The organism is Streptomyces sp. NPDC054786, from assembly GCF_053611685.1.
Genome location: NZ_JBSHAW010000031.1, coordinates 1 through 57,671 on the forward strand (window position 1 = coordinate 1; position 57,671 = coordinate 57,671).

A 57,671-nucleotide genomic window follows, 5' to 3' on the forward strand; every position below is an offset into this window, starting at 1 on the left:
CGCCGGAGGCGACACGCGGCCCCCGCCCAACCACCACCCCCGCCGGAGGCGACACCCGGCCCCGCCCAACCACCACCCCCGCCGGAGGCGACACCCGGCCCCCGGCCCACCCCCGCCGAAGGCGGGAAAAGAATCCAGAGAAGCCCACGGCGTCAGCCGTAAGACGCGAAGCCGAGCCGGCTCGGCCGCGCCCCCAACACCAACGTCCCCAGGGCGGTGTCGAGGTCGGGCCCCAGGTACCAGTCGCCGGTGTGGTCGAGGCTGTAGACCCGGCCTTCGGTGTCGATGGCGAGGGTGGCCTGGCTGTAGGTGGTGCCGTCGGCGGTGAGTTCTTCGCGGCCGAGGGGGGCCACGTCGGTTTCCAGTGCGCGGCCGAGGTCGCCGAGGGTGCGGGCGAGGTGGAGCCCGTGCAGGGGGTTGATGGCGAAGGGAGTGGGGGCGATGTGACGCCCGGGGCCGGGGCCGGTGATGTGCAGGTCGCCGAATTCGGCCCAGGCCTCGACGGCGGCGGGGAAGACGGTGTGGCGGTGGCCGGCGGGGGAGGCGTGGGCGCCGAGGGTGTCGGCCCAGTGTTCCGCCTGCTTTATGTCCCAGCGGCCGGGTTGCCAGCCGGCTTCCTGGAGGGCGACGTCGACGGCGGCGGGGAAGCGGGTCGAGTCGGCGCGGTCGTGGGCGGGGCTGCGGGGGCCGGGGGCGGTGGGCGGCATGGTGGCGGTCAGCTTCCTGTGGGCGTGGTGCCGCTGATGGGCATGACGCCGAAGTGGGCGAGGAGTGCGTCGCAGGAGCGACAGGGCGGGGCGTAGCTGCCGTGCTCGGGGTCGCCGGCCTCGCGGATATGGCATGCGGTGATCTTGGAGTGTTTCAGGGAGCGGCGGGCTTCGCCATTGGTGAGGGCTTTGCGGGAGGCGCGTTTGCTGCGGTTGCTCTCGACGGCGGTGAGGTGGCGGGAGAGCAGGACGGCTTCGGGGCAGCGTCCGGTGAAACGTTCGCGCTGTGGGGTGGGGAGGGTGTCGAGGAAGTCCTGGACCAGGGGGTGCAGGGCGGGGGGCTGTTCCGCCTTGCTCGCGGTGCAGGTGAGGGTTTGTCCGCGTACGGACAGGGCGGCACCGATGGTGGGGAGGATGCCGTCGCGGCGGTGGTGGAGGGCGGGCGCGCGATGATCGTCGGCGGTGCCGCTCCAGCCGATGCGGGGGTCGCCGGCGGCTGAGTTGTGGTGGTGTGCAGTGGTGCTCATGGTGGTGCTTTCCCTCCCCGAATCCCCGTGGTGCTGGGGGTCCCCCCGCCGTAGGTGGGGGAGGGTCAGCCTGCCAAATGTGCTGGGTGTTGCGGTAGTCGGGCGGCCTGTCGGGGATGTCACGGCGAGCTGACGGGGCGTCGGCCAGGGCGGAACGCGGCTGGTGGGCGGGGTGGTGCGCGGGGGGCTCGGGGGTGGTGTGGCGGTGGGTGACGCCGGTGTGTCGCGGGGCTGACGTGTGGGGGCAGGCGGGCGGGGGAGGGTGTTGCGGTACGGCATAGGCTGTGCCCCAAAGCCAGCTTCAGCCAGGGGGCAACCGCGATGACGACAAGTCGGCAAGGGCTGGGGGCACTCCCCGGCCCCCGGGCGGCGGGAGACGCCGCCCCACCGAATACCGCCTATGCCGGACAGGTCGTGCATTTTCCGGACCCGGTCCGTGCCACGCGGTACCCCGCCGGCGTGCGGGTGGACGAGCGCGGTTTCCCGGAGTTCTCGCCGTATGCGCGCGCCGCGGCGGAGATCGCCGAGCCGCCGGAGGGTTTCGGCGTCGACGAGCTGCGGCTGACGGACTATGTGTCGGCGAATGCGGCCTTGCACGCGCAGGGGCACGAACTGTGGATAGATGTGCCGGCGGTGGCGACGCCGCACGGCTGGACCTGGCATCACGTGGCCGGTACGCGGCGGATGGAGCTGATCCCGGTCGAGGTGAAGGCGCTGTTGCGCCATCACGGCGGGCTGGCGACGACTGCGGTGGCGCACGACAAGCGTGGTACCCGGCCGCTGCAGGAGACCCGGCCGGTGCATTTCGGGCTGCCGCACCGTGAGCTGTCGGTGGGTGAGGAGCAGGTGGCGCAGGCCGAGGAGGCGCTGGGCTACCGGCTGCCGGGTGCCTACCGGTCGTTCCTGAAGGCCGCGGGCGGCTGTGCTCCGGTGGGTGCGGCGCTGGACCCGGAGCTGGGGCTGCTGGTCGACCAGCCGTTCTTCACGGTGCGCGATGACGCGGCGGTCAATGATCTGGTCTATGTGAACAAGTGTCTGCGGGACCACTTCTCCAAGGACTATCTGGGCGTGGCGTTCGTCCAGGGCGGTGTGGTCGCGGTGAAGGTGCGCGGCGAGGCGCTCGGTTCGGTGTGGTTCTGTCCGTACGACGATGCGCGGGATCAGGACGGGTGGACGGTGCAGGAGCGGGTGGAGCGGCTGCTGTTGCCGTGCGGCGCGGATTTCGATGACTTTCTGCAGCGGCTGGCGGGCAATCCGCCGGAGCTGGACACCGTGGCGAACCTGATGGTCGACGGCGGTTTTGCGTACGCGGTTGCGGTGGGGGGCTGAGCACGGTGGTGACGTTCGCGCAGGCGCAGGAGCGCGCGGAGCAGTGGGTGAACGGTGAGGTGCCGGCGCCGCTGCATCGTGAGGTGCGGGTGCGGGAGTTCGATCTGGGCTTTGTGGCCTGGGCCGAGGACCGGGAGGGCGGTCCGTCGACGGACGGCGGCCGGGCCCGGATGGTGATCGCCCGGGACAGCGGGGAGACGACGCTGTGGCCGGGGCTGCCGGTGGGTGAGGTGATCCGGCGTTATGAGGAGGAGTACGGCGCCCCCGTGGACGGCGGGTACGGCGCGGCCGAGGCGCAGCCGCAGCGGATCGATCTGGAGGCCACGTCGTTTCTGCTGACGCCGCCGGAGTGGCTGCAGGAGGCGGCGGATGCGATCGGCATTTCGGACCGGCGGGGGGCCGCGGGGGCTGCGGGATCCACGGGATCCGCGGGTGAGGCCCCGGCGGCTTCCCCGGCGCCGGCGCCCGCTGTCGCGCCGTCGGCCTCGGACGCCTGGGCCGGGGTGAGCGTCAACGGCGCCGACGGTGGGGCCACCCCGTCCGGCGCGGAGGCGGCCCCGGGGCCGGGTGCCGATGCTTCCGGGGCGTCGACGCCGTGGGCCGGGACGGACACGACCGCCGGCACGGGGGGCGAGGACCGGTCGGTGGGGCTGCCCGCGACGGTCTTCGCGCCGCCACTGGCCGGTTTCGACGAGGAGGACGGCACTCCCTCGACGCCGCGCGCCCGGCCGGAGGCCAAGACCGAACTGCTGCACGGCGGCAGTCAGTTGCCGCGTACCCAGGTGGCACCCGCGCTGGGGCTGCCGGACGAGGCCGGGCCCGAGGCCGGTCAGGCGCGCCCGGCCGGCGGGCCCGGTGGCGTTGCCGTGCCGCCGCCGATGCCTGCTGCGTCGCCTGCCGTGGGCGGGCTGCCGGATCTGCCGCCGCCGTCCGGGCCGCCGGTCGTCGACGTACCGCCGCCGCCGGGTACCGGTGCGTCCGGTGCCGGTACGCCCGGCGCGGCCGGGCCCGGCGTGCCCGGTCCCGGGGTGCCGCCCGCCCCGCCCGCGGGCGGTGGGGTGCATGCCGCGGCGACGATGCTGGCCGACGGTTCGTCGCTGCCCGGTAACGCCGCCGCGGGTCCGCCGCCGCCTCCGGGCGTGCCCGGTCCCCCCGGCGCAGGACGTGGCGGGGCACCGCAGGACCCGGCGCAGGCCGCCGCGGCCGATACGGGGAAGGCCGAGGTGCGCCCGCCCGGCGGGCCTGCGGCGTCCGGCCCCGGTGCGCCCGGTGCCCCGGCGGGTGGCTATGTACCGACGCAGCTGGTCTCGCAGCTGGATGCGGCGGATCTGGATCTCAGCGCGGTGGACGGGCCGGGCGGGACGGGTGCGGCGGGTGGTTCCGACGGGGCCGGTGCTTCGGGTTCCGGTTCCGCTTCCGGCGGCACGGGTTCCCCCGGCTCCGGTGGGGTGCATGCCGCGGCGACGATGCTCGCCGACGGCGCGTCCCTGCAGGCCGGTCTCGCGGGTGCGGGCGGGCCGGGCGGCGGTGCCGGCGGCCCCGGTGTACCGCCGCCACCCGGTCCTCCCGGCCCGCCCGGTGCACCCAAGCCGCCCGGCCCGCCCGGTGCTCCCAAGCCTCCCGGCCCGCCCGGCAGGCCCTCCGCGTCCGCCGGCGGCCGGGGTTCCGGCGGCCAGAACGGTCCGCCGCCGCCCTCCGCCCCGCCGCCCGTCGCGGGCGGCACCGGTGGCGGTGGGGTGCACGCCGCGGCGACGATGCTCGCCGATGGTGCGGCGCTGCCCGGCGGCGGGCCGGGCGGTCCCGGTGGCCCCGGTACGCCGGGCGCTGCGGGTATGCCGCCGTCGGCCGGGCCCGGCGTCCCGCCCCCGCCCGGTCAGCCCGCCCCGCCCGGACCGGTGCCGGGTCCGCCCGCCGCGCAGGGCCCCGGTGGCCAGGTCCCCGGCGGCGCGTACGGCTATCCGCAGGCGCCCAGCGGTCAGCCGACCGTCGGCCCGGGCTATATGGCCGTACTGAGCTATCGCGCGCCGGACGGCTCCGAGCAGAAGATCGTGCGTCGTTCGGCGCCCGGTACACCGCATCCGGAGTGGCAGCTGCTGCACGAGCTGCGCGGGATGAACATCCCCCCGCAGCAGGTGCTGGAGCTGCACACGGAGCTGGAGTGCTGTGATCTGCCGGGTGGCTACTGCGCCCGGATGATCCGGGACAACTGGCCGCAGGTGCGGATCAGCCATACCGCCGCGTACGGCAGGGACCATGGCTCGCGCCAGCAGGGCGTACGGCATCTCGTTGAGCATCAGGGCGAGTTGCACCAGGTCGCGGACGGCCCGGCGCGGCCGGCTCCGGTGCGGGTGCCGTTGCCGCACCCGTCGCAGGTGCAGCCGGTGCCCCCGGCGCCGCCGCAGGCGATCGGGCAGGAGCTGGAGCAGGCGTTCGGGCCGCAGGGGATCTTCCGTTTCGATCAGCGGGCGGTCTCCCGGCACGGGGTGCCCGATGTGGTGGCGCAGACGCTGGTGTGGTCCGGGCTGCCGGTCGACTTCGGGCCGTTCTTCTGGGCGCAGGCGCAGCCGGGCCGTCCGGTGCCGACGCTGGCGGAGCTGGCGGCGGAGCGCATGGTGCAGCCGGCCTCGGACGCCGGTTCGTATCTGGTGATGGGCAATGACTTCGGCCGTCAGCTGTGTGTCCAGTACGGGACCGCGCACATCGTGGCGGTGCCGATGGAGGCCGGTCCGGGCGGTGCGCCCGCGACGCCGCAGTTCGTGAACTCCGGTCTGCCGGAGTTTGCGCGCTGTCTGGCGATGCTGGGGCGGATGTGGCGGCTGCGGTACGGGCTGACGCCCGAGCAGGCGGGCCGTTGGACCGTCGACTTCCAGGCGCAGCTGGTCGCGCTGGATCCGCCCGCGCTGGGTTCGCCGGAGACCTGGTGGTCGGTGCTGCTGGAGCAGATGTGGGACGGGCTGCTGTAGGAGCGGCGGCGGGGCGCAACCGGCCCCGGCGGCAGGCGCCGCGGTAGCGACATGGTCAGGGCGCTCGACCTGCGGGACGGGTCGGGTGCCCTGACCATGCGTATATGGGCCGTCCGATACCCCCGTTGTCGCAGTCGTCGCCGTCGCCGTCGCTGTACCGGGCGGGGCGGCCGCGCTGGTGGCACCGGCGGCGCACGGCCAGGTCGCTGCGCGGTCCGGGCCCGCCCCGGCGCCGGTGGGCATGGCTGGTCTGGCTCCTGGTGACGCTGCTGGTGCTGGTCATCGCGGTGGTCGCGGTCGGGGCGTGGCTGTATGTCTCGGCGGGGCGGCAGCTGCGGCACATGGATGCGCTGGGCGATTACCCGGGGCGGCCGGCCGTGGGCAAGGGCACGAACTGGCTGCTGGTCGGCTCGGACAGCCGTGCCGCGCTGACCCCGCGGCAGCGCAAGGATCTGCATGTCGGCAACAACCAGGTGCGCAACACCGACACGATCATGGTGCTGCACTACGGCGATCACGGCCCCTCGCTGGTCAGCCTGCCGCGCGACAGCTATGTCCCGATACCGGGCTACGGCAGCCGGAAGATCAACGAGGCCTATGCGGACGGCGGCCCCCAGCTGCTCACCCGAACGGTGGAGCAGGCGACCGGGCTGCGGATCGACCGCTATGCCGAGGTGAACTTCCTGGGGTTCGTGCAGGTTGTGGACGCGCTGGACGGTGTGCGGCTGTGTCTGGACAAGCCGCTGCGGGACGAGAAGTCGGGGGCGGACTTCCCGGCGGGCTGCCGGCGGATGAACGGCACACAGGCGCTGGCGTACGTACGGGCGCGGTATGCCGACCCCGACGGTGACCTCGGACGGGTGAAGCGCCAACGGCAATTGCTCGGTGCGGTTGCCGACGGGATGGCTTCCCCGGACGTCTACCTCGATCCCTCCCGGCTGAAGCATGTGCTGGACACCTCGCTGGCGGCGCTGACCGTCGACGAGGGCGCGGACATGGCGCGGGTGCTGGATATGGGCTGGTCGATGAAGCAGATCGCCGGGGGCGACGGCACGGCGACGACGGTTCCGGTGATCCGGCCAGGGGTGATGGTGAGCGGTGTCGGGTCGGTGCTGCAGTGGGACGAAACCGGGGCGAGGCGGTTGTTCCAGGCGCTGCGCGCCGATGATCGGATTCCGACTTCTGGCAATAAATAACGCATCCTGGTGGGGGGATTGGGCGGAGTGTCGCGAGGATGCGACTTCGGCACGATCTCCGGGAAGTGCGCGTAACTGCACAGTGCCGCACGGAAACATGCGAAATGAAGCGGAACGCTGCGGGTCGCGCGACTGCTGTGCGCGGCGGAGAGGGGCTTGAGGGATGAGTGCATCGGTTTCGCCTCACGGGTTCGAGGCCGTACGAGGGCGTGGCTACCGGCCGGAGGATGTGGACCGCCGCCTCACGGGGCTCTCGGTGGACCGCGACTCCTGCTGGGAGCGCGCCGCACGGCTCACCGTTCTGTCCAAGGAGATGGAGGCCGAACTCGGGGAGCTGCGTGCCTATCTGGCGCAGCAGCCGCCGCAGACGTATGAGTCGCTGGGCAGAGAGGCCCGGCTGATCCTGACGACCGCGGAGTCCGAGGCGGCGCGGCTGCGGGGCGAGGCGGAGCAGGCGGCCGGGCAGACGCGTGGCGCGGCCGCCGCCCATGCGGATGAGGTCCGGGACGCGGCCGAGCGGGCGGCTTACGCCCTGCGGGCCGAGGCGGACACCCGGGCCCGGCGTACGGAGCGGGCGGCGCGCGGTGAGGTCACGGAGCTGGCGGCCGTGGCGGCCGAAGACGCCGAGCGGCTGCGGAGCGAGGCGGCCGAGGGGCTGGCGGAGGTGCACCGGCGCACCGTGCAGTTGCTGCGCGACCAGGAGAAGCGGCAGGCGGAGGAGTGGGACGCGGCCGGGCGGGAACTCGTGGCGCTGGAGGCGGAGACGGACCGGTGCGTCGCGGAGATGGATGCCCGCGGCAAGGCCGTACGCGTCGACGCCCGGCAGCTGTACGCGGAGGCGGAGGAGGCTGCCCGGCACCGTCAGCAGGACGGCGAGGACCGCGCCGCCGGACTGCTGTCCCAGGCACGGGCGGAGGTGGAACGCATCGAGCGGTCCACGGAGCGGATCCTGCGCGAACACGACGCGGAGCGCGAGGAGGTACGCGTCCATATGACCCATGTCCGCAACAGCCTGGCGGTGCTCACCGGGAAGGCACCGGCGGCGGAGGGGCACGACGAGGACACCGGGCGGGCACTGGGCGGCGGACGGGACGCTGCCCTCGGCTTCGGCGCCGCCGGTTCCGGCCCCGAGGGGCAGGACGTCGACACCCTGGAGGCGCAACTGCCGCGCCGGGGCGGCGGTTCGGGCGCCTGACCTCACCGGCCGCCCACGCCGGGGACCGGCCCTACGGCCTGCCCGGTTCGCCCTCGCCCGTACCGCCGGCGTCCGTGTGCACCGGGAAGTGCCGCGGTGCCAGCAGCAACAGCGCGGCCAGCGCGAGCGCGGCGGCCGCGGCGGCGCCGAGGTAGACGTGGTCGACCGTGGTGTCGACGGCGCGGCGGAGGTAGTCGGTGGCGTGGGCGGTGAGGGCGCCGGGGTGCTGGAGGGTGTGCGAGACCGCGTCGAGGTCGCCGGGCAGGCCGGGGCGGATGTCCGAAGGGGCGTGGGCGAGGCGGTCGTTGAGGGTGGCGTTGGCGAGGGCGCCGAAGAGCGCGGCGCCGAGGGACTGCCCGACCTGGCGGCAGAAGAGTATGGAGGCGGTGGCGGTGCCGCGCTCGGCGTAGCCGACCGAGGACTGGACGCCGATGATCAGCGGGAGTTGGAAGAGGCCGAGGGCCGCGCCGAGCGCCAGCATGATCAGGGCGGGCTGCCAGGCCGCGCCGGGGTAGGGCAGCAGGGGGAAGGCGAGCAGGATCAGACCGGCCGCGCCGATGCCGAGCACGGCGCACGTGCGGATGCCGAGGCGGTTGTAGACGTGGCTGCTCAAGGCGGCCGACACCGGCCAGCTCAGGGTCATGACGGAGAGCACGAAGCCGGCGGCCGTCGGGCCCAGGCCCAGTACCGCCTGCGCGTAGGTGGGCAGGAACACGGTCGGCGCGACCATCAGCAGGCCCAGGGCGCCGAGGGCGAGGTTGACGGCGGAGATGGTGCGGCGGCGCCAGACCCAGCCCGGGATGATCGGTTCCGCGGCACGGCGTTCGATGACGACGGTGAGCGTGGCGCACAGCGCGCTGCCGGCGAACAGCAGCAGCGACGGCGCGGAGAGCCAGGCCCAGGCCACACCGCCCTGGACCAGGGCGGTCAGCAGCAGCCCGCCACAGGCGAAGATCGCCAGCGCGCCCGGCCAGTCGACCCGCGGGCGGTGGACCCGGGAGCCCTCCCCGGCCCGTTCCTGCTCGGAGAAGTACCGCACGATCAGCCAGAGGGCCACCGCCCCCACCGGCAGATTGACCACGAAGATCCACCGCCAGTCGGCGTAGGCGGCGAGCAGCCCGCCCAGCGCGGGTCCGGCGACCGACGAGGTGGCCCAGACGCTGGAGAGCCTGGCCTGGATCTTGGGGCGTTCCTTCATCGGGTAGAGGTCGGCGGCGATGGTCTGGACGGTGCCCTGGAGGGCGCCGCCGCCCAGGCCCTGGACCACGCGGAAGGCGATCAGCGAGGCCATGTTCCAGGCGCCCGCGCAGGCCAGTGAGCCGGCGAGGAAGAGCCCGATGCCGGTGATCAGGATGGGCTTGCGGCCGAAGGTGTCGGAGAGCTTGCCGTAGACGGGCAGGGTGACGGTGACGGCCAGCAGATAGCCGGAGAAGAGCCAGGAGAAGACCGCGAAGCCGCCGAGGTCGCCGACGATCTGGGGGATGGCGGTGGCGATGATCGTCGAGTCGAGCGCGGCCAGCGCCATACCGAGCATGAGGGCGGCGACGACGGGGCGGCGCCGCGGGTCCGCGGCCGCCGGGCCCGCCGTCCGCACGGCATCACGTTCGCTGTGGCCGGCAGGTCGCGCGCTGTGGCTCACCGTTCCCCCTCCGCAGGTCCTTGTACGCTGCACCCTTCCATGCGGGGGGCGGAGTGCGGAACCGCACTTCCGGGCCGACGCGACTCAGCGGGCTCGGGGACGCGTCGAGTGGGCGTCCGTGACGCGAGGGGTGTCTCAGGTCACAGTGGTGCACGCACGGCGGGGATTCATGTGCATTGAACCCGCTTTGCGCACCGGGCGCATCCGGACATAGTGATCGAGTTGGCTATTAATTCACCATGTCCGTCCTTGCGGAATCTGAGGTTCCTTTGAGGATATGCGCAGGCATTTCCTTTAATTCCCGCTGAAGCACCGCACGGCCGCGCTATTTTCCCTCCCGAAGCCGATTTCGGACTCGGCTTCCCATGCAGCATGAAATCGGGGAAGGGAAACAAGTGAACAAGATACGGACCTCTTTCGGAGGTGTCGTACTGGCCGGTGTCCTCGCTCTGGGGACGGCGGCACCCGCGCTCGCCGCGGCGCCGGCGGAGGCGGCGGTCAAGGCCGGACCGTCCCTCGTGGCGCAGCGGGCCTCCGCGGCGGACGTGACCGGTCCCGCGGTCGGCGGGGCGTACCGGCTGCGGAAGCTCAAGTCGCTGACCAGCAAGGGCCAGGCGTCCCGGCAGGACTGGTACAAGTACCTCGGGCTGTACCGCTCGGGCTCGAACTACTTCCGGTTCAACTGGACCACCAACGGCTGCAACAGCTCGCCGGAGAAGCTGCCGGGCGGCTACGACTTCACCTACTCCTGCTACCGCCACGACTTCGGTTACCGCAACTACAAAACCATTGTGGGGAAGACCGCATGGCGCAGGGATCACAAGAAGCGTATCGATGAGGTATTCCTGCAGGACATGCGCCAGGCCTGCCAGTACAAGCCCTGGGCCGACCCGCTCACCCCGGCGATGCGGAAGAAAATGAAGGCCGCATGCCTCAAGACCGCGAACAAGTACTACGCCGCGGTCAGGGTCGCCGGCTGACCTCCGCCGCTCACGGCTGACGGCGCGCGCCGCGGCCGGGAGCGCGACCCCGGCGCGCGCTGTCCGGCGCGCCGGGGCCGTCCCGGGCTTGCGGCCCGCCCGGGTGACGGGCGGGCGTACGCTTGGCAACCCCGGCCCGTGAGACGTGTCGGGCTGCTGTGTTGTTCGCCTCGCTGGGACGGAACCTTCTGATGAGCCTGACTGGTCTGCTCGACGCCGTCGTACGGGACCCGGCGCTCGCCGAAGCGCTGCAGGCCGCGGCCGACGGGAACCGGCCGCATGTGGATCTGGTGGGACCGCCCGCCGCCCGCCCGCTCGCGGTCGCCGCGCTGGCCCGGGAGTCCGGCCGCCCGGTGCTCGCGGTGACCGCCACCGGCCGGGAGGCGGAGGATCTCGCCGCCGCCCTGCGCAGCCTCATGCCGGCCGGCGAGGACAACTCCGTCGTGGAGTTCCCGTCCTGGGAGACACTGCCGCACGAGCGGCTCTCGCCGCGCTCGGACACCGTCGGCCGGCGCCTCGCGGTGCTGCGCCGGCTCGCCCACCCGCGCCAGGACGACCCGACGGCAGGCCCCGTCTCCATCGTCGTCGCCCCCATCCGCTCCGTGCTCCAGCCGCAGGTCAAGGGCCTGGGCGACCTGGAGCCCGTCAGTCTGCGCACCGGCCGGAGCGCCGACCTCGAAGAGATCGTCGACGGCCTGGCGGCGGCCGCGTACGCGCGCGTCGAGCTGGTCGAGAAGCGCGGCGAGTTCGCCGTCCGCGGCGGGATCCTGGACGTCTTCCCGCCGACCGAGGAGCATCCGCTGCGGGTGGAGTTCTGGGGCGACGACATCGAGGAGATCCGCTACTTCAAGGTCGCCGACCAGCGGTCCCTGGAGGTCGCCGAGCACGGCCTGTGGGCGCCGCCGTGCCGTGAGCTGCTGCTGACCGACGACGTCCGGGAGCGGGCCGCGGCGCTCGCCGAGCAGCATCCCGAGCTGGGCGAGCTGCTCGGCAAGATCGCCGAGGGGATCGCCGTCGAGGGCATGGAGTCGCTGGCTCCGGTCCTGGTGGACGACATGGAGCTGCTGCTGGACGTGCTGCCCGCCGGGAGCATGACGATGGTGTGCGACCCGGAGCGGGTGCGTAGCCGGGCTGCCGACCTGGTGGCGACGAGCCAGGAGTTCCTGCAGGCGTCCTGGGCGGCGAGCGCCGGCGGGGGAGCGGCGCCGATCGACGTGGGCGCGGCCTCCCTGTGGGGCCTCGCGGACGTCCGGGACCGGGCGCGCGAGCTGGGGATGATGTGGTGGTCGGTCAGCCCCTTCGCGGCCGACGAGGAGCTGGTGACGGACGGCGACACCCTCAAGCTGGGCATGCACGCCCCCGACACCTACCGCGGTGACACCCAGCGGGCGCTGGCCGACACCAAGCAGTGGCTGGCCGACGGCTGGCGCACCCTGTTCCTCACCGAGGGACACGGCCCGGCGGCCCGCACCGTCGAGGTCCTCGGCGGCGAGGGCATCCCCGCCCGCCTGGACGCCGACCTCACGGAGATCTCCCCGTCCGTCGTCCATGTCTCCTGCAGCTCCCTCGACAACGGCTTCATCGACCCGGCGCTCCGGCTCGCCGTCCTCACCGAGACCGACCTCTCCGGCCAGAAGGCGGCCGGCAAGGACGCGGCGCGGATGCCGGCCCGCCGCCGCAAGACCATCGACCCGCTGACCCTGCAGGCCGGCGACTTCATCGTGCACGAGCAGCACGGTGTGGGCCGCTACATCGAGATGGTGCAGCGCACGGTCCAGGGCGCCACCCGCGAATACCTCCTCGTCGAGTACGCGCCCGCCAAGCGCGGCCAGCCCGGCGACCGCCTCTACATCCCCACCGACCAGCTGGAGCAGGTCACCAAGTACGTGGGCGGCGAGGCCCCCACCCTGCACCGGCTCGGCGGCGCCGACTGGACCAAGACCAAGGCGCGCGCCAAGAAGGCCGTCAAGGAGATCGCCGCCGACCTCATCAAGCTGTACTCCGCCCGGATGGCGGCGCCCGGCCACACCTTCGGCCCGGACACCCCCTGGCAGCGCGAGCTGGAGGACGCCTTCCCGTACGCGGAGACGCCCGACCAGCTCACCACCATCGCCGAGGTCAAGGAGGACATGGAGAAGTCGGTCCCCATGGACCGCCTGATCTGCGGCGACGTCGGCTACGGCAAGACCGAGATCGCGGTCCGCGCCGCCTTCAAGGCGGTCCAGGACGGCAAGCAGGTGGCGGTCCTGGTCCCGACCACCCTCCTCGTGCAGCAGCACCTGGGCACCTTCAACGAGCGCTACGGCCAGTTCCCGGTCAACGTCCGGGCGCTGTCCCGCTTCCAGACCGACGGCGAGGCCAAGGCCGTCCTCGAAGGGCTGCGCGACGGCACCGTCGACCTCGTCATCGGCACCCACCGCCTGTTCTCCTCCGAGACCAAGTTCAAGGACCTGGGCCTGGTCATCGTCGACGAGGAGCAGCGGTTCGGCGTCGAGCACAAGGAGCAGCTGAAGAAGCTCCGCGCCAACGTCGACGTCCTCACCATGTCCGCCACGCCCATCCCCCGCACCCTGGAGATGGCGGTGACGGGTATCCGCGAGATGTCCACGATCACCACCCCGCCCGAGGAGCGGCACCCGGTCCTCACCTTCGTCGGACCGTACGAGCAGAAGCAGATCGGCGCCGCCATCCGCCGTGAACTCCTGCGCGAGGGCCAGGTCTTCTACATCCACAACCGCGTCGAGTCCATCGACCGCGCCGCCGCCCGGCTCCGCGAGATCGTGCCCGAGGCACGTATCCGGACCGCCCACGGCCAGATGGGCGAGTCGCAGCTGGAGCAGGTCGTCGTCGACTTCTGGGAGAAGAAGTTCGACGTCCTGGTCTCCACCACCATCGTCGAATCCGGCATCGACATCTCCAACGCCAACACCCTGATCGTCGAGCGCGGCGACAACTTCGGTCTCTCCCAGCTCCACCAGCTGCGCGGGCGGGTGGGCCGCGGCCGCGAGCGCGGCTACTCCTACTTCCTCTACCCGCCCGAGAAGCCGCTGACCGAGACCGCCCACGAGCGGCTGGCGACCATCGCCCAGCACACCGAGATGGGCGCGGGCATGTACGTCGCCATGAAGGACCTGGAGATCCGCGGCGCGGGCAACCTCCTCGGCGGCGAGCAGTCCGGCCATATCGCCGGCGTCGGCTTCGATCTCTATGTACGGATGGTGGGCGAGGCGGTCGCCGACTACCGCGCCTCCCTGGAAGGCGGCGTGGAGGAGGAGCCCCCGCTCGAAGTCAAGATCGAGCTCCCCGTGGACGCCCACGTCCCGCACGACTACGCCCCCGGCGAGCGGCTGCGCCTCCAGGCGTACCGGGCCATCGCCTCCGCCTCCTCGGAGGAGGACGTCGCGGCCGTCCGCGAGGAGCTGGTCGACCGGTACGGCAAGCTGCCCGAGCCCGTCGAGAATCTGCTGCTGGTCGCCGGGCTGCGCATGCTGGCCCGCTCCTGCGGCGTCTCGGACATCACCCTGCAGGGCTCCAACGTCCGCTTCGGCCCGGTGGAGTTGCGCGAGTCGCAGGAGCTGCGGCTCAAGCGGCTGTACCCCCGTACGGTCCTCAAGCCGGCCACCCGCCAGATCCTGGTACCGCGCCCGACCACCGGAAAGATCGGCGGCAAGCCGCTGGTCGGCCGCGAACTGCTGTCGTGGGTCGGGGAGTTCTTGACCACGATCCTCGGCTCGTAGGCGCTCGGCACCGGCCGTTGGGCCCAGCCGGGCGGGCCGTTGGGCTCCGCCGGCGGAGTCGGCCGGCACGCTGCCGCCGCGGTTTCCCGAGGGCGGTGATTGTCAGTGGTCGCGGTGAGAATTGCCGGTATGACGCGGACGGTTCACACGGAAGCCGAGCGCCGCACCCTGCGCGGTAGCGGGGGCGGCGCTCCTCGGGTTTCCGTCGATTCTTCCGCTGATGTCCGGCAGTTTCTGAGTATGCGTCACCTTCCTGCGCCGTCGGCGAATAATGCCCCGCCAAACCATTCGTCATCGCAGGTCAACTGGTGTGTGCTGAGGTCGTGAAGGGGTTTGTGAAGTAAGTACGGGTACTCATGCGGGTCGCTTCGGCGGATGTGACGGTGGTGTCGACGGGGGCTGGGGAAGGCGAATGGGTACGGGGCAGGCCGGCGCGGGGACGCCGGGGAGCCGATGCACCGTTCGGGATCCTGCTTCCGGCGCCATGCGGGAGGGAGGAGGTGCTCCTACCGAGGAGGGCCTGGGTGTCACGGCACTCAGGCGTTCGGCAGTGGCAGTGGCAGTGGGTTGGGGCCGGAACCCGGACCGGGGGACCGTGCCGGACCACTGACGCGCAATCAGGGCCCGACCTGGCGGTGTTCCACCTTGCCGGGCCCGGACCAGGGGGAAAACAATGAAGACGTCCTTGCGTGCACGGGACGGTATGCCCTGTCCGTACCAGGGGTCTGACGACGGCCCGCTCGAAGGCCCGGTGGATCTCAGCCGGTTGACCGAGCGGGAGAAGCAGGTGCTCCTGCTCCTGGGCGGCGGGCCGACCAACGGCCAACTGTCCCGCCGGCTGAAGATCTCCGAGCGGACGGTCAAGGCACATATCTCGCGCATCCTGATCAAGATAGGCAAGAGCTCCCGGCTGCAGGCCGCCGTGGTCTCCGTACTCCACCACCATCAGTTGTGCCCGTCACCGAGCTGCCGGTGGAGCCTTGCGGCCGGCTCGTCAACCCATGACACGGCGTCTGCTGCGTGACACATCGGCGGCCTGACGGATCCGCGGCCTGACGGATCCGCGGCTTGATGGATCCGCTGTCTGACGGATCCGATGTCTGATGGATCCGCTGTCTGCCGGGAACGCCCGGCATCCGGCGACCGGCATGAGGCTGGGCCCGCCGCGCACCACGCGCACCACGCGCAGCGGGCCCAGCGGCGCGTGCCGGGGAGGGTGCTTCAGGTCAGTTCGACGGTGTCCCCGAGTCGTACACGTCCCGGCCGTGCGACCGTGGCCAGGGCGTCCAGCCGCATGTCGTGTGCCTGGGCAATGACTCGCAGGACCAGCGCGGAGTGCGGCAGGTCCTGCTGGGCCTCGTTGGTCATCACGCATCGTTCGCTGGAGCGCTCGAACCGGAGGCACAGGGCGCCGCCGATCCGGGCGGTGCTGCCGAACCACTCGTCCTCCACGAACGGAGGCGTGCCCGGCGGTGTCCTTACCAGCAGGTTCGGCCGGAACCGGCGCTCGTCGACCGGCACGCCGGGAACGGCCGCGCGGACCCAGTCGACGGTGGCGGTGGTCAAGACGCTGAGGGGGAGCTGGTCGAAGTGCGAGACCGCGCCCTCGCGGGCCACTTCGACGTCGTTCCGGCCCAGGTAGTGCCGCACATAGGAGGTCGGGTCCGCTACCGGCTCGCCGTCCGGCGTCAGCAGCTCGGGGGCCTCCGTGGCCGCTCCCCCGGGGTATCGGGACTGCAGTTGCAACAGTCCCGGCATGCGCCGGAACCGGCGCGTGTTCTTGCCCGAGCCGAACTTGCCCTCGGCGTCCCGCACCGCGTAGAGCCGGTCGCCGACGAGGCCCCGGGTATCCACGGCGGCCTCGTCCAACAGCTCACCGCCGGTCGACTTGATGGGGTACCGCCAGATCCGCTCGATCGTGCCGAGCACCGTGCCCATGTCCGTCCCTTCCGCGAGTCGGTGGTCAGTTGGCTTCCGCGGCCACCCGCACCCCGAAGCCGATGAGCACCAGACCCGTCACGCGGTCCAGCAGACGCCGGACGCGCGGCCGTTCGAAGAACGAGCGCGCCCTGGAGACGAGGTAGGCATAAGCCCCGAGCCAGGTCAGGGTCAGCACCGCGTGCAGCAGAACCAGCAGGCCCATGCCGGCCGCCGTGGGCAGTCCGTGCGGGGTCAGGGTCGGCAGCAGACCGGTGTAGAAGACGGCGATCTTCGGGTTGAGGACGTTGGTGGTCAGGCCCGTCAGGTAGACGCGCCCCGAGCCGGTGGCCGTCCACGCGGCGGTCCGCGGCGCGGAGCGACGGCTCTGCCGGAGGGCCTGCAGCCCGAGGAGGACCAGGTACGCGGCGCCCAGGATCTTGACGACGAAGTACGCCTGCGCCGAGGCCGCGAGGATCGCCGCAAGGCCGACGACGGTGAACACGCCCCATACGAGGAGCCCGGTGGTGATTCCGGCAGCGGTGCGCAGGGCCTCCGCCCTGCCGGAGGCGATCGCGCGCTTGGTGACCACGGCCATGTCCGGCCCCGGTACCACGGTCAACAGGGCGAGCACTCCGGCCGCCATGGCTGTCTGCGTCCACATACGGCCAGTCTGCTGCGAAAGATCACACCTGGGAAGTGACCACAGTCACGGTCGAACGCCCCCTAGGCGGTGCGGCACTTCAGGCCGGGAGCCCGGACGGGCCGCAGGTGGTCAGTGGGCGGAGGTCCGGTGAAGTACGACGAGGTCCGCGGCGCCGCCGAGGACGACGTAGGTGGACTTGGGGTGGCGGGCGGTGGCGTCCGCCAGCGCCTGCCGCGGGGTGTGGTTGTCGCGTAGCTGCACGGCGACGTAGTCGGGCGACAGACCGTCGGTGTCGCCGGTCCAGTAGACCCGGGTGCGGCTGGTGAGGCGGCTCAGCGGCCGGATGTCGGACTCGACGCTCGCACCGTCGGGTATGCGGTCGAGCAACTGCTCGGCGGCGGTGACGTCCGGCGGTATGCGGTACGTGGCGGACTCGGTGAGGCGGGCCAGCGGAAGTGTGGTCGTCAGCGCGAGGGCCACGGCCACCACGGCGGCCGGCAGATGGTGGGCGTACGAGCGCAGCCAGGGGCGGGCGGAGACCCGGGCCCGGGGCAGGGCGTCGATCAGGGCGAGGAAGACCACCGGCATCAGGACGGCGTTGTAGTGCCAGTCGATGCCCCAGTAGTGGGGCTCGTGGGACAGAAAACGCCAGCCCAGAGTGGGCAGCGCGACCAGCAGAAGAGGGGAACGCAGCGCGAGCAGGCCGGTGGTGGGCAGCAGGACCCAGAGGGTGGTGCGCACGGCCGTGTCGAGCGGGATGGTGAGGCCGCCGCCGTCGGCGCCGAACTTGCTCCAGTAGTCGTACGAGCCCGAGCCGTTGAAACCCGGTATGAGCACGCCGAGGGTGACGGCGGTGGCGGTGATGCCGAAGGCGACCAGGCCGATGGCCAGCGGACTGGCCCGCCGGGTGCGTATCAGGGCGAGCGCACCGATGACGGCCGCGGTCACCCCGAGGTCCTCCTTGACCAGCACCAGGGGCGCGGCCCAGCACACCACCGCCGTCCACCGTCCGCGCAGGACCGCTTCGAGGGCGAAGGCGATCAGCGGCAGCGCAAAGGCGATCTCGTGGAAGTCGAAGTCGACGGCCTTCTGCACGCCCCAGGACGTGCCGTAGGCGATGCCCAGGGCCAGGCCCGGGACACGGCCCAGCGAACGGGCGGCGGCGCGGGTGACCGGGATCGCGGACAGCGCGAAGAGCGCGGCCTGCGCGATCAGCAGGGTCAGGGGGGAGGGGAACAGCCGGTAGAAGGGAGCGAGCACGATCAGTACGGGACTGAAGTGGTCGCCGAGGATGTTGGTGCCGGGACCCTTGAGGTCGACGATCGGGGCCCGGAAGTGGGCGTAGCCCCGTATGGCCTGCTCGAAGATGCCCAGGTCCCAGGAGGACGTGGACAGCGTGCAAAAGCGCATGACGGACAGCAGCGCGAAGGCGACGAAGAAGAACCCCGCCGTCCAGTAGGGGCCGAGGCGGGGGACGCGCAGGGGAGCCGTCCGGTCGCGCAAGCGGCGGGCGCTGCGCCGCAGGCGCCCGGGGCCGCCGGGCGGTGTGCCGTTGGTGGCGGTCGCGGGGCCGGCCGGGTCGGCGGCCCGGGGCGGTGGCACGGTGCCGCCGGCTTCCCCCGGACTCCGTCCGGCGGCACCGGCCGTCGCTGCGGCCGTCTCCATGCGGGTCCTCACTCTCAACTGCCGAAAAGATACTCGAAACTTCCAGCCGGTCGGTCCGGTGGCCGCTGCGTCGCGGGGTGGCCGGGACGGCAGTGGTACGGCAGTGATTCAGACGTCGCTGCGGGGCCGTCCGTTCCCCGGGCCGGGGGCTGTGGAGCGAGGGGGGGAGCCGCAGGCTCAGAGGGCCAGCTTCCAGTGCACGGAGTCGAGCAGGAGGTCCGGCGTGACCTCGACGTCGAGCTCCTTGGCGGTCGGCGGCGCGTCGAAGACCATCTCCACGTCGGCGGTGGCGCCGGGGTTGATCGAGTCGCCGAAGTCGTGGTGGAGGATGCCGTGCTTGTCGTCGTCGACCTCCTCGGCCTTCTTGCCGTTGACCCGGGCCTTGGTCTGGACGAGCGGCTTGTCGAACACCTTGCTGCCGGCGTTCTTGATCGTGACGGTGAGCTTGTACGCCTTGTTGCCGTCGGTGTGGCCGCTGACGACGGTGTTCGGGTCGACGGTGTACGGGCTCGGCTTCGAGACGGTCACCTCGACGCCGTTGTTGTACTTCGCCGTGGAGCCCGGGGTGAGCTCCTTGGCGCTCTGGCCCGAGCCGTTCTTCGGCTGGCCGGAGCTCTCTTCCACCTGCTTGTGCACCTCGTCGACGGCCTTGTTGACCGCCACCACGGTGACGATGACGCCGATGACCGACAGGATGAGCGCGACCGCGCCCAGGATCGTGCCGGTCACCGCCACGCCCTTGTTCGTGGCCTGGCCCTTCTTGGCGCGGCTGAGGCCCACCAGGCCGAAGATCAGGGCGAGGATGCCGAGCGGTCCGGCCAGCCAGAACAGGATCATCGGGATGCCGCTGAGCGCGCCGATGATGCCGAGGATCAGGGCGGCGACGCCGAGGCCGTTGCGGGCCGCCTGGGGGGCGTGAGCGCCGGTGGGCCCCTGCGGGGCGGGCTGGTAGTGCATCTGCTGAGACATGCGAAGGGGCCCCTTCCGGGCACTCGGATCGATTTCCGCCGAAGCGATGGGTCAATAACAACAGAGGCTGTGAACCGAGTCAACATGAATGGATGAACTTGGAGAGTTCACGATGTGAAGGGGGGTATTGATCGTGCGTGGGTATGCTTGTCGACACAGTGGTCGGGGGTTCACGGAGGTCGGGGGTCACCGGATGGGAGTCAGCCAGGTGCCGGACAGTGCATCGCCGGACAATGCGACGGACACCAGGGCGACGGAGGCGGCGGTGGGGAGCCGCCCGACCGAGGTGACCGCCGCCGGTATCGCCCGGCTCGCCGGCGTCGGCCGCGCCGCGGTCAGCAACTGGCGGCGCCGGCACGCGGACTTCCCCAAGCCGGTCGGCGGCACCGAGACCAGCCCCGCCTTCGCCCTCGGCGACATCGAGCAATGGCTGCGCGACCAGGGAAAACTCGCCGAGGTGCCGCTGCGTGAGCGGGTCTGGCAGCAGCTGGTGGGGCACCCGGCGGGCGCCCCGGCCGCGCTGCGGCAGGCCGGCGCCGTGCTGCTGCTGGTCCGCGAACGGCCCTCGGCCTGGCGGCAGTTGCGCGCCGCCGCCGACGACGCCGAGCTGACCGGCGTACTGCCCGCGATCCTCGACTCCGTCCTCGCCGCCCGGCTCGGCCCCGAGCACCCCGTACGCGGCCTGACCCGTGAGGCCCTCGCCCCGTCCGCCGCACTGGTACGGGCCGCCGGCGACCTCGCGGCCCAGGACGGCGCCCCCGAGGCGTACGCGTTCCTGCTCGGCCGCCACCTGGACGCCAACCCCCGGCAGTACACCCTGACCCCGCCGGCGCCGGCTGCGCTGATGGCCGAACTGGCCGCCCTGGCCGACCCGTTGCACACCGTCCTCGACCCGGCCTGCGGCGCCGGCGCCCTGCTGGCCGCCGCCCAGGAGCGGGCCGGGCAGGACGCCACGGACCCTTCCGGCGCCGCCGTCACCCTGCACGCCCAGGAGGCCGACCCCGACCTCGCCGCGTTCACCGCGCTCCGCCTCGCCCTGGGCGCCCCCGACGCCCAGGTCCGGGTACGCGCCGCCGACACCCTGCGCGCCGACGCCTTCCCGGAGCTCGCCGCCGACGCCGTCCTGGTCCACCCGCCGTTCAACGAACGCAACTGGGGCCACGACGAACTGGCCTACGACCCCCGCTGGGAGTACGGCTTCCCGGCCCGTACGGAGTCCGAACTGGCCTGGGTCCAGCACGCGCTGGCCCGGCTCCGCGAAGGCGGCACCGCCGTCCTCCTGATGCCGCCCGCCGCCGCCTCCCGCCGCTCCGGCCGCCGGATCCGCGCCGACCTGCTGCGCCGCGGCGCGCTGCGCGCCGTCATCGCGCTGCCGGCCGGCGCCGCCCCGCCCAACGGCATCCCGCTGCACCTGTGGGTGCTGCGCAAGCCAGGCGGCGGCCCGCCGCCCACCCCGCACCTCCTCGTCGTCGACACCGCCGACCTCGCCGTCGGTGCTGTCGGCGCGGCCACGGGCCGCGACAAGCCCGACTGGGCGACCGTCCGCGCCACCGCTCTCGACGCCTGGCGGGCCTTCGACCGCGACGGCGGCATCGAGGAAGTGCCCGGTGTACGGAGGTCACTGGCCGCCATCGACCTCCTCGACGACGATGTCGACCTCGCCCCGGCCCGGCACCTCCCGCCGCCCGCAGCGGCCGGCGGTCCCGCCGAACTCGTCCGGGTACGCGACCGGCTGACCGCCACCCTCGCCCGCACCACCGAACTCACCCCGCGGCCCGCGGCCGGCGACACCCTCCCGGACCTCGCCGCCGCCTCCCGCTGGCCGCTGACCACCGTCGGCGAACTCGCCCGCGCCGGCGCCCTGGTACTGCGCGCGGGCGGCGCCGGAACGCGAGAGCTCGGGGGAGGGCCCGCGGTCCTCACCGACCATGACGTCATCGGCGGCGGCGCCCCCTCCGGCACCCTCCCCGAAGCCCCCGCCTCCGGGCCCGCCGAGGAACCGGTCCTGGTCCGCGCGGGCGATGTCGTCGTCCCGGTCCTCGGCGGCGGCGCCGTCGCCCGGGTCGTCGACGAGGCCACCGCCGGTGCCGCCCTCGGCCGCAACCTCACCCTGCTGCGGCCCGACCCGGCCGCCGTCGATCCCTGGTTCCTCGCCGGCTTCCTGCGCGGCACCGCCAACAACCGGCAGGCCAGCAGCTACGCCTCCACCGCCACCCGGCTCGACGTCCGCCGCCTCCAGCTGCCCCGGCTGCCGCTCGCCGAGCAGCGCCGCTACGGGCAGCGGTTCGGTGAACTGGCCGCCTTCGAAGAGGCCTTGCGGCTGGCGTCCCGGCTCGGCGAACAACTGGTACGGGGTCTGTACGACGGGCTGACGGACGGCTCGGTGGCTCCGGACTGAGCGGACCGATCGGGCTGACGGGACCGACCGGGCCCACCGGACCGACCGGGTCCGGAGGGGGCGGCGGCGCACGGGAGCCGGCACATCGGGCCGGCCATTCCGTACAACCCCGCACGCGCGGTCGGCGTCGTATATACGCTCGCAGGCACGCACGCGCAGCCGCGCCCGCCCGCGCGAGGGGGCGGTGCCACCCCACCGGCCGCTGCGGCACGCCCCGCCCGCCACGAACGATCCATCAGGAGCAGCAATGCACGGCCCCGTCCCCGCCCACCCGGCGCACCGCCCCCCGGCGCAGGGGACGATCATCCTGCTGCGGGTGCTCTTCGTGGCCGGCACCGTTCTCAGCCTGGGCTTCCTGGCCTGGGCCGCGCTGCTGCGGGCGGCGATCGTGCAGCGCAAGCCGCTGGGGTGGTGGCTCTTCGCCGGCGATCTGGCCCTGGTCATCGGCACGAGCCTGTGGTCGGAGGGCTACCCCGAGACCGACTGGCGCACGGATGTCGCGGTGGCGGTGCTGCTGTTGCAGATGGCGGGCACCGTGGCGTACTACCTCTTCGTCGACATCCGCGCGGTACGGGCGGCCGGGCAGCCGAACGGACCACTGCCCGCTCCGGTGCCCGGCCCGGGGTTCGGGCCCGCCTACGGGTCCGCCCCGGCGGCCGGTCCGGGTGCCGCACCGGCCACCGGGCCCGCACCGCACCCCTACGGCCCGCCGCAGCCGCCCGCGCGGCTCCCGCTGTACGCCCAGGAGACCCACCCGTACGGGCCGCAGGACCCCACCCCCTACGGTTCGCCGGAACCCAACCCGTACGCCGTGACCGAGACCCGGCTGCCCCCGCAGCCGGCGCCGGGCCGACCCGCCCCGGCGCCGTACCGGCCCACCCCGCCCCAGGAGCGGCCGCAGCCGCAGCGCATCGACCGGGTGCGGGCCGAGCTCGATGAGCTCAGCGACTACCTCCGCAAGGAGGAGGGGCGGTGAACGGCCGGGTCATCGGCGAGCGTTATGCACTCTCCGCGCTGCTGGGCCAGGGCGGTATGGGTCAGGTCTGGATCGGCTACGACCGCCGTCTGGACCGTCGGGTCGGCGTCAAGCTGCTGCGCCCCGACCGGGTGGCGGGCACCCCGGACGGCGAGGAGATGCGCCGCCGCTTCGTCCGCGAATGCCGGGTCACCGCGCAGGTCGACCACCCCGGGCTGGTCACCGTCCACGACGCCGGCAGCGACGACGAGGACCTGTATCTGGTGATGCAGTACGTCGAGGGCGCCGACCTCTCCGACCACCTGGCCGAGCACGACCCCTACCCCTGGCCCTGGGCCGTCAGCGTCGCCGCCCAGCTGTGCGCCGTGCTGGCCTCCGTGCACGCGGTGCCGATCGTGCACCGCGACCTCAAGCCCCGCAATGTCATGATCCGGCCGGACGGCTCCGTGGTCGTCCTCGACCTCGGTATCGCCTCCGCGCTGGACACCGACACCACCCGCCTCACGCACACCGGCTCCCCCATCGGCAGCCCGGCCTACATGGCGCCCGAGCAGGCGATGGGCGGCACCGTCGGCCCGCACACCGACCTCTACGCGCTCGGAATTCTGCTGCACGAACTCCTCAGCGGCGAGGTCCCGTTCGCCGGCTCGACGGCCCTGGGCGTGCTCCACCGCCATCTGCACGAGGAGCCGGTCCCGGTGCGCCGGCTGCGCCCCGACGTCCCCGAGGCCCTCGAAGCGCTGGTCCTCCACCTGCTGCACAAGGACCCGCAGGCCCGCCCCGCCGACGCCCAGGAGGTCTACCAGGCGCTGGCCCCGCTGCTGCCCGCGGCCACCACGGGGCCGCAGGCCGCACAGTCCCCGCCCGTTCCGCTCGCCCCGATGGACCCCACCCGCCCCTTCCGGCAGCCGCAGGCCCCCTGGCCGGTGCGCTCCCAAGGGGCCCCGGCGCCGGCCCCGACTCCCACCGCGCTGTCCACGCCGCTCGTTCCGGACGCCGCACTCCGTCCGGGTGCCGTCCCCGCGGCCACCGGGTCCGGCCGCCCGGCCGCCGACCCCCGCGCCTCCGCCGTCCCCGCGGCCCGCACCTCCCGGCCCGGTGCCTGGACCGCCGCCGCCGACCCGCGCACCTCCGCCGCCGGCGGCCCGGACGTCGCGGCCGCCGTCGACGAGGTCAAGAACCTGCTCGACCAGGGCCGGATCACGCACGCCGTGGACATCCTCGGCGGCATCCTGCCGGCCGCCGCCGAGCGGCACGGAGCGAACTCCCCGGTCGTCCGCACCCTGCGCAAGCAGTACGCCGCCACCCTCATGGACGACGGCCAGTACCGCCGCGCGCTGCCCGAACTCCGGCTGCTGGCCGAGGAGTTCGCGAAGGAGTCCGGCGCGGGGGCGACCCGCCAGTCGCTCCAGTTCCACTACGAGGCCGCCCAGTGCCTGGAACAGCTCGGCGAGGTCGGACAAGCCCTCGACGAGTACCGCGCGCTGCTCCCGTACTTCGAGCACTACGCCGACGACCCCGCCCGCCCGCTCGAAATCCGCCGCTCCATAGGCCACTTGCTCCTCGCCCAGGGCGAACGCGGCGCCGCCCAGGAATCCCTCTCCCGGCTCCTCTACGACGCCGAACGCCTGCACGGCCCCCACCACCCCTTCCCGGAGGAACTGCGCCGCACCCTGTACTGGCTGGGGCAGGTCCAGGCCTGAGGGAGGCGGGGCCTTGGAGCCGGGAGTGGCCGGGGAAGGACCCCGGGGCACCGACATCCGCGCAGACGCGGGCGGAACGGAACCCGACAGGAGACGCACGGTGAGCGGGGCATCACCACAGTTGATCAGGGCCGCCGGGCAGTCCGTACGCATGCGGAGAAACCGACCCCGCCCCAGATCGTTGGCCGAAGCAGTGGCCTGGGCCACGCCGACTCCATAGCATCGATCCACCAAGGTCGAGACTCCGTCGCACGATCTGCCGGGAGGCCATGTGTTCCGCCGTAGGACAGCGCTCTCCGTATCCGCCACCGCCGCTCTGCTGGCCGGGGCCCCGTTGCTCGCGGCCTGCGGCAGCGACGCCCACCCCGGGGCCGCGGCCATCGTGGACGGGAAGCGGATCACCGTCTCCCAGCTGCAGGCGAAGGTGAAGGATGTCCGCGCCGCCCAGGCCAAGTCCCCGCAGGGCGGCCAGCTCATCATGAACACCGGCCGGCTGAGCCTGGCCACCCTCAACGGCATGATCTTCGACGAGGTGCTGGCCCGCGGCGCGAAGGACGCCGGGGTGACGGTCAGCCGCCGCGATGTCCAGCGCTGGCGGGCCCAGGCCGAGAAGCAGTCCGGCGGCGGGGAGCGGCTGAAGGCGATGTGGCTCCAGCAGGGCGTCGCCCCCGACGAGATCGATGCCATGGTCCGCAACCAGCTGCTGCTCGACGGCGTCGCCCGGCACCTCGGTGCGGACCGCGGCAAGCCGCAGGGTCAGCAGAAGCTCGCTCAGGCGCTGGCCAAGACCTCCCGGTCCATGGGGATCGACGTCAATCCGCGGTTCGGCAAGTGGGACGACCACCAGGTCATCCTCGGCGAGACCAAGGACCCGTGGATCACCACCGAGCCCGCGAGGCAGCAGGCCTGAGCGGGCGGTCTGTACGGGGCGGTCCGTAAGGAGGCGTCCCCGGCGGGGGTCAGGGTGCGTCCGGGCCCTCACCCACCGGCGCCGGGCGTTGTCGGTGCGGTGCGTTACGTTCGAGGCGTGAACGCTGACGCCTCTGCCGCCGACACCGGCGCCGAAGCCCGCCCCGAGGGCACCGGCACCGGACGCCTGGTCCTGCTCACCACCAGCCACCGGGTCGCCCCCGGACTCCTGTCCTGGCCCGCCTGGCAGATCCTGCGCGGGGCGGACCGAGTGCTGTGCGCCGACCCGGACCATCCCCAGCTGCCCTATCTGCGGGAGGCCGGCATCGAGGTGGAGACGGCCGCCCCCGCCGCCCGCGAGCTGGTCAACCACTGCGTGGCGGGGAACCGTACGGCCGTCGTCCTGACCTCGGCGGACGGCGAGAGCGCGCTGACCGACGGCCTGGCCAGGCTGGCCGGCTCCGGCCGCGAGACCATGCCGGACCTGGAGCTGCTGCCCGGCTCCTACGACCTGCCCGGCGCCCGGCTGCTCGACCTCGTCCAGGTCATGGACCAGATCCGCGCCGCCTGCCCCTGGAGCAGCATCCGTACGCACCGCGACCTCGCCAAGTACGGCATCGAGGAGGCGTACGAGCTGGTCGAGGCCATCGAGGAGGGCGACCGCGAGGCGCTCCGCGAGGAGTTGGGCGATGTCCTCCTCCAGGTCGTCTTCCACGCCCGGATCGCCCAGGACGACCCCGACGAGCCGTTCTCCCTCGACGATGTCGCGGGCGGAATCGTCGAGAAGCTGATTCACCGCCATCCCCATGTCTTCGGGGAGGAGGACGCGGCGACCCCGGAGGACGTCAAGGCGCACTGGCTGCGGACGAAGGCGGAGGAGAAGCAGCGCGATTCGGTGACCGAGGGCATACCGCTGGCCCAGCCCGGACTGGCGCTGGCGGCGAAGCTCGCCTCCCGCGTCCGCACGGCGGGGCTCGATGTCGCGCCCCCGGCCGGGCAGGGCATCGGATACGAGCTGCTGGCACTGGCGATGCGGGCCGAGGCGGACGGCATCGACCCGGAGGCGGCGCTGCGGGCGGCGGCGCGGGCCTACCGGGATGCGGTGGTGGCCGCCGAGGGCGGTGCCGGTTCCTGACACCTTCGGCGCGGCGGCGACACTGCGGCGGCGCGTAGGCCGGCGTGACGGCGCTCCGGCCTGCGTCATCCGCTCCGGCGTGATCCCGGGGCTGCCGGAACGCGCCTTGCTGCCGGAGCGCCCTCGGACGCGGGGCGCAGGACGCGGCGCCGAACCGTCAAGGAGCGACGGAGCTCGCCGTCCCGGCGACGGCCACCGGCTCCTGCTGCCCGCGGACGCCTGCCGCAGGACGGCGCCGCAGCCGGTCGGCGAGCCAGAGCCCCACGACCGTCACCGCCAGCGCGGCGCCCAGCGCACACACCCCGCCCCAGCCCCCGACGCCCCACACCACCGACGTCAGCGCCGACCCCGCCGCCCCGCCCACGAAGTAGCTGGTCATATACGCCGAGTTGAGGCGGTTGCGGGCCTCGGGGCGGACCGCGTAGACCAGGTTCTGATTGCTGATGTGGACCGCCTGCGCGCACAGGTCCAGCACGATCACCCCGGCCAGCAGCGCCGCCAGCGACCAGCCGCCACCCGCCCCGCCGGCCGCGAGCAGGCCCCAGGACCCCAGCAGCAGGAACGCCGCGGCGCCGGTGACCCGGTGCGCCAGACCCCGGTCCGCCAGCCGCCCGGCCACCGAGGCGGACAGCGAACCGGCCGCGCCCACCAGCCCCAGCAGCCCGATGGCCGACTCCTGCCAGCCGTAGGCCGGCCCGGACATCAAGAACGCCAGCGCCGTCCACAGCACGCTGAAGCCCGCGAAGGTCAGCGCGCCCAGCGCGCCCCGCCACCGCAGCACCGGCTCCTGGGCGAACAGCGCCAGCGTGGAGCGCAGCAGCGCGGGATAGCGCAGGCCGGCGGTGGTGCGCAGCGCGGGCAGCCGGAGCCGCAGCAGCACCGCCATCAGCAGCATCAGCCCCGCATTCACCCAGTACACGGTGCGCCAGCCGCCGAGTTCGGCCAGGAGCCCGGCGGCCGTACGGGCCAGCAGGATGCCCAGCAGCAGCCCGGTCATGACGGTGCCGACGGTCCGGCCGCGTTCGGCGGGCGCCGCCAGGGTCGCCGCGTACGGCACCACGACCTGGGCGGCGACCGAGGTCAGGCCGGTCAGCGCGGTGCCGGTCAGCAGCAGGGCGGCGTTCGGCGCGCTCGCGGTGACGGTGAGGAAGGCCGCGGTCGCCAGGGTCAGGGTGACGGCCAGCCGGCGTCGCTCCAGCAGATCGCCGAGCGGGACGAGCAGCAGCAGGCCGAGCCCGTAGCCGACCTGGGCGACGGTGACGACCAGTGCGGCGGTGGACGGGGAGAGGTGCAGATCGCGGCCGATGACGTCCAGCAGCGGCTGGGCGAAGTAGTTGCCGGCGACGGACAGTCCGGCGGCGACCGACATCAGCAGCAGCGTGCCGCGCCCCGGGCCCGGCCGCCGGTCCGCCGGGCCCCCGTTGGCCGGCTCCGCTCCGCGCTCGGTCTCCATGCATGCCTCCCCTTCACCCGCCCACGGCCACCGTGGCGGCGGGCATCCCCCAGCCTGGGCCCGGTCCGATCGATGAGTCCAACACATCATTGTCATCGCATCCATCGCGAATCATGATCAATGCTGGCTAGGATCGGTGGGCATGGAGCTCCAGCAGATGCGCTATGTGGTCGCGGTCGCCGAGACCGGTGGGTTCACCCGGGCCGCCGAGCGCTGTCATGTGGTGCAGTCCGCGCTCAGCCATCAGATCGCCCGGCTGGAGAAGGAGCTCGGTGCCCGGCTCTTCGACCGGACCAGCCGCAGTGTCCGGCTGACCGTCGCCGGTGAGGCCTTCGTTCCGGTCGCCCGGCAGGCGTTGGAGGCGGCCGAGCGGGCCCGCGCCGAGGTGGCGGCGGCGACCGGCGTGGTGCGCGGCCGGCTCGCGGTCGGTGCGATCTCCACCGTCGCGGCCGTGGACCTGGCCCGTGAGCTGGGTGCCTTCCGGACGCGCTGCCCCCAGGTGCGGATCAGTCTGCAGACCGAGATGAGCGACCAGCTCATCGAGCAGGTGCGGCAGGGCGTGCTGGACGTCGCGTTCGTCGGGCTGGCGCCCGGCGCCCGTACCGTCGGCGTACGGGAGAAGGAGCTGGCGCGCGGTGAGCTGGTCGCCGTGGTGCCGCCGGGGCATCCGCTGGCGGGGCGGGAGTGGACCACGCTGTCGCGGGTGGCGCGGGAGACGTTTGTCGACTTCACGGCGGGGTCCGCGGCCCGCCGGCAGCGCGATGAGGCGTTCCGCGCGGCGGGGCTGACAGCGCAGGTGGCGTTCGAGGTGACCACGGTCGAGTTCCTGGCGAAGCTGGTGCGGACGGGCCTGGGCGTCGGAATGGTGCCGGAGGCCATCGCCTCCGAGCTGGCCGGGCTGCACATCGTGCGGGTGCGGCCGGCGCCCGAGCGTACCGAGCGGGTGGTGTGGAGCAGTCTCGGCCCGTCGCCGGCGGCCGTGGCGTTCCTGACGGGGCTGGGGGTGGATCCGGCGTAGCGCAGGCGCCCGCCGGGCCCCCGCCGGTGCGCGGGCGCGCCCGGGGGCGCCCACCGGTTACGGTCGGAAGGTGCACGACAAGCCCCACGCCACCTCCGCCGACGCCCCCGCGGGCTGCCCCGCCGCCGCGCCCGCCCCCGCGCTGTTCACCTGGGAGTTCGCCGCCGACCCTTACCCCGCGTACGCCTGGCTGCGGGAGCATGCGCCGGTGCACCGGACGGAGCTGCCCAGCGGCGTCGAGGCCTGGCTGGTGACCCGCTACACCGAGGCACGGCAGGCGCTCGCCGACGGCCGGCTGTCCAAGAACCCGGTGCACCACAGCGAGGCCGCGCACGGCAAGGGCAAGGTCGGCATCCCCGGTGAGCGCAGCGCGAACCTGATGACGCATCTGCTCAACATCGACCCCCCGGACCACACCCGGCTGCGCCGGCTGGTCTCGAAGGCCTTCACACCGCGCCGGGTCGCCGCCTTCGCCCCGCGCGTCCAGGAGCTGACCGACCACCTCATCGACGGCTTCGCGGAGCGCGGCGAGGCCGATCTGATCCATGAGTTCGCCTTCCCGCTGCCCATCTACGCGATCTGCGATCTGCTGGGGGTGCCGCGCGAGGACCAGGACGACTTCCGTGACTGGGCGGGCATGATGATCCGGCACGGCGGGGGGCCGCGCGGCGGTGTCGCCCGGTCCGTGAAGAAGATGCGCGGCTATCTCGCCGAGCTGATCCACCGCAAGCGCGAGTCCCTGGGCGACACCGCGGAGGCGGACGAGGACCTGATCTCCGGACTGATCCGGGCCTCGGACCACGGCGAGCACCTCACCGAGAACGAGGCCGCCGCGATGGCCTTCATCCTGCTCTTCGCCGGTTTCGAGACCACCGTCAACCTCATCGGCAACGGCATCCATGCGCTGCTGCGCCACCCCGCCCAGCGCGAGCTGCTGCAGAAATCGATGGCGGCGGGCGACACCGAGCTGCTCACCACCGGCATCGAGGAACTGCTCCGTTACGACGGCCCCGTGGAGCTGGCGACCTGGCGGTTCGCGACGCAGGAGCTGACGCTGGGCGGGCAGCGGATCGCGAAGGGCGACCCGGTCCTGGTCGTGCTGGCCGCCGCCGACCGCGACCCGGCACGCTTCGGCGAGCCGGATGTCCTCGATCTGACCCGTCGTGACAACCAGCACCTGGGATACGGGCACGGCATCCACTACTGCCTGGGTGCGCCGCTCGCCCGGCTCGAAGGACAGACCGCTCTGGCGACACTGCTGACCCGGCTCCCGGACATCCGACTTGCCGCGGAACCGGACGATTTGCGCTGGCGCGGCGGGCTCATCATGCGCGGACTGCGGTCGCTGCCCGTGGAGTTCCCGCCCGAACGGCCCTGACCAGCAACAAGGTCAAAAGTGACAGAGAGTCAGCCGTGTGACCTTTACGTGATCTGCGCTACACCGACTTGTGACTACCCGTGACCCCGGCTACCTTTCGACCGACGATCGACGGGCTTCACTCGATCGGCCGAAGCGGTGATGTGGGGGACCGGTGTAACGGTGTGCCTCGTGCGCGTCGGCCGGCCCGGGTAACCCGTCGAGCAGCTCGAAGAGCTCGTCGTACAACTCAACCGCCGCGCGAAAGGCATCCGCATGCGTTCCGGGAACGGCCGACACCGGCGCCCCCGTCAAGCACCGGCCATCTTTGTCACGGCGGGAGTGACCGGCGCCGGTATTGCCCTGCCACTGCTCGGCGCGAGCGGTGCTCACGCCGCCGACACCGCCACCTGGGACAAGGTCGCCCAGTGTGAGAGCGGCGGCGTCTGGAGCGCGGCTTCGGGCAACGGCTACTACGGCGGGCTGCAGCTCACCCAGGAGATGTGGGACGACTACGGCGGCGCGGCCTATGCCTCGCGCCCCGACCTCGCCAGCCGCTCCCAGCAGATCGCGGTGGCCGAATCGATCCTCGACGACCGCGGCCCGGAGAACTGGTCGAGCTGCGCGGTGAGCGCCGGTCTGACCAAGGACGGGCGCGCGCCGGAGGTCGACCCGGGCAGCACCGCCACTCCCTCGCCCGCCCCGTCGGACGCCGACGGCTCCTCGGACCCCTGGGACCCGTCCGATGCGTCCGGCACGCACGACGGCTCGGACTCCGCCGGCACGCACGACGAGCCGGGCGACGAGTCGTCCGATCCGGCGCCCTCGCCCGATGCCCCGGGCTCCGCCGGCTCCGGCGACGCGTCCACCGACCCGGCGCCGTCCGACTCGGCGACGCCGGGCAAGGGGCACGACGACCCGTCGCAGTCCGCCGACCCGTCCGACGACGGCAGCCGCACGGACACGACCGGCACGCCGCAGGAGAAGCCCGCGAAGGGCAAGCACCGCGGTGGCTCGGGCGACGAGGGTGACGACGACGGCGGCAGGTCCGCCGGCCGGCATGCCTCACGCGGCGACGAGGCGCGCACCGGCCCGGCGGGCGACGGCGACTACACCGTGCGCCCGGGTGACACGCTGTCAGCCATCGCCTCGGCCCACCGGCTGCCCGGCGGCTGGCCCGCGCTCTACGACCACAACGAGGGCGTCGTCGGCTCCGACGCGGACCTGATCAAGCCGGGCCAACTGCTCGATCTCGGGCACTCCGCGGGGTAATTCGCCGCCCTTCGCCCGCTTTTGGGAAAGTGAGACAAGGCTCTCGTTGACCGTGGTGAACCCCGGTTCGTCCCGCCTCGGCAAACCGGGGTTCACCTGCGGGTATGTGACCCGCCCGTGATCAAAAACGGTCAACTTGGTTCAGATGGTGGGGTTTGAACCCCAAGGGGATTACTGCTTAACGTCAGGACCGCTCGCCAAAGCGGGCCCTTCGATCACACGCCGAATCCTGCCGGTGGTCGGAGGCAGTTGACGCGCAAGCGCCGAAGGCAGGAGCGGGGGACCCAAGGTAAGTGCCGGCCCCACCCGTGAAAGCGGGTCAACCGGCTTGGGGTGAAGCCACGTGCGCCACGCGCACGAGGCCGGGCGATTCTCACGGCCCGAACCCGACAGCTCACCTCGTAGGCGTCGGTGAGGAAACGAACGAACCATGCTGATCATCAAGGGCAAGCACCGTCGTCCGTCCAAGGCCGTCCGCGTCGCCACCCTCGCCGGCATCGCCGGCGCTGCCGTGGCCGTCCCGCTGATGGGCGCCACCTCCGCCTCCGCCGCCTCCGTCGCCACCTGGGACAAGGTCGCCCAGTGCGAGTCCGGCGGCAACTGGTCGATCAACACCGGTAACGGCTACTACGGTGGCCTGCAGTTCTCCAACTCCAGCTGGGCCGCCGCCGGCGGCACCCAGTACGCGGCGCGCGCCGACCTGGCCAGCAAGTCCCAGCAGATCGCCGCCGCCGAGAAGCTCCTCGCCATCCAGGGCCCGGGCGCCTGGTCCTGCGCCGGTGCCGGCAACCTGACCGCCGGTGGCCCCGCCGCCGACGTCGACACCTCGGGCTCCGCGCAGACCAAGTCCGCGCCCCAGAAGGACGAGGGCTCCGCCAAGACCGAGGCCAAGAAGGCCCCGGCCGCTCCCGAGCGGCACGCCTCGCGCTCCACCGAGCGCAAGTCCATGGGCCACGGCAACTACACCGTCAAGGCGGGCGACACCCTCGCCAAGATCGCCAAGGCGCACGGTGCCGACTGGAAGTCCGTCTACAAGGCCAACAAGTCGGTCATCGGCGGCAACCCGAACCTGATCTTCCCGGGCCAGAAGCTCAACGTCTGAGTCCACCCCTCAGCGGGAATCCGGCGGGCCCGAGCGGCGGGCCCCCTTCCTCGGTGAGACCGCCCCGCCCGGCGCGCCCTTCCCCCAGCGCGTCGCGGCGGGGCTTCTCGTTGCCCGGCCGCGCCCGGGTCGCACCCATGGCGGCCGCACACCGGTAACCGGTTCCGTTCCGCGTTTCTCCCGTTCGGCGAACAATGCGCCCAAACGTCCCGTGAACTGGGCTTTTGGGGAGCTTTCCGGGTCTTTCCATCCCACAGAGCGGGCCAAGGGCAAGCGGACGTGCCCGGGGCCGTTAGGCTCGTGCTGCAGACTCCAGACACCCACGAAGGAGACAACGTGCCGTCCATCGACGTCGTCGTAGCCCGCGAAATTCTCGACTCGCGAGGTAATCCCACGGTCGAGGTCGAGGTCGGCCTCGACGACGGCAGCACGGGCCGTGCCGCCGTGCCGTCCGGCGCCTCGACCGGCGCCTTCGAGGCCATCGAGCTTCGCGACGGCGACCCGAACCGCTACCTCGGCAAGGGTGTGGAGAAGGCCGTCCTGGCCGTCATCGAGCAGATCGGCCCGGAGCTCGTCGGCTACGACGCGACCGAGCAGCGGCTGATCGACCAGGCCATGTTCGACCTGGACGCCACCGACAACAAGGGCTCGCTCGGCGCCAACGCCATCCTCGGCGTCTCCCTCGCCGTCGCGCACGCCGCCTCCGAGGCCAGCGACCTCCCGCTGTTCCGCTACCTCGGTGGCCCGAACGCGCACGTCTTGCCCGTCCCGATGATGAACATCCTGAACGGCGGCTCGCACGCCGACTCCAATGTGGACATCCAGGAGTTCATGATCGCCCCGATCGGTGCGGAGTCCTTCTCCGAGGGGCTGCGCTGGGGCGCCGAGGTCTACCACACCCTGAAGAAGGTCCTGAAGGAGCGCGGTCTGTCCACGGGCCTCGGTGACGAGGGCGGCTTCGCCCCGAACCTGGGCTCCAACCGCGAGGCCCTCGACCTCATCCTGGAGGCCGTCAAGCAGGCCGGTTACGCCCCCGGCCAGGACATCGCGCTCGCGCTGGACGTCGCCGCCTCCGAGTTCTACAAGGACGGCAAGTACCAGTTCGAGGGCAAGGACCGCTCGGCCGCCGAGATGACCGAGTACTACGAGGAGCTGGTGGCGGCCTACCCGCTGGTCTCCATCGAGGACCCGCTGTACGAGGACGACTGGGCCGGCTGGAAGGTCATCACCGACAAGCTCGGCGCCAAGGTCCAGCTCGTCGGCGACGACCTGTTCGTCACCAACCCCGAGCGCCTCGCCCGCGGCATCGAGGAGGGCTCCGCCAACGCGCTGCTGGTGAAGGTCAACCAGATCGGCTCGCTGACCGAGACCCTGGACGCCGTCGAGCTGGCCCAGCGCAACGGCTTCAAGTGCATGATGTCGCACCGCTCCGGTGAGACCGAGGACGTCACCATCGCCGACCTCGCCGTCGCCACCAACTGCGGCCAGATCAAGACCGGTGCCCCGGCCCGCTCCGAGCGCGTCGCCAAGTACAACCAGCTGCTGCGCATCGAGGAGATCCTCGACGACGCCGCGGTCTACGCCGGCCGCTCCGCCTTCCCGCGGTTCCGTCACGGCAGCTGACCGCAGTGCGGCCCGCTGCCGGGCCGATCAGGGCAGCAGGGGCTAATCGGGCGAGACAACCGCCCAGCACCCCGTACGTCCCCGGCGACGGTCCCGTACCGTTGCCGGGGACGTACCTGCTTCAGCAGTCAGGCGTCAGCCAGTGAAGGGGAGACGACGTGCCCGCGGACCGGTTCTCGACCGCGACCCGACTCAAGGCGCTCGGCGAGCAGGCCGCCGCCCGCGTCTACCGAGCCCGCCCGCCCCGCCGCAACCGCCTCACCGGCCGCGCCGCCCTGCTGGCGCTGGTGATGTGCTCCCTGGTCGTCGCCCTCGCGTATCCGATAAGGCAGTACATCTCCCAGCGTTCTGACATCGCCGACCAGCGCCGCAAGGCCCAGGACGCCGGCGCCGCACTGGACCGGCTGCGCGAGCAGAAGGCCCGCTGGCAGGACCCGGACTACGTACGCCAGCAAGCCCGCCGGCATCTGCACTACGTCATGCCGGGCGAGACCGGATACATCGTCCAGGACGGCTCCGGCACCGGCTCCGCACCGAAGGGGCCGCAAGCGGCGCAGCGCCCCTGGTACGAGAATCTGTGGGACACCGTCGACGCGGCCGACAAGCGGTAGCCGCGCCCTGCCCGTACCACCGCCGGGCCGCAGCCCGTACTGTCGGCGACGGCCCGTCCCGCCGCCACCTCACCACTCACCTCACCGAAAGCGCACATGGACACCCCCCCGCCCCAGACCGAGCCCACCGAGCCCACCGACGCGGACATCGCCGCCTTCCGGGAACAGCTCGGCCGCCCGCCGCGCGGCCTGCGCGCCATCGCGCACCGCTGCCCCTGCGGGCAGCCGGATGTCGTCGAGACGGCGCCGCGCCTGGAGGACGGCACGCCCTTCCCCACGCTCTACTACCTCACCTGCCCGCGCGCGGCCTCCGCGATCGGCACGCTGGAGGCCAACGGCGTGATGAAGGAGATGACCGAGCGGCTGGCGAGCGACCCGGAGCTGGCCGCCGCCTACCGGGCGGCCCATGAGGACTACCTCCGGCGGCGGGACGCCATCGAGGTGCTGCAGGGTTTCCCGAGCGCCGGCGGCATGCCGGACCGGGTCAAGTGCCTGCACGTCCTCGTCGGCCATTCACTGGCGGCCGGGCCGGGCGTCAATCCGCTCGGCGACGAGGCCCTGGCGATGCTGCCGGAGTGGTGGAAGAAGGGGCCGTGTGTGACCCCCTGTCAGGACACCTCGGACGGCCCGGACACCTCCCGGGCCCAGGACGCCCCCGAAGGAGACGCCACGTGAAGCGGGTCGCCGCCATCGACTGCGGTACGAACTCCATCCGGCTGCTGGTCGCGGACGCCGACCCGGCGACGGGCGAGCTGAAGGACCTCGACCGCCGGATGCAGATCGTCCGGCTGGGCCAGGGGGTGGACCGCACCGGGCGGCTGGCGCCCGAGGCGCTGGAGCGCACCTTCGCGGCCTGCCGCGAGTACGCCGCGGTGATCAAGGGACTGGGCGCCGAGCAGGTCCGCTTCGTGGCGACCTCCGCCTCCCGGGACGCGGAGAACCGCGAGGACTTCGTCCGCGGCGTGGTCGGCATCCTGGGCGTGGAGCCCGAGGTGATCACCGGCGACCAGGAGGCGGAGTTCTCCTTCAACGGCGCCACCAAGGAGCTCACCGGCCGCGCGGATCTGGAGCGGCCCTTCCTGGTGGTCGACATCGGCGGCGGCTCGACCGAGTTCGTCCTCGGCAGCGACTCCGTACGCGCCGCGCGCTCGGTCGACGTCGGCTGTGTACGGATGACCGAGCGGCATCTGGCGCACGAGGGCGGTATCAGCGACCCGCCGTCCCCGGGGCAGATCAGCGCCATGAAGAGCGATATCGCCGCGGCGCTGGACCGGGCCGAGGAGACCGTCCCGCTGAGCGAGGCCGCCACCCTCGTGGGCCTGGCCGGCTCCGTGACCACGGTCGCCGCGATCGCGCTCGGCCTGGACCGGTACGACTCCGAGGCCATTCACCACTCCCGGATCTCCCTGGCGAAGGTCCGCGAGATCACCGGCAGGCTGCTGTCCTCCACCCATGCCGAGCGCGCGGCCATCCCCGTCATGCACCCGGGCCGGGTCGATGTGATCGCCGCGGGCGCGCTGGTGCTGCTGTCGATCATGGAGCGGTCGGGCGCTGGCGAGGTCGTCGTCAGCGAGCACGACATCCTGGACGGCATCGCCTGGAGCATCGCCGGCTGACCCTGGCAGCCGTACACCAGAGGCCGCGGCGAAGGGCAACCGACCTGCGGTGGGCACACCTCGGCGCCCTCGGTGGGGGAGGGATCCCGCCCGGGGGCGCGTGCGTGCGGAGGGAGGACACCTGCCGCCGCACCCCTGCCCCGGTGTGCCGGGCGGCCGAGCGCCGGCAGGGGGTGGCAACGGCCTCTGCCGAATGGCCCTTTGAGCGGGTGGGATGCCCGTCTGAGCGCCTCTTGGGGGCCTTCAGGAGGGGCCGGGAAGGAGCCCACGAAGAAAGTTCGTGAAATCCTTCACATGAAAAAGCCTCCCGTTGGGCGAACAATCGGATCGTCGGACCCTCATTCGAAGGTCTTAGGTCCCCTCGACCCGGAAAATGCGCGGTCCCCGGCGGGCGGGCGGCGCGCTCGCGGAGGCAGTGGTTCGCCCGTCCGACGGACGACAATCCCTGATCAACGGGGGTCTCCAACGCCTCGCGTAACACGCTGGTTCCGGTCCACACTATGGCGTCGGTCACGAAGCCGGCGGAGTGTAGCAGATGCCCCCCGGTTGCTTGTGAAGGGGCTCACGAGCGACCCCCCATGTGGGGGTGGATACTCGATTGCATGAGCACCACGGAGCGTCCCAGGATCCTCGTTGTAGGCGGTGGGTACGTAGGCCTGTACGCGGCACGCCGCATCCTCAAGAAGATGCGGTACGGCGAGGCGACCGTCACGGTCGTCGACCCGCGCTCGTACATGACGTACCAGCCCTTCCTCCCTGAAGCTGCAGCCGGCAGCATCTCCCCCCGCCACGTCGTGGTTCCGCTACGACGTGTGCTCCCCAAGGCGGAGGTTCTCACCGGCCGGGTCACCACCATCGATCAGGACCGCAAGGTTGCCACGATCGCCCCGCTGGTCGGCGAGGCGTACGAGCTGCCCTTCGACTACCTGGTCATCGCGCTGGGTGCGGTCTCCCGTACCTTCCCGATCCCCGGCCTGGCCGAGAACGGCATCGGCATGAAGGGTGTGGAAGAGGCCATCGGCCTGCGCAACCACGTCCTGGAGCAGCTGGACAAGGCCGACTCCACGACCGACGAGGAGGTCCGCCGCAAGGCGCTGACCTTCGTCTTCGTCGGCGGTGGCTTCGCGGGTGCGGAGACCATCGGTGAGGTCGAGGACATGGCCCGCGACGCCGCGAAGTACTACAACAACGTGAAGCGCGAGGACATGCGCTTCCTGCTGGTCGACGTCGCCGACAAGATCCTCCCCGAGGTCGGCCCGAAGCTCGGTGCCTACGGCAAGGAGCACCTCGAGAGCCGTGGCGTCGAGGTCTACCTCAAGACCGGCATGGACTCCTGCGTCGACGGCCACGTGGTGCTGAACAACGGCCTGGAGGTCGACTCCAACACCATCGTGTGGACCGCCGGCGTCAAGCCGAACCCGGCGCTGTCCCGCTTCGGTCTGCCGCTCGGCCCGCGCGGCCACGTCGACACCGGGACCACCCTCCAGGTGCAGGGCACCGACTACATCTGGGCGGCCGGCGACAACGCCCAGGTCCCCGACATGGTCGGCCGCAAGGGCGGCAACGAGAACGCCTGGTGCCCCCCGAACGCGCAGCACGCGCTCCGGCAGGCCCGCGTCCTCGGCGACAACGTCATCTCCGGGATGCGCGGCTTCCCGCAGAAGGACTACAGCCACGCCAACAAGGGTGCGGTCGCCGGTCTGGGGCTGCACAAGGGCGTCGCGATGATCGTCCTGGGCAAGACCAAGATCAAGCTCAAGGGCCGTCTCGCCTGGTACATGCACCGCGCGTACCACGGCATGGCGATGCCGACGTTCAACCGCAAGATCCGGGTCTTCGCCGACTGGACGCTTGCCATGTTCCTCAAGCGCGAGGTCGTCTCGCTCGGCGCCATGGAGAACCCCCGCGAGGAGTTCTACGAGGCCGCCAAGCCGGCGCCGGCCCCGCCGACCGCCGCCGAGGCCGGGGACAAGACCAAGGCCAAGGCCTCCTGAATCCCCGGTCGGGTACTCCGACCAGCCCGAAGGGCGTCCGCCATCCGTGGGGCGGGCGCCCTTTGGCGTGTCCGCTCTGGCGAAAACCAGGCGGTTTGCGGTTCTCTTGCGTGTGAACGGGACTATCTGGGCGCCCCATTGGCGTTTACGTGGTGGGTGAAACTTCTTTGCCCGACTCGTCAACACGGAGGTGTGCGACATGGCCGACGCCGCTGGACGGCTCACCAAGCTCGCCGAGGAGGTGCTGGGAGCCCCGCTCCCGATGCGCATCCGCGCCTGGGACCGTAGCGAGTCAGGCCCGCCGGGGGCACCCACACTCGTCATCCGCCATCGAAGGGCGCTGCGCCGGCTGCTCTTCAAGCCGGGCGAGCTGGGCCTGGCCCGCGCCTGGGTGGCCGGCGACCTCGACATCGAAGGCGATCTCTACGAAGCGCTCGACCGGCTCGCCGGACTGATCTGGGAGCGCAACGACGCCCCCAAGCGCGCCGCCGCGCTGCGCGCCCTGGTCCGTCCGGAGGTCCGCGCCGCCGCCCGGGAGCTGCTGACCCTGGCCGGCGCGCCGGTTCCGCCCACTCCGCCCGCGGAAGAGGTCAGACGCCGCCGTGGACCGCTGCACACCCTGCGGCGCGACAAGGAAGCCATCAGCCACCACTACGACGTGGGCAACGACTTCTACGCCCTGGTGCTCGGCCCGTCCATGGTCTACTCCTGCGCCTACTGGGGGACTCCCGAAGCCGCCGGCGAATCTGCCGCCACCCTGGAGGACGCCCAGCGCGACAAGCTCGACCTGATCTGCCGCAAGCTCGGCCTCCAGGAGGGCGCGCGGCTGCTCGACGTCGGCTGTGGCTGGGGCTCGATGGTGCTGCACGCGGCCCGCGAGTACGGCGTACGGGCGGTCGGCATCACCCTCTCCGAGGAGCAGGCCACCTTCGCCCGTAAGCGCATCTCCGAGGCCGGGCTGGCCGACCGGATCGAGGTCCGGGTGCAGGACTACCGCGAGATCCACGACGAGCCGTTCGACGCCATCTCCTCGGTCGGGATGGCCGAGCATGTCGGCCGGACGCAGTACGCGGAGTACGCCGGCGCCCTGCACTCCCTGCTGAAGCCGGGCGGGCGGCTGCTCAACCATCAGATCGCCCGGCGGCCGGTCGTGGACGAGGACGCGTACCAAGTCGACGATTTCATCGACCGCTATGTGTTCCCGGACGGTGAGCTGGCGCCGCTCGGCCGGACCGTCGGCCAGCTGGAGGACGCCGGGTTCGAGGTGCGGGACGTGGAGGCGATCCGGGAGCACTACGCGCTGACGCTGCGGCACTGGGTCGCCAACCTGGAGGAGCACTGGGACGAGGCGGCGCGGCTCACCTCCGTGGGGCGGGCCCGGGTGTGGCGGCTGTACATGGCCGCGTCCGCGCTGTCCTTCGAGCGCAACCGGATAGGAGTCAACCAGGTGCTGGCCGTCCGTACGCCGGAATCCGGGGCCTCGGGGGTGCCGTTGCGGGCGCGCGACTGGCGCACCGGCGCGCACCGTGGCTGAACGCCGCCCGCCCACCCGCTCCTTCACGGCAGCGGGTGGGCGGGCGACAGGACCGGCGTGCGGTGCCGGTGGCGGGCGTTACTCCGCCTTGATGGCGGCCAGCATGTTCAGTCCGGCCGCGCGGCGGGCGGGCCACAGGGCGGCCAGGACGCCGACGGCCGCGGCGAGGGCGAGGAAGAGGCCCATCCGGCCCCACGGCAGCACCAGTTCGTAGGTCGGCAGCGTACTGCCGATCAGCTCACCGGCCGCCCAGCCGAAGAACACGCCCAGGCCGATGCCGAGCACCCCGCCGAAGAGCGAGATGACCAGCGACTCCAGCCGCACCATGCGCTTGATACCGCGCCGGTCCAGACCGATCGCGCGGAGCATGCCGATCTCCTGTGCGCGTTCGAAGACCGACATCGCCAGGGTGTTGATGACGCCGAGCACCGCGACGATCACGGCCATGGCCAGCAGGCCGTAGACCATGTTCAGCATCAGGGTGAATATCTTGGCGATGCCGTCGGAGACGTCCTTCTTGTCCGAGACGGAGATCGCCGGGTTCTTGCCGAGCGCCCTGACCAGCGTGTCCTTGCTGGCGTCGGTGGCGCCGTGCTTCGTCTTGACCATCACCTGCATATCGGAGATGTGCCGCTGGTGCGGGGCAAGGGCGGCGTTGTCGAGCAGGATGCCCTTGATCATCTGGTTGCCCCGGTAGACACCCGAGACGGTCAGGGTGCCCTTCTTGCCGTCCTCGAAGGTCACCGGGAGGCGGGAGCCGGGCCGCCACCCCTTCTCCTTGGCGGTGGCGTCGTCCACGACGGCCCTGCCGCCCTGCAGCGTGCCGAGCGAGCCCTTGGTGAAGTCAAGCCGGGTGACCTGGCCGAAGTCCTTGCCGTTGACGCCGGTCAGGTAGGCGGTGCCGGTGCCGACACGGGCGGGGGAGTTGCGCAGCGGGGTGGATGCGGTGACCTCGTCCAGGCCGCTGATCTTCTTCGCCACGTCGGGCGAGAGCGGCGTCCGGCCGGCCATGGAGACCACATAGTCGGCCTTGAGCGAGTCGGTGGCCATCTTGTCGATGCCCTTCTGCACACTGCCCGCGATCACCGTCAGGCCGGTGATCAGCGTCAGCCCGACCATCAGCGCGGAGGCCGTGGCGGCCGTACGGCGCGGATTGCGCAGGGCGTTCTGCCGGGCGAGGGTGCCGGAGATCCCGAAGGCGCGGAGTACGGGCGCGGCCAGCGCGATCAGCGGGCGGGACAGCAGCGGCGTCAGGATGAACACGCCGATCAGCAGCAGCACCGCGCCGCCGCCCATCACGGCCTTGCCGTCGTCCATGCCGGTGGCGATCAGCACACCGGCCGCACCGGCGCCCGCGAACAGCGCGCCGATGGTGTTGCGGACCACCAGCGACTTGGTGGTGGCGGTGGCGTGCACGCTGTTCATCGCGGCGACCGGCGGGATCTTCGCGGCCCGGCGGCCCGGCAGCCAGGCGGCCAGTACGGTCACGACGATGCCGACGACCAGCGAGGCCAGGACCGTTCCCGGCGAGATCACCAGTGGCCCGTCGGGCACCGTCGCACCGAAGTTGCCCATCAGGGCGCGCAGTCCGGCACCGATGCCGATACCGGCGGCCAGTCCCGTGACCGCGGCGACCGCGCCCACGACGAACGCCTCGATCAGTACCGAGCGGGTGACCTGGCGGCGGGCGGCGCCGACCGCGCGCAGCAGCGCCAGCTCCTTGGTGCGCTGGGCGACCAGCATGGTGAAGGTGTTGGCGATGATGAAGATGCCGACGAAGAGGGCGATCCCGGCGAAGGCGAGCAGGCCGGTCTTCATGCCGTTCATGCTCTGGGCGATCGCCTTGGCCTGGTCGTCGGCGAGCTTCTTGCCGGTGGTGGTCTCGGCGGTGTCCTTCGGCAGCGCCTTGTCGAGCGCGGCCTTCAGGGCGCTCTGGGAGGTGCCCGGCGCCGCCTTGACGTCGATCTCGTCGAAGGAGCCGGCTACGGCCAGCAGTTTCTGGGCGGTCGGGGTGTCGAACAGCGCGAGGCTGCCGCCGGCCGCGACCGTGCCGTCGTCGGTGGTGAAGATGCCGGTCAGCCGCTGCTTGCGGACCGGTCCGTCGACGGAGATCCGGACGGTGTCGCCGACCTTGTAGCCGGCCCGGTCCGCGGTGTGTGCGTCCAGCGCGAACTCGTGCGGGTTCCGGGGGGCCGAGCCGTCCCGCATCGGGTAGCGGGCGTCCTTGCCGTCCTTGCCGGGGAAGTAGTTGCCGCCGAGGGTCGAGAAGCCGTTGCCGATCAGCTCGCCCTTCTTGTCGGCGATGGCGGTGAAGCCGGAGACGGTGCCGGTGGCGGAGGCGGCGCCGGGCACCTGGGCGGCCTTGTCGAGCAGCTTCCGGTCGAGCTGCGGCTCCTGGCCGGGGGCGCCGGCGGCCCGCTCGGAGGAGTGCGGCCGGAGCGCGACGTCGACGTTGTCGTAGCCCTTTTGGGAGCTGTTCTGGAACGCGTCGGAGAGGGTCGAGGTGAAGACCAGGGTGCCGGAGACGAAGGCCACGCCGAGCATCACGGCGAGGACGGTCATCAGCAGCCGGGCCTTGTGCGCAAGCACATTGCGCAAGGCGGTACGGAACATGGTGGGTCAGTCCTGGAGGAGAGGTCCGAAGTGAGGGTGGCGACTGCTGGTCAGCTCGTACGGCCCTTGGCGTCGAAGCCCTTCATCCGTTCCAGCACCAGGTCGGAGGTCGGGCCGGCCATGTCGTCGACGATCCGGCCGTCGGCGAGGAAGACCACGCGGTCCGCGTAGGACGCGGCGACCGGGTCATGGGTCACCATCACCACGGTCTGGCCCAGTTCGCGCACGGAGTTGCGGAGAAAGCCGAGGACCTCGGCGCCGGAGCGCGAGTCGAGGTTTCCGGTGGGCTCGTCGGCGAAGATGATCTCGGGCCGGGAGGCCAGCGCGCGGGCCACCGCGACCCGCTGCTGCTGGCCGCCGGAGAGCTGGCTGGGGCGGTGCTTGAGACGGCCGGCCAGGCCGACGGTCTCCACGACGCGGTCCAGCCAGGCACGGTCCGGCTTACGGCCCGCTATGTCCATGGGCAGGGTGATGTTCTCCAGGGCGTTCAGCGTCGGCAGCAGGTTGAACGCCTGGAAGATGAAGCCGATCTTGTCGCGCCGGAGCTGGGTGAGCTTCTTGTCCTTCAGCCCGGTCAGTTCGATGTCGCCGATCCTGGCCGAGCCGCCGGAGATCGCGTCCAGCCCTGCCATGCAGTGCATCAGCGTCGACTTGCCGGACCCGGAGGGGCCCATGATCGCGGTGAACTGGGCCTGCCGGAATTCGACGGAGACCGCGTCCAGGGCGACCACCTGGGTTTCGCCCTGTCCGTAGACCTTGCTGAGGTCCGTGGCGCGGGCGGCCGCCGGGGTGGTGCGGGTGGCGGTGGCGACACCGGAGTGGGTGGTGGTCACGGGAAGGGGCTCCTGTCGGGACGAAGGACCATCGGATTCCGCGGCGGCCACGAGGGCTCCTGCCGCGGACGGAAGCGGACCTCTCCATCGTGGGACAGCCCGAGGGGTGCGGACGTCAACCCCTGTGCCCGTCCTGAGCCACACCTGGGAGGTAGCCGTAGATCACGTGGTCATCCCTGGGGAGGACTCGAACCCTGAGGGCACTGCCGCGTCCGCAGCAGTCGGACGGGTGACCCCGTGTCAGCGACGGGGGTCCGGAGGAGGCATCGAGTTTCCGTCAATTCGGGCACGGAATTGCGCTGGGGCGCGTCATGGCGAAGGTGGCCTTCAGGCATGTGCCCAAGGCCTGTACCCGTCGCTGATGCGTCCTCAGTTGCCAATAAAATAAGACAACCTCGGGAAGAGCGGCCGATCTGTGTCGTGCGCTGCGGGCTACGCTCGTGCTGCCTCTTTGAGGTGGCATGGGGGATCCCAGGCCCGGATGGTGGAATGCAGACACGGCGAGCTTAAACCTCGCTGGCCTACGGGCCGTGCCGGTTCAAGTCCGGCTCCGGGCACTGCTCAGCCGCAGCCTTGAGACCTTGAACAAACAACCATATAGAGCCGAGGCTCATGCTGCTCGCCGGAACACGCGGGAACGCATGAGCCTTTGACGGTGTGCGGGGCAAGAGTCCTCGCACGGAAAAGCCGTGCCGGAAATATCATGGGTTACCAAGCGAAGTGCTGCGATGACGGCACCCGGGAAGCGCCTCGGCCGCTCGCGGGGGCCGTGGGGCCGAAGCCGCCCGGAGCCGCTGAGGCCGCGTCAACTCGGCCGGGCCGCACCGGCCTTCGGAAAGAGGCCGGGAACGCGGCTGAGTGGCCGCCCAAGAGGCGGGCGGCGGCCTCCGTTCGGTTCCCCACCTTCACGATGCCGTGGAACGCGCCGCACCGGCATTGGAGGGCGTACCCGTGACGCATACCCCAGGGAACTTGAATTTTGGATTTTTCTGCCTTCGGTGAGTGCGGCATAGGCGGCACCGCGTACTTCCTCACCGAGGTCATCTGTCCGTCCGGAGGGAGAATGTGTGGCGCTTCTTCTGTTGCCCGGGACCGCGTTCGTCTTCTTCGCGCCGGGGGAGTGAGTGGGAGCGCGCGCTCGGCCCTGTGCGCCGTCCGTACCGGGATCCCGGTTGAGGAGGGGCGGATCCTGGGCCGGAGCGCTGTCCGCGTTTCCGGTTTTCCGGCGTAAGTCCCGTCCGTCGAGGGGCGTGGAATCCTCGTGAACCCGCCGGGCATCGGACTTTTGGGAGTTCCGCGGCGCGAAAGAAAAGCACGGAATCGCCTTGGGGGGCGATGTTGTGGCGGCTGCGCGGGAGGGCGGCCCTGGGGCCGGCCGAGGGATCGCGTACGCATACCGCGACCGGAGCAGACCCGTCCGGCCCGGCCCGGCCCGTCCATTCCGGCCCGGCCTGTGCCCGGACAGGCCCGGACAGGACCGGGCCGGAATGGACGGGCGGATCGTGGTTCCCCCGGGCGCGGAGAAGGTGCGGTCGGTTGTGGAGGTCTCACAACTCGCAGACGGCGCATCGGTCCCCTTCGCGCCTGTTCGGCAAGTGGATTGCTGAGATGATCTCTACAAGAGCGTCATGGGTTTTGTGCAGTGTCTATGAGATCAGAGGAGACGAAGATGGCCGAGAACGGTCAGGTGCTGGTGACGGGTATCGGAGCGATGACTCCGGTCGGCGCCGATGCGTCCTCGTCCTGGTCGGGGCTGCTGGCGGGAAAGTCCGGTGTGCGCGCGCTGGAGGAGGAGTGGGCCACTGACCTCCCGGTGAGCATTGCGGCCGGACTCACCGAGGACCCGGCCGCCGCGCTGCCCCGTGTGGAGGCCCGGAAGCTGGACCGCGGTGAGCAGCTCGCGATGCTCACCTCCCGGGAGGCCTGGCAGGATGCCGGCGCTCCCGGTGTCGAGCCCGAACGGCTGGCCGTGGTCATCGGCACCGGCACCGGCGGTGTGCTCACCACCCTCGGACAGGACGACCTCTTCGAGAAGTCCGGGGCGCGCCGGCTCTCGCCGTTCGCGGTCCCCATGCTGATGCCCAACGGACCGGCCGCCTGGGTGAGCATGGACCTGGGCGCCAAGGGCGGGGCGAGGACGCCGGTCAGCGCCTGCGCGTCCGGTGCCGAGGCGCTCGCGATGAGCCTCGATCTGCTCCGCGCCGGGCGGGTCGACGTGGTGGTCGCCGGCGGCGTCGAGGCCTGTCTGCACCCGTTCACCCTCGCCGCCTTCGCCCAGATGAAGGCGCTCTCGACGCAGTCCGAGAACCCGGAGTCGGTGTCCCGCCCGTTCGATGTGGCCCGCAGCGGCTTCGTCATGGGCGAGGGCGCGGGAATCATGGTGCTGGAGCGCGCCGAGTTCGCCCGGGCCCGCGGTGCCAAGACGTACGGCACGCTGGCCGGCAGCGCCGTGAGCTCCAGCGCGAACCACATCACGGCCTCCGACGCGGCAGGCCAGGTCCACGCCATCGAACTGGCCCTGCGGGATGCGGAACTGACCCCGCAGGACATCGGCCATGTGCACGCCCACGCCACCTCCACCGAGTCCGGCGACCTGGCGGAGGCCGAGGCGATCGGCCGCGCCGTGGGCACCCATGCCGCGGTCACGGCCACGAAGTCCATGACCGGCCACATGCTGGGGGCCTCCGGCGCGGTGGGCGCGCTGGCGGCGCTGCTCGCACTCAAGGACGGCGTGGCGCCCGCCGTCCGCAACCTTGACGCACTGGACCCGAGGATCGACCTGGACGTGGTGCAGGGCGAGAACCGCACCGGCCGGTGGAACGCCTCGCTGGCCAACTCCTTCGGCTTCGGCGGACACAACGTGAGCCTGGTCTTCACCAAGTGACCACGGCCACTCGGCCGGTCCTGCGGGGGCAGGGGACGTGGGCCGTCGAAGTGGTGGCGGCCGGCCGGGCCATGCATCACCCCACCGCGGGCCGTCGCCTCATCGAGGGGTGCCACCGGACGGCCGGATTCCCCGGCCCCGCAGGCGCGCATCGAGCGGCTCACCCACCGGGAGACCGACGTGCCGGAGGGGCCGGCCACGACAGCAGGTGGCGGCCCCTCCGTACGCGGAGTTGTCGGCTCAGCGCTCCATGAGCGTCACCGCTCCACGAGGGCGAACAGGCTCTCCCAGCGGCCGAGGATCTCGTCCGTGGAGAAGCGCTGGATGTTCTCCCGGGCCGTGGTGCCCATCGAGTCCCGGAGGTCCTTGTCGGACATCAGGGTGTCGAGGTGCCGGGCGAATTCGGCGATATTGCCCGGGGGCGCGAGGAGCCCGTCCACGCCGTCCGAGATGATCTCGTGGACACCCGGCGCCACATCGAAGGCCACACACGGCACGGCCGTCGCCATCGCCTCCATGGGCGCCAGGGGGAAGCCCTCGCCGCGCGAGCTGAGCGCGAAGACCGCGCTCTCGCGCAGCGCGCCCGGCACATCGGCCGTCCGGCCCATCCAGGCGACCGTGGCGGCGATCCCGAGCTCCGCGGCCTGCTTGCGCAGCGCCTCCTCCTCCTCGCCGGAGCCGTAGATCCGCAGCATCCAGTCGGGGTGCTGCGGTGCGACCTTCGCCCAGGCCTCCAGCAGCAGGTCCACGCCCTTCTCCTCGTGGAGCCGGCCGATGCTGACCACACACTTGCGGGAGCGGTCCGAGGGGACCTCGGGGAAGAACGGCAGCGGGTTCGGCATGAAGCCGACGTTGTCCATCCGCTGCCGGATCCAGCGGTCGGCATCCTCCCGTGTGAGCGTCAGCATCCGGTCGACGCCCTGGTAGAACCGCTTGACCCGGCCGAAACGGGACGACTTACGGCAGGTGTCGAACGATTCATGGCTCATCCCGATCACCGTCAGACCCGCGGTGTCGGCCAGGGCGACCCACTCCATCGCCCACACCTGCGTGACGATCACCACGCCGTCCGGCTTCGCCGCCCGGAAGAGCGCGCTCATCTTGGCCGCCTGCTCCTGCATACCGGCCTCGCGGGCGGTCCGGCGGCGCTGCTCGGCGAGGTTGAGCTTGTCCTTGAGGCCCCGCACGGGGCGGACGGCCGGCGGATGCTCGGTGTAGAGCGTGGTGGTCCGGTACGGCAGGTCGGCCGCCAGCTCGTGGCCCCGCCCCTCGGGAGGCGGCACCACGCCGACGATGTGCACCCGGTGGCCCTGCTCGCTGAACAGGCGCGCCATCTGGTGCGACCAACTGGTGATGCCGCCCATCTCGTTGACGCTGTTGGAGACGAAGAAGATGTCCCGCGGCTCGGCTGCGTACGACTTGGTCATCAACGGCTCCACTGCGCGAAAAACTGATCGACGATGCTCTGGGCGGCGTTGCCCCGGTCGTATTCCCCGAACTTGGCGACGAATTCCTTGCGGCTCTTCGCGTATTCCAAAGACTGCGACTCGAACGACTTGATCGCCTCGTGGAAATCGTCCTCGGTGTGGATCACCGGGCCCGGTGCATGCTCCAGCAGATCGAAGTAGGTGCCACGGCCCTCGTGCACATACTCGTCGTAGTCGTAGGTGAAGAACACCAGCGGCCGGTCGAGCAGCGCATAGTCGAACATCACCGAGGAATAGTCCGTGATCAGCCCGTCGGCCAGCTCCAGCAGGGGTGTTACATCGTGGCGCGCCGATACGTCGATGACCCGGCCCTCCACGGTCGGTGGCAGCACCACATGATTGAGGTAGTGCGAGCGCACCAGGAGGACATAGCGGTCGCCGAACTGGTCGGCGAAACGCTCCACGTCGAAGGGCAATTCGAAGCGCCCGTGCCGCCCGCCCGCCTTACGGAACGTCGGCGCGTAAAGCAGCACGGTCTTGTCGTCGGGAATGCCCAACTCCGCGGCCAGCGCCCCGCGTTCACGCGCTCCCAGCGCCGCTTCCCGCTGCCGGGCGCGGACCAGTGCGTCATTGCGGGGGTAGCCCACCCGCAGCAGGGTCTTCTCCTTGAGCCGGAAGGCCTTGGCCAGGGTGTGCACATCGTGCTCGGAGCGGATCAGGAACCGGTCGAAGCGGTCCAGCGAACGCTGCTGCTCCGCCTGCTGCTGCCGGGTCTGCGCCTTCAGCGACGGCTGGTCGAAGCCCATGTTCTTCAGCGCCGAGCCGTGCCAGGTCTGGAGGTAGGTGGTCTCCGGGCGCTTGGTGAGCTTGAGCGGGTAGCTCTGGTTGTCCACCCAGAACTCGGCCTGCGCCAGCGCCTTGAGATAGGGCAGCGACCAGCGCCGTACGAGCGTGACGCCCTTCGGGAACTCCTTCGGGGACCCGGTGTACGACCAGATCGCCTCGAACTCCAGGCCCTGGCGGCGCATCTCCTCGTAGATCGCGCGCGGGCTGTCGCTGTACTGCTTGCCGAGGTGGCTTTCGAAGACCACCGTGCGCTTCTTGATCGGCAGCCGGCTGAACACCTCGTGATAGGCGCGGAGTTTGTTGTCGCCGGAAGTGACCTTCTTGCGCAGCTCCTTCGCCTTGCGGTAGCCGGTCTTGGCCAGCGTCCCGGGCCTGCCGTGCACCCCGCGGGCGATCAGTTCCTGTACGCGCTCGGCGTTACGGCTCTCGCTGACCAGGCGGAACGCCAGATGCCCCTTGGCCGAGACATGCGGTTCGAGGCGATCGGCGACCATCCGCGACAGCCGTGGCCGCACCGGCAGCCCACCGGACAGCTCGGTGTCGGCGACGGTGAGCCGGCTCGTGGTGCGCACCCCGTCCACGTCCAGGCGCAGCCGTACGTCCCAGATGGTGTCGACGATGCCCAGCGGGCGCAGCTTCGCGGTGAGGTCGGCGGTGGTCTCCCAGTGGATGGCGTCACCTTCGTGGCGCAGCTCCCGCACCGGGAAGTGGAAGGACTGCAGGCTGCGCCGCCGGGCGCTGAACTCCAGCTCGCCCCTGAGCTGCGCCCCGGGCGGGATGATGCCGAGCGGATTGTTGATCCGGCCGGTCAGTGAGACGGACCTGCCGGACTCGCCGAAGCCGGTGAGCTGATTGCGCAGGAACAGCTGGTTGACCGGCTTCTCGTGGTAGCCGATGTCGGTCACGTCCAGTACGGCGCGCCCGAACGCATCGTCGGTGTAGCCGTCGCACCAGAAGATCCGGCCGTCGTGTTCGGCGAGCGGCGAGGAGACCTTGTCGCGGTTGATGAGCGTGTCGACCGCCGGGATCAGGTTGTCCCAGTCACCCTGCTGGAGCAGATACGCACAGATGGCCTGTATCGGCTGCACACGCTCGTACGCCTCGGGGGCGATGCTTTCGAGGTATTCCCGGGAGAGCTCGGCGAACTCCTGGCGGTAGGAATCGTCGCGGAACGGCAGATCCCGCAGATGCAGCACCAGGTCGTGCTTGAGGAATTTGACGTCCTTGGCGAGCTTCATCTCGGCCAGCCCGCGCTTCGCCAGCATGGCATCGATGCGTCTGTGAATTTCCAGCCGGTGGGAGTAGTTACTCATTTCGTGCCGCCGGTTCGTCACCGACTTCACGGCGGCCTGCTCATGGACGTGCCAGAAGTAGACCTGATTGGGAATCAGGGTGATGCGCTGTGCCGCAAGATAGGCTTCGGCGATAAATACCAGGTCCTCGTAGAACATTCCCTTGGGGAACAGGAGATTGTTCTCGACGAGGAATGCCCGGCGATAGCATTTATTGGTGCACAGGGTGTCCCAGACGAACAGGTCCGGCAATTCCGTGACGGATTCCAGCGTGCGGGTGGTGGAATACAACCAGGCATACCACTCGTCGCGCTTCTGGTTCCGGGTGTCCATGTGCAGCCGGACGGTCAGTCCGGAAACAATGTCCGACCCGGTTTCCTCCGCCGCCTCCAGCATATTTCTGCACGCATTGAGTTCCAGGACGTCATCGCTGTCCAGGAACATGACGTACCGGCCCTCGGTGTGCTGGATGCCGACGTTCCGCGGCTCGCCTCCCGCACCACTGTTCTCCGGCAGCCGACAGGCTCTGACCCGCCCGGGATGATCGGCCGCGAGTTGCTGCGCCACTTCGAAAGAACGGTCGGTGCTGCAGTCGTCGACGATCACCACCTCGACGTCCCGGAGCGTTTGATCCAGCACGGACTGGACCGCGGTCGGCAACCGGTCGGCGTCGTTGTAGACGATGACGACTACTGAGACGTCAGGCACAGGCACCTCAACCCTCTTTCGCTACTGTTTCCCGCCAGAATAGCCCTATCTGTCCTCCCGGATAACAACCGATCGCGTCCATGGCGCTACGGATGGTGAGCCACGGGAGCATCGAGAAGGGGCACTCCGGCGTTCGGATCTTGACCATGTGTCAGCCCCGCAGATCCACCCGCCGGGGCAGGCTCCGGCCGGCAGGGAAGACGGGACCCCCCGCGAATCGGTTGCCTGCCCCGTCATGTGACGTCCGTTGCGATCAGACATTTATCGGATTCCGCGCGAAGCGGCAGCGGGAAGGAGTCCCCGGGGAAGCCGAGGGAAATGGCAGTTCGGGCACGGCGGCATCACACGACGACAACAGACGACGACAAGAGGACGGCAAGAGCTCGGCGAGGCAACGGCAAGAGCACAGCAAGAGATCGAATACCCGGAATGCCGGTGACGGGACGACGTTACGGTGTAACGGCAGGACCGCCGGCCGGTCGTGTGCCGGGCGTCCGGGCCCCGCTCCGGGCACCTCTGCGCCCTCTCATACGTCCTCCTCATGGAGGAGGCGTCCGGGCGGGTTCAGGGAAAGATCCTGCTCAAGAAGTAGCGACGCCCCTTTGCCAAGCCATTACGCTTGCCGTCAAGGCCGCGCAGGGCGGCCATGGAGGAGTGAGATGAGGAGCAGCAACCCGGTCTTCTCGCGTCGGGGGTTCAGCCGCGACACCGGCTACGCGGGCTTCAACGCGCCGCCGCAGGCCGGGGGCGCCGCGAACCCGTACGCCGGAGCGAACCCCTACGCGCAGGGCGGCAACCCGTCCGCCCAGGACCAGCAGCAGGCCACCCAGGCACCGCCGCAGTACGCGCCGCAGACCCGCCCGATGACGATGGACGATGTCGTCGCGCGCACGGGCATGACGCTCGGCACGGTCATCGCGGGCGCCACCGTCGGCTGGCTCTTCCTGACCCAGAGCCTCGGCTTCGCGATCGGCGCCGGTCTGGTCGCGATGGTGCTGGCGTTCGTGCAGTCCTTCAAGCGCAAGCCGTCGCCCGCGCTGATCCTGGCGTACGCCGCGCTGGAGGGCGTGTTCCTCGGCGCGCTGAGCGGCTTCATCAACGGCCTGCCGAACATGAACGGCGCCCCCATGCAGGCGGTGCTGGGCACGATGGCGGTGTTCGTCGCCATGCTGGTCGCCTACAAGACGCGGATCGTGCGGGTCACCGCCCGCTTCACCCGCTTCGTGATGATCGCCGCGCTGGGCTTCGTCCTGCTGTCGATGGTCAACCTGCTGTTCATGGTGTTCGGCGGCGGTGACGGCCTCGGCTTCCGCAGCGGCGGCCTGGGCATCGTCTTCGGCATCGTGGGCGTGGTCCTCGGCGCACTGTTCCTGGCCCTGGACTTCAAGCAGGTCGAGGACGGCATCGCCTACGGCGCTCCGCGCGAGGAGTCCTGGCTGGCGGCGTTCGGTCTGACGCTGACGCTGGTGTGGATCTACATGGAGATGCTGCGGCTGATCTCGATCCTCCGGGGCGACTGACCCCGCACGACGCCGCGGCGCGGGATGCGCCGTACGCGCCGTACGAAGGGCCCGCGGGCAATGTGCCCGCGGGCCCTTCGGCGTGGTGAGTGAGGAGTGTTCCGAGCCGGACCGGGACCGAGCCCCGTCACCGCGGATCAGAACTTGCGCGCGGCGCGCCTGAGGTCGTGTTCATGGACGATTGCTTTGGCGTGGCCGTAGGCGAGGTTGTGCTCGCCACGAAGCCAGCTGACCTTTTCGTCGAAGCGGAAGAGAGCGGGGCCTTCCTCAACGGTGCGGAGCCAGTCGGAGATTTCCCGGCCGGTGCAATGCGGGATACGGGAGAGCATGTTCCGGTGGGTCTCTTCGGAGAAGAGCTGAGACATCGGCGCCTCCGGACGCGGTCGATGCTGGTTCTTCAGCCCACCGTGCCTGAGCGTTGGGGCGTTGGCAACCACCCCGGGGTGGCGCATAGGCTCGCGGCGTGCTTGACGTGACCCCCCTGCAGACCGCCGTCGACGCCCTCGCCGACCGCCTCAGATCGCTGCCGCAAAGCAGGATGCATCGCGGTGCCGCGGCCGAAGGGCTCGCGCTGGCGCGGCAGTTGGCGACCCGGGCGCAGCTGATCGAGCGGCCGGGGGAGACCCCGTACGAGCTGCCGGACGCCGGGATGTTCGCGGCCGGGGACCAGCTGGCGGTGGCCGGACACGACCTTGTCGAGGCGCTGCGGGCCGCGGCGGTACGGATGGCCGACGGAACGGGGGATTCTGACGCGAAAGTGGCCCCCGCCGAAGAGCTGGCGGAGGCCGTGCGATACGTCCGAGCGGCGGCGGAACGCTGCTGACGCGCGCCGCCGCGCCAGGTCAGAGCGAGGCGATGACGCGGTCGGCGAGGATGTAGACGCTGTCCTCGCGGCTCTCGCCCCAGGAGAAGGTCAGTGCATACGCACCGGAAATACCGGAGCCGCCCAGCAGCACGGGAGTGAGCCCCGCGTGCAGTGCGCCGGCCACGCGCTCCGCGGTCTCGCGCTGCCCGGGGGTCAGACAGAGCGTGGTGCCGTCGGTGAAGACATAGACGTCCAGGGTGCCCAGCGGGCCGGGGCGTACGTCCGCGAGCGGGGTCGCCTGCTGCGCCAGCTCCTCCAGGCGCGCGACGGTGCGCTCGTGATCACTGATCGCCGGGGACGGGGCGAAGTCGGGGTGCGAGGGGTGGCGCCGGCGCGCGGCGGCCAGCTCGGCGGACTCGGTCTCCTCGACGGGCTCCAACTCCGGCGCGTCCAGGGCGTCCATGGACTCCATCGCGTCCATCGCCTCCAGGGCGTCCCGGCCCAGCAGCGGTTCGAGGCCGGCCAGGTCCGCCTGGCGGGGCAGGAACGGCTGGGTGTCGAGCCGGTCGGTCTCCTGGCGCTCGGGCAGTTCGCGCTGGTCGGCGCGGGCGTCGAGGAGGCCCTCGTCGCCGAGGCCGACGAGGCCGCCCAGCAGCGACGGGGCGTCGGCGGCGTCCCTGGCCTCCTGTGCGGCCCAGAAGGCGCGGGCCTCGGCCAGTTCGCGCTCGCGCTCCTCGGCCAGGGCATCGGCGACGGCGGCGCGTATGTCGGCGAGCGGGGTCTCGGCGGACGGGGTGGTGCGGGCGGCCGGGATGCTCGCCACGGCCGGGTGCACCGCCTCGGTGCCCGCGACGGCGTCCTGACGGGCCGCGCTGAGCTCGGCGTGCAGCTCGGCGATCTGGCGGCGCAGGGCGCGGGCCGTGTGCAGGGCGGCGGCGCCCAGCGCCACGGCGGCCGCCGCGGCCAGCAGCAGGACGAGGGTGGTGACGCTCATGCCGAAACCTCTCTTTGTTCGGTCTCGCATGCGCGAGACGCGCACTTTGTGGTGATGCGCTCCCGGCCTTCGGCCGGGATGATCCCCATGCGGCGCTCGCTCATGCGTCCTCCCCACTTCGCTCGGCGGCCCTCTTCGGACGGGCCACGCATCGGTGTTCGGACTTCCCCCGGCCTTCGGCCGCGGTGACCCCTTTGATGCGCTCGCTCACGGGGTCACTCCTGGTAGCGCCTTGCTCACCGGCGTACTCCCGTTAGCAGAATGTTCTCCGACTTCCTACATCAGCCTGCCGGTGGTCGGCGACCGCTCCCGGTGCGCTATGTCCCGGAAAGGAGGGGGCTCAGGCCTCCGTACGTCCGGGTGACCCCTCGCTGACCTGCAAGAACGCCTCTCCCCCAGGGCGTTGGTCACAATCCTGGGGGAGATTGGGTCGCGATCTCGTTAACGAGTGGCACAGGTCACGCCGTGTCGCCGCCCGTATCCGAACGATGGCGAAGGGTGTGCGCCGGGCGGGAGTTGGTCCGTTTTGTCGCGCTCCCCTTCGAGCGGTGCGAGCCGGTCGTCCGTGTCCGTGATCGCGCCGGGCTTCGGGTGGTGCTCGCGCTGAACATGCCTCCGCTGCGGGGAGAGGCCGGGGCGCTCGCTCCCGCGCCCCGGCCTCTCGCCTCCGCTGCGGCTGAGCTCAGCCGCTCGTGCTTGTGTCCGCTGCAGCTCAGCTCAGCCGCTCGTGCTTGTGGTCGCGCTGAGCTTCGCTTCCGCTGCGGGCAGGTGCCGGGCACTCGTTCCTCGCACCCGACCCCTACCCTCCGCTACGGCTCAGCTCAGCCGCGCGTGTTTGTGGTCGCGCTGAGCTTCGCTTCCGCTGCGGGCAGGTGCCGGGCACTCGTTCCTCGCACCCCGACCCCTACCCTCCGCTGCAGCTCAGCTCAGCCGCTCGATGACCATTGCCATGCCCTGGCCGCCGCCCACGCACATCGTCTCCAGGCCGAACTGCTTGTCGTGCCACTGGAGGGAGTTGATGAGGGTGGTGGTGATCCGGGCGCCGGTCATGCCGAAGGGGTGGCCGACGGCGATCGCGCCGCCGTTGACGTTCAGGCGGTCCAGGTCGATGCCCAAGTCGCGGTAGGACGGGATCACCTGGGCGGCGAACGCCTCGTTGATCTCGACCAGGTCGATGTCGGAGACCGAGAGGCCGGCCCGCTGCAGGGCCTGCTTGCTGGCCTCGACCGGGCCGTAGCCCATGATCTCGGGGGACAGGCCGGAGACGCCGGTGGAGACGATCCGGGCCAGCGGCGTCAGGCCCAGCTCGCGCGCCTTGGTGTCGGACATGATGACCAGCGCCGCGGCGCCGTCGTTCAGCGGGCAGCAGTTGCCGGCGGTCACCAGGCCGTCGGGGCGGAAGACCGGCTTGAGGCCGGAGACGCCCTCGACGGTGACGCCGGCGCGCGGGCCGTCGTCCTTGGAGACGACCGTGCCGTCGGGCAGCGTGACCGGGGTGATCTCCCGCTCCCAGAAACCGTCGTTGATCGCCTTCTCGGCGAGGTTCTGGGACCGGACGCCGAACTCGTCCATGTCCTGGCGGGTGACGCCCTTGAGGCGGGCGAGGTTCTCCGCGGTCTGGCCCATGGAGATGTACGCATCCGGGATCAGACCGTCCTCGCGCGGGTCGTGCCAGTCGGCGCCTTCCTGCTCGGCGCGCGCCACGGTGCGGGCCTCGGCGTCGGCGAAGAGCGGGTTGTGGGTGTCCGGCAGGCCGTCGGAGCTGCCCTTGATGCTGCGCGAGACGGTTTCGACGCCGGCCGAGATGAAGACATCGCCCTCGCCGGCCTTGATGGCGTGCAGCGCCATGCGGGTCGTCTGGAGGGAGGAGGAACAGTAACGGGTGACGGTGCAGCCCGGGAGGTGGTCCATCCCCATCTGGACGGCCACGATGCGGCCGAGGTTGTGGCCCTGCTCGCCACCGGGGAGGCCGCAGCCGAGCATCAGGTCGTCGATGTCCTTGGGGTCCAGCTCGGGGACCTTGGCGAGCGCGGTCTCGATGATCTTCGCGGTCAGGTCGTCCGGCCGCAGATCCTTGAGCGAGCCCTTGAAGGCGCGGCCGATGGGGGAGCGGGCGGCTGAGACGATCACGGCTTCGGGCATCACACGGCTCCAAGTGCGCGGGAAAAGGGCGGACTGTGAGGGAAGTTACCTGCACGTAGTGCTGAGGTCACGGGGTCCGTGCTGTGATGCGGGCCTCTTTTCTAAGCGGGCGCTTATGGGAACGGAAAGAGGCCGCAGGGTATTCCCCCACGGCCTCTCCCCGGCCGTCGCGCGCCGCCCGGGGCATGCCGGGCGGCCGTCCCGTCACGGTGTGACCGAGGACGGGTCCGTCGGCTCCGGCGTCGGCAGCTGGCGGCGCCTGCGGTGCTTGAGCAGTGCCCAGGGCGCGCGGGAGGCGGTGACCTCCGTGCCGCTCTCGGCGGCTGCCTCGGCGGCCGCCTGCTCGACCGGCAGCAGACCCTCGCCGCGCGAGGGCTCCGGCTGTTCCTTCTCCGGCCACAGGCCGAGCGAGGCGCACAGCGTCGGCAGGATGGCCATCGCGGCGGTGGCATAGCCCTCGGCCGACGGGTGGTAGTTGTCCGGCCCGAACAGCTCCCGTGGATGCGCCTCGAATTCGGGGCCGAGCAGATCGCCGAGCGAGACCGTACGGCCGCCGCTCTCGACCACCCCGATGGTCTGGGCGGCGGCGAGCTGCCGGGAGAGCCGCCGGGCCACCCAGCGCAGCGGCTGGTAGACCGGCTCGATGGTGCCCAGGTCGGGGCAGGTGCCGACGACCACCTCGCAGCCTGCCGCGCACAGTGCGCGCACCGCCTCGGAGAGATGGCGTACGGACTGTGCGAGCGGCATCCGGTGGGTGACGTCGTTCGCGCCGATCATGATGACGCAGACGTCCGGGATCTCGGTGCCGTCCGCCAGCAGCAGCTCCACCTGGCGCTCCAGGTCGTCCGACTGTGCGCCGGGCAGCGCCACATTGCGGAAGTCGACGGGCAGCTCGGAGAGCGCGGCCAGGCCGGAGGCGAGCAGGGCGCCGGGAGTCTGGCGGGCGCGGTGGACGCCCTGGCCGGCGGCGGTGGAGTCGCCGAGAAAGCCGAGTCGCAGGGGCGGACGGTCGGTGCGGTGGTCGAAGGCGGCGCCGTAGCGGCCGTCGGCGCACGGCGGAATGTCGCTGGAGCCGCCGACCGTACGGCGCGCCAGGCGGACCTCGGTCAGCAGCACGCCGACGGTGGCCACGCCGAGCAGCCCGATCCCGCCGCCGCCGAAGGCGGCGGCAGTCGCGATCCGCCGCGCCACTCTGGCCCTGGACATCGTCATCGGCATGGGCCGGGCACCTCCCCGCGCAGTGCGGGCGCGCCCTGGCCCGCGGGGCCGGACGCGCTCATGAATCGGCAAGAACTCCTACAACAGGGTGTTGCCCGTTCCTGCACGGAACGCAACGCATCCTTCCTCTAACGGACCCGGGCAATAGGCTGGCCGCACGGGCGCAGGAGAGCGTGCCCCCGACCGCGGAGACCACCGTGCAGTTTTACGATTCGATG

At 71.6% G+C, this 57,671-nt stretch carries 42 protein-coding genes, 1 tRNA gene and 1 riboswitch (1 of these 44 running past the window's edge); of the genes, 27 read left to right on the top strand and 16 right to left on the bottom strand.

What is annotated here, in order from left to right; all coding sequences use genetic code 11:
• Positions 1-152: 152 nt before the first annotated feature.
• Together ACWGI6_RS25120 and ACWGI6_RS25125 are read right to left on the bottom strand one after the other, a co-directional pair.
• Positions 153-707: an SUKH-3 domain-containing protein gene (locus ACWGI6_RS25120; RefSeq protein WP_453269599.1), complete on the bottom strand. Its 555-nt coding sequence runs from the start codon at positions 705-707 to the stop codon at positions 153-155.
• A gap of 8 nt (positions 708-715) precedes the next feature.
• Positions 716-1,234: a YwqJ-related putative deaminase gene (locus ACWGI6_RS25125; protein ID WP_453269600.1), complete on the bottom strand. Its 519-nt coding sequence runs from the start codon at positions 1,232-1,234 to the stop codon at positions 716-718.
• A 321-nt stretch (positions 1,235-1,555) separates the two neighbouring features.
• On the opposite strand from ACWGI6_RS25125, the gene ACWGI6_RS25130 reads away from it, so the two are divergent.
• The 4 genes from ACWGI6_RS25130 to ACWGI6_RS25145 all read left to right on the top strand — a co-directional run bounded on the left by ACWGI6_RS25130 (position 1,556) and on the right by ACWGI6_RS25145 (position 7,917).
• On the top strand, positions 1,556-2,563 hold the full coding sequence (locus tag ACWGI6_RS25130) for an SMI1/KNR4 family protein (protein ID WP_453269601.1): 1,008 nt from the start codon (positions 1,556-1,558) through the stop codon (positions 2,561-2,563).
• 5 nt (positions 2,564-2,568) lie between these two features.
• On the top strand, positions 2,569-5,526 hold the full coding sequence (locus tag ACWGI6_RS25135) for an SUKH-4 family immunity protein (protein WP_453269602.1): 2,958 nt from the start codon (positions 2,569-2,571) through the stop codon (positions 5,524-5,526).
• A 260-nt stretch (positions 5,527-5,786) separates the two neighbouring features.
• Complete coding sequence (locus ACWGI6_RS25140; protein ID WP_453269668.1) at positions 5,787-6,722, top strand: LCP family protein; 936 nt, start codon at positions 5,787-5,789, stop codon at positions 6,720-6,722.
• Between the two features lie 163 nt (positions 6,723-6,885).
• Positions 6,886-7,917 (top strand): cellulose-binding protein, encoded by a 1,032-nt coding sequence (locus ACWGI6_RS25145; RefSeq protein ID WP_453269603.1) that lies wholly within the window; start codon positions 6,886-6,888, stop codon positions 7,915-7,917.
• A 31-nt stretch (positions 7,918-7,948) separates the two neighbouring features.
• On the opposite strand, the gene ACWGI6_RS25150 is transcribed toward ACWGI6_RS25145, so the two are convergent.
• Positions 7,949-9,451: an MFS transporter gene (locus ACWGI6_RS25150; RefSeq protein ID WP_453269669.1), complete on the bottom strand. Its 1,503-nt coding sequence runs from the start codon at positions 9,449-9,451 to the stop codon at positions 7,949-7,951.
• Between the two features lie 500 nt (positions 9,452-9,951).
• Between ACWGI6_RS25150 and ACWGI6_RS25155 the strand changes: the two genes are divergently transcribed.
• The 3 genes from ACWGI6_RS25155 (at position 9,952) to ACWGI6_RS25165 (ending at position 15,297) form a co-directional block, all read left to right on the top strand.
• Positions 9,952-10,536: a phospholipase A2 gene (locus ACWGI6_RS25155; RefSeq protein WP_453269604.1), complete on the top strand. Its 585-nt coding sequence runs from the start codon at positions 9,952-9,954 to the stop codon at positions 10,534-10,536.
• Between the two features lie 191 nt (positions 10,537-10,727).
• Positions 10,728-14,273 carry a transcription-repair coupling factor gene (gene mfd, locus ACWGI6_RS25160; RefSeq protein ID WP_453269605.1) on the top strand — a complete coding sequence of 1,182 codons (3,546 nt, stop codon included), beginning with the start codon at positions 10,728-10,730 and terminating at the stop codon, positions 14,271-14,273.
• A 685-nt stretch (positions 14,274-14,958) separates the two neighbouring features.
• A complete protein-coding gene (locus ACWGI6_RS25165; RefSeq protein WP_453269606.1) occupies positions 14,959-15,297 on the top strand; it encodes a helix-turn-helix domain-containing protein in 339 nt (112 codons plus the stop codon).
• A gap of 197 nt (positions 15,298-15,494) precedes the next feature.
• Here the strand turns inward: ACWGI6_RS25165 and ACWGI6_RS25170 are convergent, their stop codons facing one another.
• The 4 genes from ACWGI6_RS25170 to ACWGI6_RS25185 form a co-directional block, all read right to left on the bottom strand.
• On the bottom strand, positions 15,495-16,211 hold the full coding sequence (locus ACWGI6_RS25170) for an MOSC domain-containing protein (RefSeq protein ID WP_453269607.1): 717 nt from the start codon (positions 16,209-16,211) through the stop codon (positions 15,495-15,497).
• 25 nt (positions 16,212-16,236) lie between these two features.
• Positions 16,237-16,854 carry a LysE family translocator gene (locus tag ACWGI6_RS25175; RefSeq protein ID WP_453269608.1) on the bottom strand — a complete coding sequence of 206 codons (618 nt, stop codon included), beginning with the start codon at positions 16,852-16,854 and terminating at the stop codon, positions 16,237-16,239.
• 111 nt (positions 16,855-16,965) lie between these two features.
• Positions 16,966-18,501, bottom strand: coding sequence for a DUF2079 domain-containing protein (locus ACWGI6_RS25180; protein ID WP_453269609.1), 1,536 nt, complete (start codon positions 18,499-18,501; stop codon positions 16,966-16,968).
• Positions 18,502-18,678: 177 nt separating this feature from the next.
• Positions 18,679-19,470, bottom strand: a complete 792-nt coding sequence (locus ACWGI6_RS25185; protein ID WP_453269610.1) for a DUF4190 domain-containing protein — start codon at positions 19,468-19,470, stop codon at positions 18,679-18,681.
• A gap of 265 nt (positions 19,471-19,735) precedes the next feature.
• Here ACWGI6_RS25185 and ACWGI6_RS25190 point away from each other — a divergent pair, with 265 nt between their 5' ends.
• From ACWGI6_RS25190 to ACWGI6_RS25210, 5 genes are all read left to right on the top strand, one after another.
• A complete protein-coding gene (locus tag ACWGI6_RS25190; RefSeq protein WP_453269611.1) occupies positions 19,736-21,868 on the top strand; it encodes an N-6 DNA methylase in 2,133 nt (710 codons plus the stop codon).
• A gap of 247 nt (positions 21,869-22,115) precedes the next feature.
• Entirely contained in the window at positions 22,116-22,844 is a 729-nt protein-coding gene (locus ACWGI6_RS25195) for a hypothetical protein (protein WP_453269612.1), read from the top strand.
• Positions 22,841-24,547: a protein kinase domain-containing protein gene (locus ACWGI6_RS25200; RefSeq protein ID WP_453269613.1), complete on the top strand. Its 1,707-nt coding sequence runs from the start codon at positions 22,841-22,843 to the stop codon at positions 24,545-24,547. The genes ACWGI6_RS25195 and ACWGI6_RS25200 overlap by 4 nt, the downstream gene beginning before the upstream one ends.
• Positions 24,548-24,818: 271 nt before the next feature.
• Positions 24,819-25,457 (top strand): SurA N-terminal domain-containing protein, encoded by a 639-nt coding sequence (locus ACWGI6_RS25205; RefSeq protein ID WP_453269614.1) that lies wholly within the window; start codon positions 24,819-24,821, stop codon positions 25,455-25,457.
• 117 nt (positions 25,458-25,574) lie between these two features.
• Positions 25,575-26,591: a nucleoside triphosphate pyrophosphohydrolase gene (locus ACWGI6_RS25210; RefSeq protein ID WP_453269615.1), complete on the top strand. Its 1,017-nt coding sequence runs from the start codon at positions 25,575-25,577 to the stop codon at positions 26,589-26,591.
• A 157-nt stretch (positions 26,592-26,748) separates the two neighbouring features.
• Here the strand turns inward: ACWGI6_RS25210 and ACWGI6_RS25215 are convergent, their stop codons facing one another.
• Positions 26,749-28,044: an MFS transporter gene (locus ACWGI6_RS25215; RefSeq protein WP_453269616.1), complete on the bottom strand. Its 1,296-nt coding sequence runs from the start codon at positions 28,042-28,044 to the stop codon at positions 26,749-26,751.
• A 142-nt stretch (positions 28,045-28,186) separates the two neighbouring features.
• Here ACWGI6_RS25215 and ACWGI6_RS25220 point away from each other — a divergent pair, with 142 nt between their 5' ends.
• The 10 genes from ACWGI6_RS25220 (at position 28,187) to ACWGI6_RS25265 (ending at position 40,171) form a co-directional block, all read left to right on the top strand.
• Positions 28,187-29,062: a LysR family transcriptional regulator gene (locus tag ACWGI6_RS25220; RefSeq protein ID WP_453269617.1), complete on the top strand. Its 876-nt coding sequence runs from the start codon at positions 28,187-28,189 to the stop codon at positions 29,060-29,062.
• Positions 29,063-29,132: 70 nt separating this feature from the next.
• Positions 29,133-30,440: a cytochrome P450 family protein gene (locus tag ACWGI6_RS25225; RefSeq protein ID WP_453269618.1), complete on the top strand. Its 1,308-nt coding sequence runs from the start codon at positions 29,133-29,135 to the stop codon at positions 30,438-30,440.
• Positions 30,441-30,695: 255 nt separating this feature from the next.
• A complete protein-coding gene (locus ACWGI6_RS25230) occupies positions 30,696-31,691 on the top strand; it encodes a transglycosylase family protein (protein WP_453269619.1) in 996 nt (331 codons plus the stop codon).
• 251 nt (positions 31,692-31,942) lie between these two features.
• A riboswitch (cyclic di-AMP (ydaO/yuaA leader) is annotated at positions 31,943-32,114 on the top strand.
• A 7-nt stretch (positions 32,115-32,121) separates the two neighbouring features.
• Complete coding sequence (locus ACWGI6_RS25235; RefSeq protein ID WP_453269620.1) at positions 32,122-32,793, top strand: transglycosylase family protein; 672 nt, start codon at positions 32,122-32,124, stop codon at positions 32,791-32,793.
• Between the two features lie 336 nt (positions 32,794-33,129).
• Complete coding sequence (gene eno, locus ACWGI6_RS25240) at positions 33,130-34,416, top strand: phosphopyruvate hydratase (RefSeq protein ID WP_393908311.1); 1,287 nt, start codon at positions 33,130-33,132, stop codon at positions 34,414-34,416.
• 158 nt (positions 34,417-34,574) lie between these two features.
• Complete coding sequence (locus tag ACWGI6_RS25245; protein ID WP_393908310.1) at positions 34,575-35,027, top strand: FtsB family cell division protein; 453 nt, start codon at positions 34,575-34,577, stop codon at positions 35,025-35,027.
• A 96-nt stretch (positions 35,028-35,123) separates the two neighbouring features.
• Entirely contained in the window at positions 35,124-35,702 is a 579-nt protein-coding gene (locus ACWGI6_RS25250) for a DUF501 domain-containing protein (protein WP_453269621.1), read from the top strand.
• Positions 35,699-36,643, top strand: coding sequence for a Ppx/GppA phosphatase family protein (locus tag ACWGI6_RS25255; RefSeq protein ID WP_453269622.1), 945 nt, complete (start codon positions 35,699-35,701; stop codon positions 36,641-36,643). The genes ACWGI6_RS25250 and ACWGI6_RS25255 overlap by 4 nt, the downstream gene beginning before the upstream one ends.
• 602 nt (positions 36,644-37,245) lie before the next feature.
• The gene (locus tag ACWGI6_RS25260; protein WP_453269623.1) at positions 37,246-38,637 is read left to right on the top strand and encodes an NAD(P)/FAD-dependent oxidoreductase; all 1,392 of its coding nucleotides are present in this window, start codon (positions 37,246-37,248) and stop codon (positions 38,635-38,637) included.
• A 199-nt stretch (positions 38,638-38,836) separates the two neighbouring features.
• Positions 38,837-40,171 carry a class I SAM-dependent methyltransferase gene (locus ACWGI6_RS25265; RefSeq protein ID WP_453269624.1) on the top strand — a complete coding sequence of 445 codons (1,335 nt, stop codon included), beginning with the start codon at positions 38,837-38,839 and terminating at the stop codon, positions 40,169-40,171.
• 78 nt (positions 40,172-40,249) lie between these two features.
• On the opposite strand, the gene ACWGI6_RS25270 is transcribed toward ACWGI6_RS25265, so the two are convergent.
• Together ACWGI6_RS25270 and ACWGI6_RS25275 are read right to left on the bottom strand one after the other, a co-directional pair.
• Entirely contained in the window at positions 40,250-42,784 is a 2,535-nt protein-coding gene (locus tag ACWGI6_RS25270) for an ABC transporter permease (RefSeq protein ID WP_453269625.1), read from the bottom strand.
• Positions 42,785-42,834: 50 nt separating this feature from the next.
• Entirely contained in the window at positions 42,835-43,617 is a 783-nt protein-coding gene (locus ACWGI6_RS25275) for an ABC transporter ATP-binding protein (protein ID WP_453269626.1), read from the bottom strand.
• 475 nt (positions 43,618-44,092) lie between these two features.
• Between ACWGI6_RS25275 and ACWGI6_RS25280 the strand changes: the two genes are divergently transcribed.
• Together ACWGI6_RS25280 and ACWGI6_RS25285 are read left to right on the top strand one after the other, a co-directional pair.
• Positions 44,093-44,174 (top strand) — tRNA-Leu (locus tag ACWGI6_RS25280).
• Positions 44,175-45,286: 1,112 nt separating this feature from the next.
• On the top strand, positions 45,287-46,501 hold the full coding sequence (locus ACWGI6_RS25285) for a beta-ketoacyl-[acyl-carrier-protein] synthase family protein (protein ID WP_453269627.1): 1,215 nt from the start codon (positions 45,287-45,289) through the stop codon (positions 46,499-46,501).
• A 257-nt stretch (positions 46,502-46,758) separates the two neighbouring features.
• Here the strand turns inward: ACWGI6_RS25285 and ACWGI6_RS25290 are convergent, their stop codons facing one another.
• Both ACWGI6_RS25290 and ACWGI6_RS25295 read right to left on the bottom strand, forming a co-directional pair.
• On the bottom strand, positions 46,759-47,928 hold the full coding sequence (locus tag ACWGI6_RS25290) for a glycosyltransferase (protein WP_453269628.1): 1,170 nt from the start codon (positions 47,926-47,928) through the stop codon (positions 46,759-46,761).
• Positions 47,928-50,774 (bottom strand): bifunctional glycosyltransferase/CDP-glycerol:glycerophosphate glycerophosphotransferase, encoded by a 2,847-nt coding sequence (locus tag ACWGI6_RS25295; protein WP_453269670.1) that lies wholly within the window; start codon positions 50,772-50,774, stop codon positions 47,928-47,930. The genes ACWGI6_RS25290 and ACWGI6_RS25295 overlap by 1 nt, the downstream gene beginning before the upstream one ends.
• A 659-nt stretch (positions 50,775-51,433) precedes the next feature.
• On the opposite strand from ACWGI6_RS25295, the gene ACWGI6_RS25300 reads away from it, so the two are divergent.
• The gene (locus tag ACWGI6_RS25300; RefSeq protein ID WP_453269629.1) at positions 51,434-52,294 is read left to right on the top strand and encodes a Bax inhibitor-1/YccA family protein; all 861 of its coding nucleotides are present in this window, start codon (positions 51,434-51,436) and stop codon (positions 52,292-52,294) included.
• 137 nt (positions 52,295-52,431) lie between these two features.
• On the opposite strand, the gene ACWGI6_RS25305 is transcribed toward ACWGI6_RS25300, so the two are convergent.
• Positions 52,432-52,659 carry a DUF4287 domain-containing protein gene (locus ACWGI6_RS25305; RefSeq protein ID WP_030088455.1) on the bottom strand — a complete coding sequence of 76 codons (228 nt, stop codon included), beginning with the start codon at positions 52,657-52,659 and terminating at the stop codon, positions 52,432-52,434.
• Between the two features lie 98 nt (positions 52,660-52,757).
• On the opposite strand from ACWGI6_RS25305, the gene ACWGI6_RS25310 reads away from it, so the two are divergent.
• A complete protein-coding gene (locus ACWGI6_RS25310) occupies positions 52,758-53,117 on the top strand; it encodes a hypothetical protein (RefSeq protein ID WP_393908267.1) in 360 nt (119 codons plus the stop codon).
• 19 nt (positions 53,118-53,136) lie between these two features.
• Here ACWGI6_RS25310 and ACWGI6_RS25315 read toward each other — a convergent pair whose 3' ends face one another.
• From ACWGI6_RS25315 to ACWGI6_RS25325, 3 genes are all read right to left on the bottom strand, one after another.
• Positions 53,137-54,093 (bottom strand): hypothetical protein, encoded by a 957-nt coding sequence (locus tag ACWGI6_RS25315; RefSeq protein ID WP_453269630.1) that lies wholly within the window; start codon positions 54,091-54,093, stop codon positions 53,137-53,139.
• Positions 54,094-55,014: 921 nt separating this feature from the next.
• On the bottom strand, positions 55,015-56,235 hold the full coding sequence (locus tag ACWGI6_RS25320; protein ID WP_393908265.1) for an acetyl-CoA C-acetyltransferase: 1,221 nt from the start codon (positions 56,233-56,235) through the stop codon (positions 55,015-55,017).
• A 204-nt stretch (positions 56,236-56,439) separates the two neighbouring features.
• A complete protein-coding gene (locus ACWGI6_RS25325) occupies positions 56,440-57,453 on the bottom strand; it encodes an SGNH/GDSL hydrolase family protein (protein WP_453269631.1) in 1,014 nt (337 codons plus the stop codon).
• Between the two features lie 197 nt (positions 57,454-57,650).
• Here ACWGI6_RS25325 and ACWGI6_RS25330 point away from each other — a divergent pair, with 197 nt between their 5' ends.
• Positions 57,651-57,671, top strand: partial view of a cystathionine beta-synthase gene (locus tag ACWGI6_RS25330; protein WP_393908263.1) — the beginning only. 1,368 nt of this gene lie beyond the right edge of the window; only the first 21 of its 1,389 coding nucleotides appear in the window; it begins with the start codon at positions 57,651-57,653; its stop codon lies off the right edge, out of view.

Excerpts from the sequence above, each read along its gene's own strand:
- ACWGI6_RS25180 (WP_453269609.1), bottom strand. The coding sequence starts at position 18,501 with ATGGAGACGGCCGCAGCGACGGCCGGTGCCGCCGGACGGAGTCCGGGG.
- ACWGI6_RS25235 (WP_453269620.1), top strand. The coding sequence starts at position 32,122 with ATGCTGATCATCAAGGGCAAGCACCGTCGTCCGTCCAAGGCCGTCCGC.
- ACWGI6_RS25175 (WP_453269608.1), bottom strand. The coding sequence starts at position 16,854 with ATGTGGACGCAGACAGCCATGGCGGCCGGAGTGCTCGCCCTGTTGACC.
- ACWGI6_RS25320 (WP_393908265.1), bottom strand. The coding sequence starts at position 56,235 with ATGCCCGAAGCCGTGATCGTCTCAGCCGCCCGCTCCCCCATCGGCCGC.
- ACWGI6_RS25300 (WP_453269629.1), top strand. The coding sequence starts at position 51,434 with ATGAGGAGCAGCAACCCGGTCTTCTCGCGTCGGGGGTTCAGCCGCGAC.
- mfd (WP_453269605.1), top strand. The coding sequence starts at position 10,728 with ATGAGCCTGACTGGTCTGCTCGACGCCGTCGTACGGGACCCGGCGCTC.
- ACWGI6_RS25150 (WP_453269669.1), bottom strand. The coding sequence starts at position 9,451 with ATGCTCGGTATGGCGCTGGCCGCGCTCGACTCGACGATCATCGCCACC.
- ACWGI6_RS25250 (WP_453269621.1), top strand. The coding sequence starts at position 35,124 with ATGGACACCCCCCCGCCCCAGACCGAGCCCACCGAGCCCACCGACGCG.
- ACWGI6_RS25305 (WP_030088455.1), bottom strand. The coding sequence starts at position 52,659 with ATGTCTCAGCTCTTCTCCGAAGAGACCCACCGGAACATGCTCTCCCGT.
- ACWGI6_RS25290 (WP_453269628.1), bottom strand. The coding sequence starts at position 47,928 with ATGACCAAGTCGTACGCAGCCGAGCCGCGGGACATCTTCTTCGTCTCC.
- ACWGI6_RS25270 (WP_453269625.1), bottom strand. The coding sequence starts at position 42,784 with ATGTTCCGTACCGCCTTGCGCAATGTGCTTGCGCACAAGGCCCGGCTG.
- ACWGI6_RS25120 (WP_453269599.1), bottom strand. The coding sequence starts at position 707 with ATGCCGCCCACCGCCCCCGGCCCCCGCAGCCCCGCCCACGACCGCGCC.
- ACWGI6_RS25315 (WP_453269630.1), bottom strand. The coding sequence starts at position 54,093 with ATGAGCGTCACCACCCTCGTCCTGCTGCTGGCCGCGGCGGCCGCCGTG.
- ACWGI6_RS25215 (WP_453269616.1), bottom strand. The coding sequence starts at position 28,044 with ATGGAGACCGAGCGCGGAGCGGAGCCGGCCAACGGGGGCCCGGCGGAC.
- ACWGI6_RS25285 (WP_453269627.1), top strand. The coding sequence starts at position 45,287 with ATGGCCGAGAACGGTCAGGTGCTGGTGACGGGTATCGGAGCGATGACT.
- ACWGI6_RS25170 (WP_453269607.1), bottom strand. The coding sequence starts at position 16,211 with ATGGGCACGGTGCTCGGCACGATCGAGCGGATCTGGCGGTACCCCATC.
- ACWGI6_RS25220 (WP_453269617.1), top strand. The coding sequence starts at position 28,187 with ATGGAGCTCCAGCAGATGCGCTATGTGGTCGCGGTCGCCGAGACCGGT.
- ACWGI6_RS25185 (WP_453269610.1), bottom strand. The coding sequence starts at position 19,470 with ATGTCTCAGCAGATGCACTACCAGCCCGCCCCGCAGGGGCCCACCGGC.
- ACWGI6_RS25230 (WP_453269619.1), top strand. The coding sequence starts at position 30,696 with ATGCGTTCCGGGAACGGCCGACACCGGCGCCCCCGTCAAGCACCGGCC.
- ACWGI6_RS25325 (WP_453269631.1), bottom strand. The coding sequence starts at position 57,453 with ATGCCGATGACGATGTCCAGGGCCAGAGTGGCGCGGCGGATCGCGACT.
- ACWGI6_RS25125 (WP_453269600.1), bottom strand. The coding sequence starts at position 1,234 with ATGAGCACCACTGCACACCACCACAACTCAGCCGCCGGCGACCCCCGC.
- ACWGI6_RS25265 (WP_453269624.1), top strand. The coding sequence starts at position 38,837 with ATGGCCGACGCCGCTGGACGGCTCACCAAGCTCGCCGAGGAGGTGCTG.
- ACWGI6_RS25260 (WP_453269623.1), top strand. The coding sequence starts at position 37,246 with ATGAGCACCACGGAGCGTCCCAGGATCCTCGTTGTAGGCGGTGGGTAC.
- ACWGI6_RS25130 (WP_453269601.1), top strand. The coding sequence starts at position 1,556 with ATGACGACAAGTCGGCAAGGGCTGGGGGCACTCCCCGGCCCCCGGGCG.
- ACWGI6_RS25195 (WP_453269612.1), top strand. The coding sequence starts at position 22,116 with ATGCACGGCCCCGTCCCCGCCCACCCGGCGCACCGCCCCCCGGCGCAG.
- ACWGI6_RS25145 (WP_453269603.1), top strand. The coding sequence starts at position 6,886 with ATGAGTGCATCGGTTTCGCCTCACGGGTTCGAGGCCGTACGAGGGCGT.